The following is a 55,414-nucleotide window of genomic DNA, read 5'->3' as shown; positions in this document are numbered from 1 at the left end:
TCAAGACCGGCCGCAGTGTCACCCATGTCGAATTGCGCTGGTGGCGCAAGGACGGTGATGCGACGGGCAAGGCGGAACGGGCCCTCAGCTTTGCCAGCACCGGGCGGCGCCAACGCGCCACCGATGATCCTGACCTGCGCCCGCGCCCCGGGCAACTGGATGCCAAGGGTGCGGCCCTGCAGACCCAGACGTATGAAACGGCCCGGATGCGGTTCCCGGGCTATGATATCTACTACATTGAATCCGCCTGGCGCGACTGGTCGCGGGGCAAGGCACCCGCCGATGACCCCGATCGCGCCTACCTTGCGTTCTTTCGCAAGTTTGCAGAGGCAAATCCGCTCTAAGCGATTGATTGCACGAAAAAATAAGGGCGATTGCCAATTGGCAATCGCGCAACGCCGCGCCCCCTGCCCCGATGAAACGTCGTCATGCGCATCATGCTGAATGGACAAGCGTTGCTGCTTGGGTCACGGTTGTTCGAATGAAGCCTCGTGATCAATTGACCGACCTTGCGCACCTCTGGGGTGCACGACCCGCAACCGATACGGATTGGGATTTCGCGATCTGGTCCCCGGACCGCGACAGCCTTGACCTGATGCTGAACGGGGTCACCCACCCCATGACGCGGGACGCGGACGGTGTGTTTCGCGCCCGATTGCCTGCCCGCGCCGGTGACAGCTATGGCTACATGCTGGATGGCCAGCCGGTCCCGGATCCCGCGTCGCGCAGGCAGGCCGGTGGCGTGCATGATCTGTCGATGCTGACACGACCGCCGCAGGCCCCATCGCCCTGGGTCGGGCGTGACTGGCCCGAGGCGGTGATCTGCGAAATCCACATCGGCACATTCACCGACGCCGGAACGTTTCAGGCCGCGGCGGAAAAACTGGGCGACCTCGCAGCCGTCGGGATCAACACGGTCGAGGTCATGCCCATCGTGCAATTCGGTGGCAACCACGGCTGGGGCTATGACGGTGTGCTGCCCAACGCGGTGCATCCCGCCTATGGCACACCTCAGGATTTCGCCAACTTTGTCGCTGTCGCGCATGATCTGGGGATCAGCGTCATTCTGGATGTGGTCTATAATCACTTCGGCCCTGACGGCGCCTATATCCATGCGTTGACGCCTGCGTTTTTCGACCACGGGCGCAGCACGCCATGGGGGCCGGCGGTTGATTTTACCCAAGACCCGGTGCGGACATTCTTTTTCCAGAACGCGGCCATGTGGGTGAACGATTTTGGTGTCGACGGGTTTCGGTTCGACGCGGTGCACCAACTGGTCGACCCCAGCCCCGAGCCGTTCTTTCACGCCTTGACCGGCGGTTTGCGGGCGATGGATGCGGGCCGGCCGCTGCATCTGATTGCCGAGGATGAACGCAACCTGACGACCGACCGCGACGCCGGTCGCATCGACGCCCAGTGGAACGACGATTTTCACCACGCGGTCCACTGCCTGCTGACCGGCGAGAGCGAGGGGTATTACCGCAATTATGCCGCCGACCCGATGGCCGATCTGACAGGCGCCCTGGCCGAAGGTCAGGTCGAACAGGGCCAGCCCCGCGTCGGCGCCTCGCGGGGGGCGCCGTCAGGACATCTGCCGGCCAGCGCCTTTGTGAATGCCAACCAGACCCACGACCAGATCGGGAACCGCGCGTTGGGCGACCGGCTGATCACGCTTGCCGGGGTCGAGGCAATGCGCATAGCGCATGCCCTGCTGCTGACAGCACCCTATGTGCCGATGCTGTTTCAGGGCGAAGAAATCGGGTCGCGTACCCCGTTCCCGTTCTTCTGCGATTTCACTGGTGATTTGGCCGATGCCGTGCGTAACGGTCGCAAGGCGGAATTTGCTGATTTCGACGGGTTCAAGGGCGATCTGCCGGACCCCTTGGCCGAGGCGACCCGCGACATGGCCCGCCCCTATGCGCATCCGCCAGAGGATGCGGGTGATTGGTCGCGCCTGACGGCGCGTCTGTTGGGCTGGCGGGCGACGCAGGTGATGCCACTGGTACGCAGTGGCGGCGCGCAACCCGCGCGCGTCAGGACAACAGGAACCAGTTCCGCTGTCGCGAGTTGGGGCTACAATGGGGGACATCTCTACGTTGCATTTCATTTCGACCGCTTGCCGGACACGCCACATCTGTGGCCTGACACCGACGCGCGGCTGACGGTGGGTGCGCCGGACAAACCCTTTGGCTTTTGCACATGGACGACACCCGCATGATTCCAGTCACATCGACCTACCGCCTGCAATTGCGCGAAGATGTGACATTCGATGCGGCCACCGGCTTTTTGCCGCATCTGGCGTCGCTGGGGATCAGCCATCTGTATCTCTCGCCGATCTTTGCCGCGCAGGCGGGGTCCACGCACGGGTATGATGTGATCGATGCCAATGTCATCGACCCTGTTCTAGGGGGTGAGGCGGGGTTCGAGAGGCTGGCGGCGGCCGCAGCATCGCACAATATCGGCATCATCATCGACATCGTGCCGAATCACATGGCGTTTTCGTTGCAGACACCCTGGCTGCGCGATGTGTTGCGTCATGGTCAGAACAGCGTCTATGCCCGCCATTTTGACATCAACTGGTCGGACAAGCTGGTCCTGCCGTTTCTGACGGAATCCTTTGCCGATGCGCTGTCGAGTGGCCAAGTCGGCATTGGTCAGGCCGAGGACGGGCCGGTGATGACGGTGGGCGATGGTCTGGCCATTCCGATCGCGCCGGGCAAGGTGACGGCTGATCTGGACGCCTTGCACGCCGCACAGGCCTGGCGTCTGACCCGCTGGGAACGCGAACGCGACAGCATCACGCATCGGCGGTTTTTCAACGTGACGGGTCTGATCGGGATGCGGGTCGAGGACGAACAGGTGTTCGACGACATGCACGCAAAGACGTTCGATCTGATCGACCGCGGGTTGGTGCAGGGGCTGCGTCTGGACCACATCGACGGGCTGGCCGATCCGGGCGGTTATCTCAGGCGGTTGCAGGCGCGGGTCGGGGATTGTCCGATCTGGGTCGAAAAGATCCTGACCGGGGACGAGGTGCTGCCGGATTGGGGGCTAGCGGGCACCACGGGCTATGAGGCGGCGCGCAAGCTGGCGCAGGTGCTGACCGATCCACAGGGCCACGCACGTATCGTCAGCGACTGGCGCGCCGCGACAGGCGAGACGGGGTCGTTTCACGACGCGATCCAGACCGCCAAGCACGAGGTGCTGCGGCAGGAACTGGCCGCCGAAATGCTGGACCTGATCGATCTGGGGCATCGTGCCACGCAGGCGGATGCGCGTGAGCAGGGCGGCGAGGCGCTGCGCGAGGCAGTGATCGCGCTTTTGATCGCATTTCCCCGATATAGACCCTATTTTTGTCAGACCGTTCAGCGTCCAGAGGACCTGGCGCTGATGGAGAGGGTCACGACCGAGGCTGCGGCAGACCTGCGCAACGGGGCGGTCGTGCAGCAGTTGGCAGGGTTTATCACGGCCCCCGGCACAGACGCTGCCCGCGCGTTCCAGGTGCGGTTCCAGCAGGTCACGGGCGCATTGCTGGCCAAATCGCACGAGGACACCGCCGGGTTCCGCTGGAACGCCTATCTGGCGGCAAACGAGGTTGGTGCCGATCCCGATGCAGCCACGATCACGGCGGATGGCATGCAGGACTGGTTGGCCACACGGCAGGGCAGCGCATTGACCCTGACCTCCAGCCACGACACCAAACGGTCAGAGGACGCGCGGATGCGGCTGGTGGCGATCAGTCACTTGCCGGATGATTTTGCGGCACTGGTGGACCGGGTCGCGGGGCTGGATGGGGCAGGGGTGGCCTGCGCGAATGACCGCTGGTACCTGACACAGGTGGCCCTTGCGATCTGGGGCGAGGATGATCTGGACCAGCGGGTGCACGACCACGTGGTCAAGGCCCTGCGCGAGGGCAAGACCATCACGAACTGGATCTATCCCGACACCGAGGCCGAAAATCGGGTCCTGTCGCTGATCCCGAAACTGACGGCCGATTGGGCGGCGGCACGGCCTGGGGCACTGATGCGGCTGATTGCGCGGGGCGAGGTGCTGTCACTGATCCAGACGGCATTGAAACTCACTATGCCCGGTGTGCCCGACATTTACCGTGGCTGCGAGGGGCCGCATTTCGCGCTGACTGATCCCGACAACCGTCTGCCGGTCGATTTGGATGCGCTGATGGCCCTGACCGAGGCATCGGGGTTCGCCGGGCAAAAGGCGCGGCTGACCCATGCCGTGCTGCGCGCCCGGCGGGACGATCCGGCGTTCTGGGATGGGGCTGCCGTGCAGTTTGCCGCAACCGGGGCGGGATTTGTGCTGACGCGGGTCGGGGAAGGTGGCCGCGTAACGGTCACCTGCGATCCGAACGGTGCCGATCTGGGGGCAGGAACGCTGATGAAAGAGGCATTGCCCGGTCTGCGCGTCGATTTTTCACCAGAATGATCTGAAACAACCGGTTGCGGTTGGATTGTCGCGGGCCCGTGGGCCACTATCTAGGCGACACAGCCAATCGCGACCTCAGGGCATAGACTGCCCGCTATTGGACAAAACCGATGACACAGCACAACAGCGCCATTGCGGCGTTTGACCGTTCCCTTGCGCGTCCCGATGCGTTGGGGGCGGACCCCCACAGCGGCGGGACGAATTTCGCGCTGTTTTCCGGCAATGCGACAGCTGTCGAGCTGTGCCTGTTCGACGAAAGCGGTCAGCATGAAACCGCCCGGCTGGAACTGCCCGAAATGGAAGGCGGCATCTATTACGGGTTCTTGCCGGGCATCGGGGCAGGGCAGCGTTATGGCTACCGCGTGCATGGTCCCTACGCGCCGCATGAGGGGCATCGGTTCAATGCAAACAAGCTGCTGCTGGACCCCTACGCCAAGGCGCTGATGGGCAACATCGTCTGGGACGATGCGCTGTTCGGCTACACCATCGGCGAGGATGACCTGAGTTTCGATCCACGCTGCTCAGCCGCGTTCATGCCAAAGGGCGTGGTGGTCGAGAACCAGTTCGAATGGTCGGCCAAGGAAACGCTGAACCACAGATTCAAGGACACCGTGATCTATGAGGGGCACGTCAAGGGATTGACCATGCGCCACCCCGGCATCGCACAGGCGGACCGGGGCACCTTTGTCGCGCTGTCAGCCGACCCGATTCTGGAGCATCTGACGAAAATCGGCGTCACCGCGATCGAACTGCTGCCGATCCATGCCTTTGCCCAGGATCGGCACCTGCTGGAAAAGGGGCTGTCGAATTACTGGGGCTATAACACGCTGTCGTTTTTCGCCCCGCATCAGGCCTACCTCAAGGGCTACGACATCGCCGAGGTGAAACGCGCCATCGACCGGTTCCATCAGGCGGGCATCGAGGTGATCCTGGACGTGGTGTACAACCACACCGCCGAAGGCAGCGAACTTGGGCCGACGCTGTCGTTCCGCGGCATCGACAATGCCAGTTATTATCTGGGTTCCGATGATCCACGCTATGCCTTTGACACGACCGGCACCGGCAACACGGTGAACGTGGCGCATCCGATGGTTTTGCGTATGGTATTGGATTCATTGCGTTATTGGGTAGAGGTGATGCATGTGGACGGGTTCCGTTTCGACCTGGCCAGCACCTTGGGGCGTGAAATCACCGGGTTTGAACGCGAAGGCGCGTTTTTCGCCGCGATCCGGCAGGACCCGACGCTGAGCCGGGTCAAACTGATTGCCGAACCCTGGGATATCGGTGATGGCGGTTATCAGGTCGGCGGGTTTCCCTGGCCGTTTCGCGAATGGAACGACAAGGCCCGCGACGACATCCGGGCCTATTGGCGTGGTGACGACAGTCTGGTGCCCCGGATCAGCGAGCGGCTGTCGGGATCGCCCGTGCAGTTCGACCATGACATGCGGCCTGCGACATCCTCGATCAACTTTGTTGCGGCGCACGACGGGTTCACCCTTTGGGACACGGTCAGTTACAACGACAAGCATAACGCGGCGAATGGCGAGGATGGCCGCGACGGCCACGACCACAACATTTCCGACAACATGGGTGCAGAGGGACCGACCGACGATCCCGCGGTCCTTGCTGCGCGCAGACGCCGTGTGCGCGCCATGCTGACCACGCTGGCGGTGTCGCAGGGCGTGCCGATGATTCTGGCCGGGGACGAGATGGGTCAGACCCAGCACGGCAACAACAACGCTTATTGTCAGGATAACGAACTGACCTGGATCGACTGGGAAAATGCAGATGCAACGCTGATTGCCGCGACCGCGCGCGCCTTTGCCTGGCGGCGGGCGCTGGACGGTTTCGTCGATCCGAAATTCGGCACATCCGATCCCAGCAGCGGCAAGCGGACGTTGTGGTATCATCCCGAAGGCCGCGAGATGGCAGAGGACGATTGGTCCGACGGCGGGCTGCGCGCCTTTGCCAAGCGGATCATGGGGCTGGATCATGGTGACGTGTTCATCATCCTCAACGCAGGCGAGGACGTGACCTTTGCCCTGCCAGAGGGCGCATGGACCAAACAGCTGGACAGCAACGACGACATCGCACCCGCGCAGGTGTCGGGCGATATCGTCGTCAATCAACAGACCGTCGTGGTGCTGACCCGTGACGGTGCGGTGGCCTAGGCGGGTTTCGCCAGCATCCGAGTGACGCTGTCCTGCACCATGTCGCGGATCTGGGTCTGCATCATCGCCAGCATCAGCGGCACCTTGACCTGACCGCTGACGGCGCTGTCGGACAGGACGGAATCCACGGTGATGGTTTGGCCCATCGCCTTGATCGACAGGATCATGCCGTCATCGCCCACGCGTTCGGCCTGCACGTCGCCGCCGCCGGGAATGGCCTTTTCCAGCTTGGGGATACCGGCAAGCAGGCGTGCGGCCGCGTCTTCCTTGGGCAATGCGTGGGGGACGTTGAAATCGACAGAGGGCATGGGCGATCCTTTCATGGGTGCCGTATGACCTAGCGTGATTGGCGGGCCGCGTCACGGGTGCTGGACAGGTGACGATGCGTCGGACAGTCTGCACCGGGATGGAGGGACGATCATGGGACGATTGGACGGCAAACGCGTGCTGGTCACGGCGGCGGGGCAGGGTATCGGGCGTGCCTCTGCCATTGCGATGGCGGCCGAAGGGGCGTTGGTTTTCGCCAGTGACGTGAACCCTGACCTGTTGGCGGATCTGGACGGGATCACGGCCCTGGCGCTGGATGTGCGCGATGATGCATCCGTCAGGGCGGGCGTGGCGCAAGCCCGGCCCGATGCGTTGTTCAACTGCGCGGGCATCGTCCCGCACGGGTCAGTGCTGACGGCGACTGATGACGACTGGGCCGCGACCTTTGATCTGAACGTGACGTCGATGTTTCGCACGATCCGCGCGGCGCTGCCGGGGATGCTGGACCGGGGTGCGGGCAGCATCGTGAACATGTCGTCGGCCTGTTCGTCGATCATCGGCGCACCTGATCGGTTCATCTATGGCACGACCAAGGCGGCGGTGATCGGGCTGACGAAATCGGTCGCGGTCGATTACATCACCCGTGGAATTCGCTGCAACTGCATCTGTCCGGGCACCGTTGACAGCCCCAGCTGGCAGGACCGCGTCACGGCGCTGGGGGCGGAACTGGGCAGTCGTGACGCGGCGCTGGACCGTTTCGTCCAACGTCAGCCGATGGGCCGGGTGGCGACGGCGCAGGAAATCGCGGCCCTTGTGGTCTATCTTGCGAGCGACGAAAGTGCGTTCACCACCGGGCAGCCGCATGTCATCGACGGCGGCTGGTCGGGTTGATCGCAAGGGAGGACAGGCATGAAACTGGTGAGATACGGCGCGGAAGGTGCGGAAAAACCCGGCATGATGGTGGGTGACGCGCTGCATGATCTGTCCGGTGTCGTGGATGACATCGCGGGGGACGTGCTGTCGGACGCTGGGTTGGCCCGGCTGCGGGCGCTGGACCCCGCCGATCTGCCGGTGGTGGCGGGCAACCCGCGTCTGGGGCCATGTGTGGGGTCCATCGGCAAGATGCTGTGCATCGGGTTGAACTATTCGGATCACGCCGCCGAGGCCGGCATGCCGATCCCCGAACATCCCATTTTGTTCATGAAGGCGACATCGGCCATCGTGGGGCCAAATGATGACGTGATGATCCCGCGCGGGTCCACGAACACCGACTGGGAGGTCGAGCTGGGCGTGGTCATCGGCACACGGGCGAAACACGTCAGTGCCGCACAGGCGCTGGACCATGTCGCGGGCTATTGCATCGTCAACGACGTGTCGGAACGGCATTACCAGACCGGGCTGACGGGACAGTGGACCAAGGGCAAGAGCTGCGACACCTTTGGCCCGACGGGTCCGTGGCTGGTCACCCGCGACGCGGTGCCGGACCCGCAGGCGCTGGACATGTGGCTGGATGTGAACGGTGTACGGCGGCAAACCGGATCGACCGCCACGATGATTTTCACCGTGGCCCAGATTATCGAACATCTGTCCGGGCTTATGACCCTGCACCCCGGTGACGTGATTTCCACCGGCACACCGCCGGGCGTGGGCATGGGGATGAAACCGCATCCTGTCTATCTGCAGGCCGGTGACGTCATGGAACTGGGGATCGCGGGACTAGGCAAACAGCGGCAGGCGCTGGTGCAAGAGGACTGACAGGGCAGGGGGCGCGGCAGGTCAGCCGCGCCCCCCTTGAACAGATCAGTGACTGTCGCGCGGCAACCCCTTGCGCGCGATGTCGCGGTGATCGGTCGTGCCGCGCAGGGTCATGCCCTCTGACAGCGGTTCCACCAGATCGCGGAAAATGTCCTGCCACGGCGACTGGCTGGCGGGGATCGGATAGCCGCCCTTTGCGATCAGCGCGTCGCGCCGGGCGGTCAGTTCATCTTCTGGCACCAGGATATTGGCCGAACAGGTGTTCAGGTCGATGCGGATGCGGTCGCCGGTTTGCAGCAGCGCCAAGCCGCCGTTGTCCGCCGCCTCGGGCGAGGCGTTCAGGATCGAGGGGCTGCCGGATGTGCCGGACTGGCGTCCGTCACCGATGCAGGGCAGGGCGTGGATACCCTGTTTAATCAGGTAATTGGGTGGGCGCATGTTCACGACCTCGGCCGCACCGGGATAGCCCTTGGGCCCGGCACCGCGCATCACCAAGATGCAGTCGCGGTCGATGTTTTCTGCCGGATCGTCGACACGGTGGTGAAAATCCTCTGGTCCGTCGAACACCACGGCGCGGCCCTCGAACGCATTGGGGTCATCCGGGTTTTCCAGATAGGCGGCACGGAATGCGGCACCGATCACGGATGTTTTCATGATCGCGCTGTCGAACAGGTTGCCCGACAGGTTGATGAACCCGGCACTGGCCATCAGCGGCAGGCTGGCGGGATGGATCACGTCGTCGTTCACGGTCCGGCGCAGACCGCAGTTGTCCTGCATGGTCCGGCCATTGACCGTCAGCGCGTCCGGATGCGGCAGCATGTCGGCGGCGATCAGTTCGCCGATAACGGCAGGCACGCCGCCTGCGCGGTGATAATCTTCGCCCAGGTATGTGCCAGAAGGTTGCAGGTTCACCAGCAGCGGCACGCGGTGGCCGACCTGTTGCCAGTCGTCGTTGGTCAGGGTGATGCCCAGATGTTTTGCAATCGCATTCAGGTGAATCGGCGCGTTGGTCGATCCACCGATGGCGGAATTCACGACAATCGCGTTTTCGAATGCGGCGCGCGTCATGACGTCGGTGGGGCGCAGGTCGTCCCAGACCATGTCCACGATCCGCAGGCCAGTTTCATAGCTGATCTGCCCGCGTTCGCGGTAGGGGGCGGGGATCGCCGCGGCACCGGGCAGTTGCATCCCCAGAGCCTCGGCCAGTGAATTCATCGTGGTTGCGGTGCCCATCGTGTTGCAATAGCCCACCGAAGGGGCAGAGGCGGCGGCCATGTCCATGAACTGGTCGTCGTTGATTTCACCGGCGGCCAGCATTTCGCGGGCCTTCCAGATGACGGTGCCGGACCCCGCGCGTTCGCCCTCGTGCCAGCCGTTCAGCATCGGGCCGACCGACAGCGCGATGGCCGGGATATTGACGGTGGCGGCGGCCATCAGCAGGGCAGGGGTCGTCTTGTCACAGCCGATGGTCAGCACCACGCCGTCGATGGGATAACCATAAAGCGCCTCGACCAGACCGAGGTAGGCCAGGTTGCGGTCCAGACTGGCGGTGGGTCGTTTGCCGGTTTCCTGGATCGGATGCACCGGAATTTCGATCGGCACGCCACCGGCGGCGATGATGCCGTCGCGCACCCGTTTGGCCAGTTCGATATGGTGGCGGTTGCACGGCGACAGGTCGCTGCCGGTCTGGGCGATCCCGATGATCGGCTTGCCGCCCTGCAATTCCGCCCGTGTCATGCCGTAGTTGAGATAGCGTTCCAGATAGAGCGCGGTCATCTCCGGGTTGTCAGGATTGTTGAACCATTGCGCAGAGCGGAGGTCCTTTGGGGCGATCTTTGGCACGGGTGACGTCCTTTGAATTCGGTTCGCGTGTTTTGAACATATCGAAACGCCGCTTTCCAGTGGCAGATGAATCCCGGCGGTCGCGCAGGCACGGTCAGCGCCCACCCATTATGCGGTGCAAGACAGCCGAAGCAGCCGCGCACGCAGGCGAAAGACCCCGAGCGGCCTCACCCCCTATGAATACAACTGCAAAATCTGGACCTCAGAGCCAGATCGTTTCATTCTAAATCCCATCCAACACGTGCCGGGACTGAACACCCAGTGACGCGATGATCCGGCGGGCGGCGGCGCAGAGCGAGGCCTCGGTCGCGGACAGGATGTCGATGCGGTCGAAAATCTGGTCGTCGTCGACCAGGTTCTGCCGCAAGGCAGCACCGAATGTCATGCGCAGCTCTGTCCCGATGTTGAACTTGCAGATGTTGGACCCCCGCGCCAATGCGCTGCGCTGCACCGGCGGCACGCCCGACCCGCCGTGGATCACCAGCGGCACATCGGTCAGCGCCGCGATCGCGTGTATGCGCGCCTCGTCCAGCGCGGCCCCGGCCCCCTGTTGCAAATGCACGTTGCCGACCGAGACGGCCAGCGCGTCCACGCCCGTGTCGCGGGCGAATGTCGCGGCCTCTGCCGGGTCGGTGCCGATGGATGCCACGCCCGCGTCATAGCCCACGAAACCGATCTCGCCTTCGCAGGACACGCCTGCCGCCTGCGCGATCCGCACGACCTGCGCTGTCTGTGCCATGTTGTCCGCCAGCGGCAGGCGCGATCCGTCGAACATCACCGAGGTGAACCCAAGGTCGATGGCGGCCCGGCATTCATCCAGCGAATGGGCGTGATCCAGATGGATGACGACCGGCACGCTGGCCGCCTCGGCCAGATGCCGCATCATCCCGGCCAGAACGGGCAGGGGGGTATGCGCGCGACAGCCCGGCCCGGCCTGCAGGATCACGGGCGCGCGTTCAGCCTCGGCGGCGGTCACATAGGCGCGCATGTCTTCCCAGCCCTGACAGACCAGCCCTGCTATGGCATAGCCACCGTCACGCGCCGGGATCAGCACATCGGACAGCGTCGCAAGGGTCATTTGAATTTCGCGATCATGTCCTTGATGCCGGGGATGGTTTCGATCTGGTCGGCATGGCTGGGCTGGAAATACTGCACCAGCGGCCGCTGGCTGAGACCGCCGAGGATGGTAAAATAATACATCTCGTAGCCGGGCAGCACGGCGCAGGGATGATAGCCCCGGTCGATGCAGATCGTGGAACCATCGACGATGTGATAGGCGTCGCCCGGTTTGCCGTCCTCGCGTTGCAGCATTTGCAGACCGGACCCGTGGTTGGGGCGGAACCGGAAATTATAGGTCTCGTCGTGGCGGGTTTCCTGCGGCAGGCGGTCGGTGTCATGCTTGTGGCTGGGAAAACCGGACCAGCCGCCCTGACCCACGGTATAAAGCTCGCTTACCAACAGGCGGCCCACCTGGTCGGCCTGTTTCTGACCCAGGATATGCTTGATCTTGCGGTGGGTTTTCGTGTCGTCGCTGCCGTATTGCACAAGGTCGATCTGGTCGCGGCGCACATCGAAGGGGTCCAGCACCTTGTCGTATTTTGCGCCCGCAACGAATGTTTCTGTCGCGTCCGATGTGCAGGTGATCGTCACCTTGGCCCCTGACGGGATATAGACGCCCTCCGGCTCTCCGTCCCAGACATCGGTGCCGCGTCCGCCCAGTCCGTCAAAGGCCACGCCCTCGACCATGATATCGACCGTGCCGGTGGCGGGCACGATACAGGTTTCGTAGCCGGGCACGCGGTAGTCGAAACTTTGCCCGAGGGTCAATTTGACGATGTTGAAATAGTTCAGCGGCACCGTGTCGTCGTCGATATCGACGATCGGGCGGTTGCTGTTGTCATAGGGGGCGATGTGCATGGGCGGTCCTTTTGTCGGCGCGTTGCACCCGGCTTGTCTGGGCGCAGATCGCAGGCTACTGATTTCGGGGGCGCGCGCAACGGCGCCTACACGAAGAGGAGGTCGTGACATGCGCGAGATCGGCATCGGGATCATCGGTGGCGGCTATATGGGCAAGGCCCATGCGGTGGCCATGTCGGTCGTGGGTGCCGTGTTCGGAACCGCCCTGCGTCCCCGGTTGGAAATGATCGCCGCATCGTCGCCGGACAGTGCGGCGCGCTATGCCCGTGATTTCGGTTTCGCACGCGCCGCCCCCGACTGGCAGACGCTGATCGCCGATCCTGCGGTCGAGGCCGTCATCATCGCCACCCCGCCGGATACGCATCACGCGATGGCACAGGCGGCCTTTGCCGCGGGCAAGCCCGTGTTCTGCGAAAAACCGTTGGCCGATACGCTGGAAAACAGCCGCGCCATGGTCGCCATGGCCGAGGCATCCGGTGTCGCCCATATGGTCGGGTTCAACTATATCCGCACCCCCGCCAGCCAGTTCGCGCGGCAACTGCTGGCCGATGGGGAAATCGGGCGCGTCACATGGTTTCGCGGCGAACACACCGAGGATTTTCTGGCCGACCCCGATGCGCCGCACAACTGGCGCTGCGACGGGATGGCCAATGGCAACATGGGCGATCTGGCCCCGCATCCGGTCAATGCGGCCCTGGCCCTGATGGGGCCCATCACCAGCGTCATGGCCGAGGTCGAGACGCTGCACACCGACCGTCCCGGCGGGCGCGTGACCAACGACGACCACGCCCAGATCATGTGCCGGTTCGCCAGCGGCGTGCTGGGCCACATCTATTCCAGTCGCACCGCCACGGGCCGCAAGATGGGCTATGCCTATGAAATCCACGGCACGCGCGGCGCGATCCGGTTCGACCAAGAGGACCAGAACGCCCTGTGGCTGTACAAGGCCGAAGGCCCCGAGGCGACACGCGGTTTTCGCAAGATCTTGACCGGCCCCGCGCATCCCGATTACGCGCCTTTCTGTCAGGGGCCCGGCCACGGCACGGGCTATCAGGACCAGATCATCATCGAGGCCAAGGATTTCCTGACCGCGATTCATGAACGCAAGTCCGTATTCCCTACCTTTCGCGACGGGCTTGCCGTGGCGCAGGTGATCGACGCGGCACTGACCTCGGCGCGGGAACGGCGCTGGGTCGATGTGCCCCAGACCTGAGGACCGACCATGACGATACGTATTGGCAATGCGCCCTGTTCCTGGGGTGTGGAATTCGCGGATGATCCGCGCAACCCCCATTGGCGCGATGTGCTGCGTGATTGCGCGGCGGCGGGATATGGCGGGATCGAACTGGGGCCCGTGGGCTATATGCCAGAGGACCCCGCCGTGCTGCGTGATGCGCTGGATGAACATGCGCTGGACCTGATCGGCGGGGTGGTGTTCCGCCCGTTTCACGACCCCGCCGCCTGGGATGATGTGATGGACGGTGCGGTGCGGACCTGCCGCGCCTTGCAGGCGCATGGGGCCGAACATCTGGTGATCATCGATTCCATCTCGCCGCGCCGTGCGCCGACTGCGGGCCGCGCGGCCGAGGCGGAACAGATGGATGCCGCCGAATGGCAGGCGTTCCGCGATCGGATCATGACCGTCGCGCGCATGGCCGCCGATGACTATGGCCTGACGCCGGAACTGCATCCCCATGCGGGCGGATTTCTGGATTTCGAGACCGAGGTCGAGCGCATCCTGTTGGAAACTGATCCTGCACAGCTGAAACTGTGCCTTGATACCGGTCATTGCACCTATGCCGGATTCGATCCGCTGGCGTTCATGCAACGGCATATCGACCGGCTGACCTATGTGCATTTCAAGACGACGGACCCCGTGGTCAAGGCGGATGTGATCGCCAAGCGCACCGGGTTCTACGATGCCTGCGGGCAGGGCATTTTCTGCAACCTGTCGGATGGAGAGGTCGATTTCAAAGCGGTGCGCGCCCTGCTGCTGGATGCGGGCTATGCGGGATGGTGCACGGTCGAACAGGACTGCGACCCGACGCTGGATGTGTCGCCCGTGGCGGATGCGCGGGCCAACCGTGATTATCTGGCCGGGATCGGCTTTGACGAGGGGATTGTGACATGACGAAACTGAGATGGGGCATGATCGGCGGTGGCGAAGGCAGCCAGATCGGGCCGGCGCACCGGCTGGGTGCAGGGCTGGACGGTGCGTTTGAATTCACCGCCGCCGCACTGGATCACCGCCCCGACGCGGGCCGCGCCTATGGTCAGACGCTGGGTCTGGCCGCCGACCGGTCCTATGGCGACTGGCAAGAGATGCTGGCGGGCGAGCGTGGGCGCGACGACCGTATCGACCTTGTGACGGTGGCTACGCCAAACGCCACCCATTTCGAAATCACCAAGGCCTATCTGGAGGCAGGGTTTCACGTTCTTTGCGAAAAGCCGATGACGATGACCGTCGAAGAGGGCGAAGAGATCGTCAAGATCGCCCGGACCACCGGGCAGATCTGTGCGGTGAATTATGGCTACAGCGGGTATTCACTAGTGCGCCACATGCGGGCGATGGTGGCGCGCGGCGATCTGGGTGCGATCCGTCTGGTCAAGGCAGAGTTCGCCCATGGTCACCACGCCGATGCCGCCGACGCCGATAATCCGCGCGTGCGCTGGCGTTATGATCCCGCACAAGCCGGGGTGTCGGCGCAATTTGCCGATTGCGGCATTCACGCGCTGCACATGGCGTCATTCGTCATCGGGCAAGAAGTGGAAAAACTGTCCGCCGACACCGTGTCCTGCATCCCCAGCCGCCTGCTGGAGGATGACGCCATGGTGAACATGCGCTTTGACGGCGGGGCTGTCGGGCGGTTGTGGACATCCTCGGTCGCGTTGGGACGCCAGCACGGTCTGACCTTGCAGGTCTTTGGCGAAAAGGGCGGATTGCGGTGGTCGCAGGAACAGCCCAACCAGTTGTTCTGGATGCCGCTCGGCGGGCGGTTGCAGACCATCGAACGTGGCGAGGCGAACCTGTCGCCAGAGGCCGACCGCACCAGCCGCGTCACGATCGGTCATGCCGAGGGGATGCCGCTGGCCTTTGCCAATATCTACCTCGATCTGGCTGCCGCGATCCGCGCCCATACCGCAGGTCAGCCTGTCGATCCCGCTGCCGATCTGTACCCGCGCGCCGAGGATGGCTTGCGGTCCATGGCCGCCGTTTTCGCCGTGGCCGCCAGCGGGCGTGACGATGGCCGGTGGGTGGATGCGCGACCACCGATGTTCCGGGGGTAGGCGACATGACGCAGGACCGGACAGCAGGCTACTTCGACGCTGACGCAGGCGATCCAGAGACGCTGCGTGCGTTGATCGGGCGGCGGCTTGATCATGCCGATGTGCCCCATGCCGCGACGGTGACGCGGCAGGTGCCAATCTACGACATGCACGCCCTGGCCCCGGCGCTGGCCGACCAGGACGCGCGGCGGGCATTGATGGCGGAATGGGCCTGGGTGCTGCGGGAATCCGCAGGGGTGATCGTTCTGCGCGGCAGCTATGGCGACACCGGCGTCATCGACCGGGCGACGGATGTGTTCAACGCCATCATCGCGGCAGAGGCGGCGCAGGGCGCGGGAAAGGGCGACCATTTCGCGGCATCGGGTGCCAATGACCGCATCTGGAACGCCTTGCAGAAACTGTGCCTGCGCGATCCTGCCTGTTTTGCCGGGTATTTTGCCAACGACGCCATTGCCGCTGTTTGCGAGGCCTGGCTGGGCCCGGCCTATCAGATGACCGCCCAGGTCAATCAGGTGCGCCCCGGTGGCAAGGCGCAGCAGGCGCACCGCGATTATCACCTGGGGTTCCAATCCGCTGCAGGGGCCGCGCGTTATCCCGTACACGCCCATGACCTGACCGCTGCGCTGACGCTGCAGGGTGGCATCGCGCATTGCGACATGCCCATCGAAAGCGGGCCTACGAAACTGCTGCCGTTCTCGCAGCTCTATTCGCCGGGCTATGTCGCGTTTCACGATCCCGCCCACCGCGCGCTGTTCGAGGATCACTGCATCCAGCTGCCCCTGGCCAAGGGCGACGTGATCTTTTTCAATCCCGCGCTGTTTCATGCGGCGGGCGAAAATCGCAGTGCCGACATCGCGCGGATGGTGATGCTGTTGCAGGTGTCCTCTGCCTTTGGTCGCGCCATGGAAAGCGTCGACCGCGCGGCGATGGTCCGTGCGCTCTATCCTGTGTTGTCGGGGTCCGCGATGACGGCGGCGCAGGTTGCGGCGGTGATCGCGGCCAGCGCCGAAGGCTATGCCTTTCCGACGAACCTCGACACGGACCCGCCGCTGAACGGCAACGCCCCGGTGTCGCAGGCTGACATCCTGCGTCGCGCCCTGACCGAAAACTGGCCCGGCGACCGGCTGGACGCCGCGCTGACAGAAATGGACAACCGCCGATGCCCTTGAGCGACCTGATCAACGTGCGCGCGCCGTTCTTTGCGCCGCGGTCCCGCAGGCTGGTGGTCTGCGTGGTGCTGTGGGGCTGGGCGCTGTTCGAACTGCTGTTGGGCACGCCGCTTTGGACAATGATCGCATGCGCCGCGGCGGGTTGGTGTACCTACGAATTTTTCGTGGTCTTTGACCCGGACAATTACCGCGACAAGGATGACCTTAGCTAAGGGCCAGCACGATCATGACGATTGCCATGCCCATCATCATCAGGTTTTCGGTCAGGCTGACGAACCCCAGCGGCACGTTCGAATTGCCGCCCACGCAGGCGCATTTCAGCTCTCGCTTGTCGATATAGACCGCTTTGAACACGCTGATGGCACCGACGGTGGAAATGAACAGCGCGGCTGGTGCTGCAAACGGGGTCAGCAGCATCCCCGTCATCAACACGCCAGCGCCGGTTTCGACCCAAGGGTAGACATAGGCATAGGGCACCCATTTGCGCGCCAGCAGGTCATAGTTCAGGAACATGGTGGAAAAGCTTTCGATGTCGCGCAGCTTTTGCATGCCCAGCAGAATCATCGAAACCGAGATGAACCAACCCAACGTCTGCCATGTGATCGCCCCCAGAAAACCGATCGACAAGGCCAGTGCCGTCGCGGCTGCCACTACGAACAGATAGATCACCGGGCGATAGGTCGTGGCCTTTGGATCGTGGTCGGTCAAGGCCACGCGCAGATCGCTGTAGCCCCCGATGCGTGTGCCGTCGATCCAGACCTGCGGCGTGGTCGGCACGTCAAAGGTGTCCTTGAACGCATCGACCTCGGGGCGGGTGCGAAACAGGCGGTCGTCGATGTCATACCCCTTGGACTGCAACAGCCAGCGCGCCTTTTGACCGGACGGACACAGGTGGTCGGGCAGGGCCATGCGATACAGAACGGCCGTTTTTCGGGTGGCTGCGGTGGCAGGGTCTGTCGTCACATCAGACACGTTGCGGGTTTGGATCGACATCGTCTGCCTCCTGACAGGGGTGGTCATGTCGCATATCGCGACATGACGTTTTCGGGTGACGTATATACCCTATAGGGGTATATGACCAGAGGGTTACCGGACCCGGCGGAACAGGAGTGACCGGATGAAAGCCAACAAGCAGAAAACCCTCGACCGGCTGTCCCGCGTCGAAGGTCAGGTGCGCGGGGTGGCCCGCATGGTCGAAGAGGACCGATATTGCATGGACGTGCTGGCGCAGACCGCCGCGATCCGGTCAGCGCTGTTGGGTGTCGAACGACTGGTTCTGGAAAACCACGCCGCCCATTGCGTCGAAACCGCGATCCTAAGCGGCGATCCGGCCGAACAGCGCGCCAAATTCGATGAGTTGATCGGCCTGCTGCAAAAGGCGTCCCGGTGATACGCATCGCCGCGTAACCAACATTATGTCATATAGCGGTTGGTTCAGGGCAGTCTGCATGCGTGCGCTGCCAGCTTGTCCGGCGCACCATCGCTGCGCCCCGGTACGCTGGCAACAGAGCGGTCCCAGCCTCTGGTGCCGCTGGGATCCCTGTGGAAACCGGGCAATTGGTTCAGGAATGCAAGACGCGCCTTGGAGTTTTTCGCCAAGATCGCCGCGGTTGAGGGCGACGCACCGGCCCACATCCGACGACGGTATTACGCCGGTCGGTCGCGCCCTTTTGATCGGGGTCTACTTATAGCTTGCTTCTGAAACACTTGAAATTCGGTAATAGTGACGCCATATAGCGTCATATAAGCTGTTGGAACCCGTCATGCACATCACCCATTTTGCAGAAGCCGGACAATTCGAACCACGCAAGATCGCGGCTGTCCTGCGCACGTCGTCCGAGGAAATCGCCTTGACGGTCGGTCTGGGCAAGGATGCCTTGCAGCGGCGTGCCCGCATTGGTTCGGACAAGACACAGCGCCGCCTGCGCGAACTGGTCGAGGTGCTGAACAAGGTGTCGCCACGCTTTGGATCGGAACTGATCGCCTATGCGTGGTATCGATCCGAACCTCTGCCCGGCTTTGACGGCAGGACCGCCATGCAACTGGTCCAAGAAGGCAAGGCGCAGCAGGTTCTGGAATATATCGACGCGGTCGATGCCGGTGTCTTTGCCTGATGCCATTCAGGCACGGGCGCTATACCGGGCCGCTTTTTCGGGCCCTGAACCCGGTCTATGCGCGCACCCCCCTGTCCGGGCACGGTGCGGCCCTGTTCGGCGGGCGCTTCAATCCCAAGGGGACACCGGCGCTGTATACCGCGCTCGACCCCGCAACAGCGCTGCGCGAGGCCCATCAGGTCGGCAGTCTGCAGCCCACGATCCTCGTGTCCTACACCGCAGACCTTGGCCCGATTTTCGATACGGGTGATGAACTGGCACTGAAAAGATACGGTGTTACGCCAGCGCTGCTTGCCGATGCCGCATGGCGCAGCAGAATGCTGGATCATCAGACGGTGCCGACACAGGATCTTGCGCGCAGACTATCGGCGGACGGTTTTGCTGGTCTGCTTGTTCGCAGCTTTGCCAAGGGCGCGGCGGCATCGGACATGAACCTCGTGTTGTGGGCATGGACGGACAGTGCCGGGTCCCTGGCCGTTGTGGATGACGAGGAGCGGCTATCACGCATGTGATTGATCGGCAGCGCAGGGCTCCGTCAGGCGGGACGCAGACGCCCTGTGATCACCGCTGACAGCCCCACCATGACCGTGGCCACACCCAGCATCAACGACAGACCGCCCAGCTGATAGGTCAGTCCCGACAGCACCGTGCCCAGCAGCCTGCCCGCCGCATTCGCCATGTAATAGAACCCGACATCCATGGTCACACGCTCGGCCTTGGTAAAGGCGAGGATCAGATAGGAATGCAGCGCCGAATTGATCGCGAACACCCCGCCAAAGGCCAAAAGCCCAGCCACAAGCGTTACGGTCAGCCAGGTCTGCGGGCCGCCCGCCACCAGTGCGGCCACCGTCAGAACCGCCGGCACCGCGGCCAATGTCCAGCCCCAGCCGCGCGCCGCAAGGGTCAGATTGGCTTCGCTGCGCTGTGCGGCGCGCAGCAGGCGTGGCGATGCAGCCTGCACCATGCCATAGAGGATCACCCAGACCGCCATGAAGCTGCCGATCATGAAAAACGCGGCCCGGTTGCCGTCGGTCGTGCCATCGGACAGGACCGCGTAGAAATAGATCGGGATGCCTACGACGAACCAGACGTCGCGCGCGCCGAACAGAAACACCCGCGCCGCCGACAGCCAGTTGACGTTGGCGGATTTGGAAAACACCTCGCTGAATTTGGTGCCGCGTCGTCCGCGCGGCAGGCCCGGCGGCATCGCGATCAGCACCGCGATCAGGATCACCGCCAGCACGGCAGCCATCCCCAGCACCGCCCCGGTGAAACCGATCGTGGCCAACATGCCCGCCCCGGCGAGAAAGCCCAGCCCCTTGACCGCGTTCTTGGACCCGGTCAGCAAGGCCACCCAGCGGAACAATCCGCCGTCCTGCGCGGGGGCCAGCAGCTTGACCGCGGATTTCGACGACATCTTGGCCAAGTCCTTGGCCACGCCGCTGGCCCCCTGCACCACCATGACATAGGCGACCGACAGGCCCACGGTCCAGGCAGGGTCCAGCTGTGTCAGCGCCAGCAGTGCCAGCACCTGAATGCCCAGACCCGCATAGAGTGTGGCGGTCAGGCCGAACCGCGCCGCGATCCAGCCCGCGCACAGGTTCGTCACCATGCCCGCGATTTCATACAGGACAAACAGATAGGCCAGCTGCACCGGGCTGAACCCCAGCGTATGGAAATGCAGCAGCACCAGCATCCGAAGCGCGCCATCGGTCAGCATGAACGCCCAATAGGCCGCCGTGACGGCGATATAGGCCGACAGCCCCTCGGGGCGCGTGTTTGTCGCGGTCACACCGAATTCCCGACCATCAGGGCCACGTCAACCAAGCGGTGCGCGTAACCCATTTCGTTGTCATACCAGGCATAGATTTTGACCTGCGTGCCGTTGATCACCATGGTCGATGGGGCGTCCACGATCCCCGACCGGGTGTCGTTGGTGTAATCAGACGACACCAGCGGGCGTTCCTCGTATCCCAGTATGCCCTGCAATGGTCCCTGGGCGGCCGCCTTGAACAGGGCGTTGACCTCTGCGGCAGTGGTCGGGCGGTCCACCTCGAACACGCAATCGGTCAGGGATGCGTTCAGCAGCGGCACGCGGACCGCGTGACCGTTCAGACGGCCCGTCAGTTCGGGGTAGATCAGCGTGATCGCCGTCGCACTGCCCGTCGTCGTGGGGATAAGCGAATTCAGCGCAGACCGTGCGCGGCGCAGATCCTTGGCCGGGCGATCCACGATGGTCTGGGTGTTGGTCACGTCATGGATCGTGGTGATGGACCCGTGTTTGATGCCGAGGTTTTCGTGCACAACCTTGACCACCGGGGCCACGCAGTTGGTCGTGCAGCTGGCCGCCGTGACGATCCGGTGGCGGGCGGCATCATAGGTGTCGTGGTTCACGCCATAGACGATATTGGCCGCGTCGCCGTCCTTGACCGGGGCCGAGACCACGACCTTTTTCACGCCGGCGGCGAAATAGGGGGCAAGGGCTGCCTCGGATTTGAACACGCCGGTGCAGTCGATCACCACATCCACCCCGTCCAGTGGCAGATCCGCGATGTTGCGTGTGCCCACAAAGGGCAGCCGCACGCCGTCGATGGTCACGCTGTCGGCGTCGTGGCTGAAATCCGCATCCCAGCGACCGTGGACCGAATCGAATTCCAGCAGATGCGCCTGCATCGCGGGATCGCCCACCGCGTCATTGATCCATGCGATCCTTGCGCCGCGTGCCAGCAGCGGTTTCAGGGCCAGTTTCCCGATGCGGCCAAGGCCGTTGAGGGCATAGGTGGTCATGCGGCAAATCCTTTTTGTGCAGCAATGTCATCGACCGCCCGTTGCAGGGCGATCCGGTCCAGCGATGTGACCGGCAGCGCCGCAAAGGCCCTGATCCGGTGCAGCAACGCGCCATAGGTCTGGTGGAACGCCAGCGCGCGTTCCGCGTCCGCGCCTGTCACGGCGGCCGGATCGGGCAGACCCCAGTGGCTGCTGATCGGTTGCCCCTGCCAGGCGGGGCAATCCTCGTTCGCGGCCTGATCGCAGACGGTGAACACGAAATCGAAATCGGGCGCATCGGGGGTCTGAAACACGGTCATGCTCTTGGCCTCCAGCGTGGCGGTGTCGTGCCCCTTTTGCTGCAGCAGTGCGACGGCATCGGGGTTTAGCGCGGACCGTGGCCGGGTGCCTGCGGACCAGACGTCGAACCTGTCACCTGCCACTGCCCGCAGGATGGTTTCGGCCATGATCGACCGTGCGGAATTGCCGGTGCACAGGAACAGCACCTTGAACTTGCGACCCGCAGCATCGGCGGCGGGGCCATCCATCACCAGCGGCGTGCAGATGTCGGGCCGCCCCCGGCAGCAATCGTGCAGCAGGTAGTCGAATGTCTCGCGCGTGCTGTCCAGCCGGATGGCATAGCGCAGGGATGTCCCGGCGCGTTCCTGATCGACCAGTCCGGCCTGCATCAGCGCGCCGATATAAACGGACAACGTATTGGGTTTCAGCCCCAGCGCCCGCGCCAGTTCGCTGGCGGGCACATGATCGGGATAGCGGCGCATCAGCAGCCGAAACAGCGCAAGGCGTTGCGGATGGCCCAGGATGGACAGACGGTGTGCGATCATTGATTCCATATTTCACGAATTACGGAATTAGTATTCTATCGGCAAGTGTTTCCTGACCAGCAGAGCCAGAAAACGCGGCACCCCGCCCGTCACAGAACCGTTTCAAAACCGTAAAGAGCCTGAAACAAAACCGTCACGGTTCTGTCGTCAGACGCCCTTATCCCGCCCTCAAACCAAGGGGGTGACATGCTCAGGATAGACGCACTGACAAAACGGTTTGGGGACAAGACAGCCGTGGACACGGCCAATATCGTCGTCACGAAACCCGCCATGATCGGGATTATCGGCCGTTCCGGTGCCGGCAAGTCGACCATGCTGCGCATGATCAACCGCCTGAGCGACGCAACCAGCGGCACCATCATGTTCGGGGATGAAAACATCACCGCGCTGCGCGGTGCCGGCCGGCGCGACTGGCAATCCCGCTGCGCGATGATCTTTCAGCAGTTCAACCTCGTGCCGCGCATGGACGTGGTGTCCAATGTGCTGCACGGCACGCTGAACAAGCGGTCGACCCTTGCCACGCTGTTCAACCTGTATCCGCAGTCCGACATTCATCATGCGATCGAAATCCTCGATCGTCTGGGCATCGCGGAACAGGCCCCCAAACGCGCCGAGGCCCTGTCAGGTGGCCAGCAACAACGCGTGGCCATCGCCCGCGCCCTGATGCAGGACCCCAAGATCATTCTGGCCGACGAACCCATCGCATCGCTTGATCCGATGAACGCGCAGGTGGTGATGCAGGCCCTGCGTGCCATCCACGAAGAGGACGGCCGCATGGTGATCGCCAACCTGCACACGCTGGATACCGCGCGTCGCTACTGCGACCGCGTGATCGGGATGCGCGACGGGCGCATCGTGTTTGACGGCACCCCCGAGGAACTGACCACCGCCACCGCGCGCGACATCTATGGTGCCGGTGCGGATTTTTCCGAGGCCGCCACATCCACCGAAATCGAAACACTGGACAGGCCCGAGGTCCGTTTGGCCGCGGCATACGCCTGAACCAGCACCACCCCGCAGACTTCGCGGGCCACCTTCATCAAACCCAATGGAGAACATGATGAAAAAGACCCTCGCCCTGGCGCTTGCCGCCACCACGACACTGTCATCCGGCGCTTTCGCTCAAGAGATCACGGAATTCCGCATCGGCATCCTGGGCGGCGAAAACGCACAGGACCGCATGAACAGCTACCAGTGCCTGGCCGACTACACGACCGCGGCGCTTGGCGTCGAAACCCGCCTGTTCGCGCCCGCCGACTACAACGGTGTGATCCAGGGCCTGCTGGGCGGCAGCATCGACATGGCGTGGCTGGGCGCATCAGCCTATGCCTCGATCTTTCTTCAGGACCCCGAGGCCGTCGATCCCGTGCTGATCAAGGTGAACCTTGACGGCTCCGTTGGCTATCATTCCATCGGGTTTGCCCGCGCCGACAGCGGCATCACCTCGCTGGACGACATGGAAGGCAAGGTGTTCGGCTTTGGTGATCCGAACTCCACTTCCGGCTACCTGATCCCCTCGATCGAGATCCCGCAGTACAAGGACGGCATCACGATGGAATCCGGTGAATACTTTGGCGAGGTCTCCTTTACCGGCGGTCACGAACAGACCATCGTCGCTGTCGCAAACGGCGATATCGACGGCGGGGTGACCTGGGCTGACGGTCAGGGCAACTGGGAAGACGGCTACAACTCTGGCGCGCTGCGCAAGGCCGTGGATGCTGGTCTGGTCGACATGAACGACCTGGTCGAAATTTGGAAATCCGCCGTCATCCCCGAGGGTCCCGTCGTCCTGCGCAAGGCCCTGCCGGCCGATGTGCGCGAAACCATGACCGCGCTGGTCGCCAACCTGTATGAAAACGACCCCGATTGCGCCTATGGCGTGGCGGCCGGTGACACGCTGGGTTTCCAGCCCGTCACCCATGACATGTACACAAGCATCGTCGCCGCCCGTCAGGCCGTGATCGGCAACTGAACCAGTTGAACCATTGATCCGGCAGCCCCCCCGCGGGCTGCCGGTCTTTCTATGTCCGGGGGGCAGGATGTCAGACATATCACTCAGCGGCGGCGCGGTGCGCGTGGACAGCATACAGTCCAGCTATATGGCGCAGGTCCAGCGACGCAGACTTTATGGCGGGTTGATGCTGCTGCTGTTCGTCGTGCTGATGGTGTCCGGTTTCAACGTTGCCGACGAGCGCAACGCGGGCGGGTTCTGGCAAGGCCTGCACCAGATCGGCGACTATCCCGCCGACGTGCTGTCAGAGGCCTGGGAAAAACGCGGCGACCTGCCCGGCCTGATGGCCAAGTATTTTCCGGCCTTGGTGGAAACCATCAACATCGCCGCCGTATCGACCCTGATCGGCGCTGTCGGCGGGTTGTTCCTGTCGCTCTTAGGGACGCGAGGTCTTGCGAAATGGCCACGCCTGATTCCGCTGTTTCGCCGTATCTCGGACATCATGCGCGCGGTGCCCGAAATCGTCATCGCGCTGGTGCTGATCTTTGTGCTGGGCGGTGGTCCGGTGCCTGCGATGATCGCCATCGCGATCCACACGGCAGGCGCACTTGGCAAGATGTTTTCCGAGGTGGCCGAAAACGCAGACCTCAAACCGGTCGAGGGTCTGGCATCGACCGGGGCCACATGGTTCCAGCGGATGCTGCTGGGCGTCCTTCCGCAGGTCGCGCCCAACTATGTCAGCTACACGCTGCTGCGGTTCGAAATCAACATCCGCGCCTCGGCAATCCTGGGTTTCGTCGGCGCAGGCGGTCTGGGCTACGAGCTGCGCAATTCGATGGCCTGGGGGCCGGGCCGGTTCGACGAGGCCGCCGCCATCTTTATCCTGTTGTTCGGCACCATCGTGTCCTTTGACCAGGTGTCCAGCCGCTATCGCAACCGCCTGACAGAGGGGCAGGGTCAATGACCGCGATCGATATCAACACCGACCTTTCCGCAGCCAAACATCGGGCAGAGGATCTGTTCCGCCGCAAACGGCTGTTCGCGCTGGGGGTTCCTTCGGTGATCGGGGCCTACCTGATCTATATCTTCTTTGCCTTTGACCTGCCGGGGCTCGCGCAGCGTGCCAGCCTCGAAAACGCGATCACGCTGGCTGCCGACAGCTGGTCGCACAAGGTGCACGTCAACCGCGACAACAGGTCCGGCGACATCACCTATGCGATCGAGGGCGAACGCAAGGGCACCTATCCCGACGGCATGCGCCCCGATTGGGTCAGCGGCACCGAAGGCGGGCTGACCATCGACCTGGGCGCGGGCCATATCGTGCGCTACCTGCCCGACCGCGTGACAGAAATCGACGTGCCGGGGTTCCAGCGCATTACCGTGCAGGCCGAAGGCCGCAGCTTGGCCAGCAATCTGCCTGACGACCTGCCCGACTGGATTTCCGCCACCACCCGCCGCATCGGGATCACCACCCCCGAGGGCCGGATCACCCTGACCGGGTCACGCAGCGAGGTATTCAACTATTTCCCCGGCTGGGAATTGTTCTGGTTCACGCTGGACAGCCCCTATTACGGACAGGGCTTGACGGCGATCCTGTTCGGCGACCGCATCGACCCTGCGCGCCCCAATATCGCGGGGGCCGTTTCGGACTGGTGGAACAACGCCATGTGGCGGCACAAGGATGTGGCCTGGGCCATCGGCGAGACGATCCTGATGGCCTTTCTGGGGACGATGGGTGCGGCAATGATCGCCCTGCCGCTGGGCTTTCTCGCGGCCAAGCGGTTTTCGCCCATCATGCTGGTGCGGGCGGCGACCCGGCGTCTGTTCGATTTCGTGCGCGGCGTCGACGCGCTGATCTGGACGGTGGTTCTGGCGCGCGCCTTTGGCCCCGGCCCGCTGACCGGCGCGCTTGCGATCCTGATCACCGACACCGGCACCTTTGGCAAGATCTTCTCCGAGGCGCTGGAAAACGTCGATCAACGCCAGATCGAGGGCGTCGCATCCACCGGCGCGAAACCGATCCAGCGCTACCGGTTCGGGGTGATCCCGCAAGTGGTGCCGGTGCTGCTGGCGCAGATCCTGTATTTTCTGGAATCCAACACCCGGTCCGCCACGATCATCGGTGCGATCACCGGCGGCGGCATCGGCCTGATGCTGACGCAGGCGATCCAGACCCAAAAGGACTGGGAAGAGGTCGCCTATTACATCGTCCTCATCATCGCGATGGTCATGTTCATGGACTGGTTTTCGGGCTGGCTGCGCGGCAAGCTGATCGGACGCAATGACTGATGCCCCGCGTCCTAATCACCGGAGCCAATCGCGGCATAGGTGCGGCCCTGATGAACGCCGCGCGCGCCGGGGGCCACAGCCCCATCGGCACCACGCGCCATAGCGGTGACGGGTTCACGGCATTGACGCTGAACCGGCCCGGCACGGTCGCTGCGGGCATCATCACACTCATCGACCGTCTGACGATGGCCGACACCGGAAGATTTCTGCACTTTACCGGCAAAGAAAGGCCGTTCTGACCATGCCACGCCTGTCCGCCGACAAAGCCTTTGTGCATCCCGACTGCGACATCACCGACAGCCACTTTGGCGCATATGTCGAAATCGGCCGTGGCAGCCGCATCGGCAACACGACATTCGGCGACTACAGCTATTGCGACCGCTACGCCGATATCGCCAATGCCCGGATCGGCAAGTTCGCCAATATCGCGGCCTTTACCCGGATCGGTGCCACCGATCACCCGCTGGACACGGCGGCCTGTCACCACTTCCTCTATCGCTCGGACGACTATTGGGATGATGCCGACCGCGACCCCGCATTCTTTGCCCATCGCGCAAGCCGGCTGGCGCATATCGGGCATGACACCTGGATCGGCGCGGGTGCCATGATCAAGCCGGAGGTGACGCTGGGCCACGGGGCCGTGGTGGCAGCCGGCGCCGTGGTGACCCGAGACGTGGACCCCTATACCATCGTGGCAGGCACACCCGCGCGCCCGCTGCGCTTGCGCCAGCCGCGCGACATCGCGGACCGGCTGATCTCACTGGCGTGGTGGGACTGGCCGCACGACCGCCTGCGCGCGGCACTGTCCGATTTCCGCAACCTGTCTACCGCGGCCTTTCTGGACCGCTACGAGGACGCGACCTGATCCACCTGTCACGCGACTGTTGCCTGACGGTCGTAATCAGATGCGACCCAGGCAACATGGTGCAGCACATGGACAGCCCCGCCCGTTCCCACGTCAGCTATGCCACCGCGGCGCAGTCGCGCGCGGGCCGCACCATGATCAAGCTGATCGAGAACGCGACCGGCCGCCTGCACCTGATCCAGCGCGCCCGCGATTATGATCTGGAAATCCGGCAGGGCCGCAATTTCTGGGAGGTCATGGTCGACCGCTACGGGCTCAGCCTTGACGCGATGTCGGGCGCGATCACCGACATTCCCGCCAATGGCCCGCTGGTCGTGGTGGCCAATCATCCGTTCGGCATCCTTGACGGGCTGATCATGGGATACCTGTTGTCGGTGCGGCGGCCCGATTTCCGCATCCTGGCCAACAGCGTGTTTCAGGACGCGCCGGACCTCGACCGGGTGGTGCTGCCGGTCAATTTCGCGCAGACGCGGGACGCTGTGAAACAGAACCTCGAGACCCGCGCGGCGGCCATCGGTTGCCTGCGGGCGGGCGGTGCAATCGGCGTGTTTCCCGGTGGGACTGTCTCGACCGCGGCCAGACCCTTCATGCAGCCGCTGGACCCCGGCTGGCGCAGGTTCACCGCGCGCATGATCGTCAAATCCAGCGCCACTGTCGTGCCCGTCTATTTCGACGGACAAAATTCACGCCTGTTCCAGTTTGCCAGTCATATCCACCCCAACCTGCGGGTCGCGCTCTTGCTCAAGGAATTTCGCAGGCGCACCAACAAACCCGTGCGCATCGCCATCGGTGCGCCCATCGCACCTGCGCGGATCGCGCGCTATGCCGATGATGCGCAGGGCATGATGGATTTTCTCAGGACCGAAACCTATGCGCTGTCGCCCCGGCAGATCGCACCGCAGGCCTATGGTTTCGAATTCGAGGACCGCTATCGCGCGTAACGCGGTCAGGCGTCGATGGTCAGCGTCACGCGGTCGCCCGCGAACCATGTACGGCCGTATTCGACGGGAGAACCGTCTTCGCCCACATTGACCGCCGAGGACCGCAGCAGGGGGTCGCCCTCGGTCAGGTGCAGGTGCAGCGCCTGCGTGGCGGTCGCCCGGACGGCCGTCAGCCGTGTCGTGGCCCGCGTGTAATCGGCGGCCCCCGCCGCCGCCAGCGCGGCCGTCACGCTGCGGGTCTGTTCCAGCGCCTGCACGATTCCCGGCAGGCGCGATAGGGGAAACAGGCTCTCGAACAGGGCGATGGGCTGGCCGTCGGACAGCGACAACCCGTGATAGGCGCAGACGGCATCGCCTTCGGCCAATGCCAGCGCCTGCGCCTCGCCCGCGCTGGCGCTGCGTGTATCCAGATACAGCAGCCGTTTTTCCGGCTTGCGCCCGGCGGCGATCAGGTTGTCGTGGAACCGCACCCTGCGCCCGATGGGATAATCGGTCGGCGTCGCAGTGACAAAGGCCCCTGCCCCGCGCCGCCTGCGCACCAGCCCCTCGGCGACCAGCGCGGACACACCGTGCCGCACTGTATGGCGGTTGACCCCGAACCGTTCGGCCAAGGCAGCCTCGGTCGGCAACCGATCGCCGGGAGCGTGACGCCCCTCGCTCAGGTCCGCGCGCAGGGCATCGGCGATCGCCTGCCACACCGGGGTCTTGGGGGATCTGTCACGCAAACTTCACAAATCTCTTCTGTCTTTTGGCGGGGGTTCGGTTAGAATATGTATAGTTGTATAGTATCTGCAAAAGTTGTCGAGATGAAAGATTCCCCCGACCACGACAATCCGCGCAAGGCCTGGATGGGCCTGTTGGCCAAGGCGCCCGAGGGCCGCGTTGCAGCGCTGCTGGATGCGGCCATGACGCGCCCGGCCTATCGCTGGCTGCGGGCCCCCGAAATCGGCACGGCCATGGTGCGCGGACGCGCCGGGGGAACGGGTGCCGCGTTCAACATGGGCGAGGTGACGGTGACCCGCTGCGCCTTGACGCTGGACGACGGGACCGTCGGTCACGCCTACGTGCAGGGCCGCCGCACCGCCGACGCCACCGCCGCGGCACTGGTCGATGCGCTGATGCAGGGACCGGATGCGGACCGCATCCGTACCGCCGTGCTGGACCCGCTGGCCGGCGAACAGACCGACAGGCGCGCCGCGCGCGCCACCCGTGCCGCCGCGACCAAGGTCGAATTTTTCACCATGACAAGAGGAGAGGACTGATGCAGCCCGACACCCTGTCCGGCGGGTTCGATCACCCCGCGATCCAGTCCGCCCACGCTTATCGCAGCATCCTGGATGCGATGGCGCGCCCCGGCACCCGGCAGGACATCGCGGGCGTACAACCACCAGCGCCGCTGTCGCCCGCGGCGGGCGCGGTCCTGCTGACCCTGTGCGACGGCGACACCGCCGTGCATCTGGCAGGTGACGCAGACACCGGCGCCGTGCGCGATTGGCTGGCGTTTCACACCGGCGCACCGCTGACAGGCCCGTCGGACTGCATGTTCGCGGTCGGCATCTGGGACGCGCTGATGCCGCTGGACAGCTATCCGACCGGCACAGCCCAATATCCCGACCGTTCGGCGACCCTGATCGTGGACCATGCCGACCTGACCGGGCCCGGCGCCACCCTGACCGGACCGGGCATTCAGACACAGGCCAGCCTGCCGTTGCCCGACATCGCGGCCTTTCGCGCCAACCGGGCGTTGTTTCCGCGCGGTCTGGATTTCATCCTGACCAGCGGCACCCGGCTGGCGGCCCTGCCGCGCTCGACCCGTGTCAGCGCAACCGCCGAGGTGTCGTGATGTATGTCGCAGTCAAAGGCGGCGAACGCGCCATCCAGAACGCCCATGCCTGGCTGGCCGAGGAACGCCGCGGCGACCGGGATGTGCCCGAACTGGGCACCGCACAGATCCGCGAGCAGCTGAAACTGGCCGTCGATCGCGTCATGGCCGAGGGGTCGCTGTATGATCCCGACCTGGCCGCGCTGGCGATCAAACAGGCGCGCGGCGACCTGATCGAGGCGATTTTCCTGATCCGCGCCTATCGCACGACCCTGCCCCGGTTCGGCGCATCGCGCCCCGTCGATACGGCTGCCATGGCCTGTGACAGGCGCATCTCGGCCACGTTCAAGGACCTGCCCGGCGGGCAGATTCTGGGGCCGACATTTGACTACACACACCGGCTGCTGGATTTCAAACTGGCCGCCGATGGCGTGGTGCCAGATGCCCCGCAACAGGACGCGGCGACAGGCCCGGTGCCCCATGTCACCGGGTTCCTCAACCGCGAGGGCCTGATCGAAGAGGCCCCGCACGACGACACAACGCCCCCGGACCTGACCCGCGAACCGCTGGAAATGCCCGCCGACCGGGCGCTGCGCCTGCAGGCGCTGACCCGCGCTGACGAAGGCTTCACCCTCGGCCTCGCCTATTCGACGCAGCGCGGGTACGCCCGCAACCACGCCTTTGTGGGTGAATTGCGGATCGGCACGGTGGCCGTCGAAATGGAGATTCCCGAGCTGGGCTTTGCGGTCGAGATCGGCGAGGTCACGCTGACCGAATGCGAGACGGTCAACCAGTTCAAGGGATCGAAAACCGAACCGCCGCAATTCACGCGCGGCTATGGTCTGGTGTTTGGCCAATCAGAACGCAAGGCAATCGCCATGGCGCTGGTGGATCGGGCCCTGCGCTGGCAGGAACTGGGCGAGGACGACGTGGGCGCACCCGCACAGGACGCCGAATTCGTCCTGTATCACGCCGACAACATTCAGGCGACGGGTTTCCTCGAACACATCAAGCTGCCCCATTATGTCGATTTCCAGTCGGAACTGGAGCTCGTGCGCAAACTGCGCCGGACGGCGGGTGCGGCACCGGCGCAGGAGGCCGCGGAATGAATGTGGATACAGTCGTATTCGACATCTGCGGCGTGCTGGTGGACTGGCAACGCCAACTGTCTTGGCCAGAGAACCTGCGGGCGCAACAGCAACACAGGGGGCTCTTGTGACCGATCAGGCCTATAATTTCGCCTATCTGGACGAACAGACCAAACGAATGATCCGCCGCGCCATCCTCAAGGGTGTGGCGATCCCCGGCTATCAGGTGCCCTTTGCCAGCCGCGAAATGCCGATGCCCTATGGCTGGGGCACCGGCGGGGTGCAGGTATCGGCGGCCGTGCTGACCCCGGACGATACACTCAAGGTGATCGATCAGGGCGCCGACGACACTACGAACGCGGTGTCGATCCGCAGCTTCTTTGAACGGACGGCGGGCGTTGCCACGACAACGGCGACCCGCGCCGCCACCGTGATCCAGACCCGGCACCGCATCCCCGAGGAACCGCTGACCGAAGGTCAGATCCTTGTCTATCAAGTGCCGATCCCGGAACCGCTGCGGTTCCTTGAACCGCGCGAAAGCGAGACGCGCAAGATGCACAGTCTGGAAGAATACGGGCTGATGCATGTCAAGCTCTACGAGGATATCAGCCGCCACGGCCATATCGCCACCTCCTATGCCTACCCGGTCAAGGTCGAGGGACGCTATGTCATGGACCCCTCGCCGATCCCGAAATTCGACAATCCCAAGCTGTCGGGCACGCCCGCGATCCAGCTGTTCGGCGCGGGCCGTGAACAGCGGATCTATGCACTGCCGCCCTATACGCAGGCGGTCAGCCTGGATTTCGACGATCACCCGTTCACCCCGTCCAAGGCAGATCACCCCTGCGGCCTGTGCGCCGCGACCGAGAGTTATCTGGACGAGGTGATCACCGACGATCAGGGCGGGCGCATGTTCGTCTGTTCTGACACCGATTACTGCACGGCGCGTCAGGCCGCCGGCCACAAGGGAAAGGACGCGGCATGACCCCGCTGCTGTCGGTGCAGGGCATCACCAAACACTATGGCGCGCATATCGGCTGCGCCGACGTTTCCTTTGACCTCTACCCGGGCGAGGTCATGGGGATCGTGGGCGAGAGCGGGTCCGGCAAATCCACCTTGTTGAACTGCATGGCGGGGCATCTGGCACCGGATGCAGGACGGGTCGTGTTCGATACCCGCAAGCCGTCAGAGGGCGACGCGGCAGATCATGAAAATCACGGGCCGCGCGATACCGTCACCATGTCCGAACCCGAACGCCGGATGCTGTCGCGCACCGACTGGGCGTTTGTTCATCAGCATGCCCGCGACGGGCTGCGCATGGGGGTGTCGGCGGGTGGCAACGTGGGGGAACGGCTGATGGCCGTGGGCGCGCGCAACTACGCATCGATCCGGGATCAGGCCACCGACTGGCTGGGCCGGGTGGAAATCGACGCCGGACGCATCGACGACAGGCCCACCACGTTTTCGGGCGGGATGCAGCAACGGTTACAAATCGCCCGCAATCTGGTCACCGGGCCGCGGCTGGTGTTCATGGACGAACCAACGGGCGGGCTGGATGTGTCCGTGCAGGCGCGACTGCTGGACCTGTTGCGCGGACTGGTGCGCGACATGGGGCTGTCCGCGATCATCGTGACCCACGATCTGGCCGTGGTGCGCCTGCTGGCCGACCGCATCATGGTGATGAAATCCGGCCGCGTGGTGGAATCCGGCCTGACCGATCAGGTGCTGGACGACCCGCAGCACGCCTACAGCCAGCTCCTTGTGTCCTCCGTCTTGCAGGTTTGAACCATGATTACGCTGACCGATGTGTCGAAAACCTTTACGCTGCATAACCAGGGCAGCGCCGTGATCGCGGTGATCGACAAGGCGAACCTGACCGTGGCACCTGGCGAATGCGTGGCGCTGACCGGCGCGTCGGGTGCGGGAAAATCGACCCTGATGCGGATGATCTACGGCAATTACCTGACGCAATCGGGATCCATCCGCATCGGTGATGTCGATCTGGTGCAGGCCCAGCCGCGCGATGTGATCGCCCTGCGCCGGGCAAAACTGGGTTACGTCAGCCAGTTTTTGCGGGTGGTGCCGCGCGTGCCGACGCTGGACGTGGTCGCAGAACCCTTGCGCGTCCTGGGCATCCCCGCGCCAGCCGCACAGGACCGCGCCCGCGCCTTGCTGACCCAGCTCAACATCCCGCAGCGGCTGTGGGGGCTGTCGCCCACCACCTTTTCGGGGGGCGAACAGCAGCGCGTCAACATCGCCCGCGGCTTTGCCCATCCCTATCCTGCGCTGCTGCTGGACGAACCCACCGCAAGTCTCGATCCCCACAACCGCGAAATCGTGTTGTCCCTGATTGCAGACGCCAAGGCGCGCGGTGCCGCGATCATCGGCATCTTTCATGACGCCGAAGCGCGCGACCGCTTATGCGACCGCGAAATCGACGTCGGTGCCTTTACCCCGCAGGCCGTGGCATGACGGCGGGTGACGCATCGGCAGGCCGCCTCATCGCCGTCGTCGGCCCCTCGGGCGTGGGCAAGGATAGCGTGATGTGCGGCCTCTGCGCGGTCATGCCCGACCTGCATCTGGTGCGCCGCGTCATCACTCGCGCGCCCGATCTGGGCGGCGAGGATTACGATGCCGTCACCCCTGCCGCATTCGACGACATGGCGGACAACGGCGCCTTTGTCGTGCATTGGTGCGCACACGGGCTGCATTACGGCATCCCGCAGACGGTGCGGTATCAGCTGGCCAAGGGAACCCATTGCATCGCCAATTTCTCGCGCAAGGCGCTGGCCGCCGGGGCCGATGCCTTTGCCGGCATGCTGGTGCTGCACGTGACGGCGACCCCCGAAACCATCGCAGCGCGTCTGACCGCGCGCGGCCGCGAAACCCGGTCCGAAATCGCGAACCGTCTGGCACAGGCGGACAAACCGCTACCTGCCGGACTGGACGTCCTGCACCTGTCGAACGATGGCCCGCTGGATCAGACCATCGCACGCGCGCTGGCGCTGCTTGAACCCGTCAGGGGATAGCGATGGATCAGCGCAAACCGCCCGTCATCCCCCGCGCCGCACAGCGCAATCTCGTTCAGCGCGAAAGGCGCGGGCAAGGTGGGCAACCGGTCACGCAAGGTGGATTCCCACTGCGGCAGAGCCTCGGGCGTCAACTGGCCCGACAGGGTCATGTGAAACCGGAAATCATCCATCACGTAGGGATAGCCCCAGGTCGTCAGGTTCGCCTCTTGGCGCGGGGTCAGCCCGGCCTGCCTGCGGCGGTCCAGTTCGGCTGCACTGGCCGGGGCCCGGAACCGGTCCAGAGCACGCACGCAGTCACCCGCCACGCGGGTCAGACCGTCCACCGGGCCTACGGGCGTCAACGCCAGAAAACGGCCGATGCGCGACAGTTGCAGACCGTCGCAGATCGCGGGCGCAACCTGCGCCGCCAATCCGGCTACCGCCTGGCCCAGATCGACTTGGGTCAGGCCGTCCCGCAACCTGAACGGCGGCTTGAGTGTGCCGTGGAACCCGTATTTGCGCGGTGTCATGGTGATGTCATGCAAACCGGGCAGATCGCACTGCGGCACGGCGCAGCCTTTCAGCACGTCCCATCCCAGCCATGCCGCGCCAAAATCCGCCAGCGGCCCGTCCGGCGGGATATAGTAGATCGCAAAGCGAGCGTATGACATGAATTCCCCTATGCTGTCGGCATCCTTGACCAAACCATGTGACACGACGATGTCAAACGACCTGTGCCTGGCCAATGCGCGGCTGGTCCTGGCGGACCGTGTCGTGCTGGGGTCCGTCACCATCGCAGACGGCCAGATCACCCGGATCACCGACGGCAGCAGCGTCCCCGATAGGGCCATCGACTGCGACGGTGATCTGTTGCTGCCCGGCTTTGTCGAGTTGCACACCGACAACGTCGAACGCCACATGGAACCGCGCCCCGATGTGGACTGGCCGCATCTGCCCGCACTTTTAGCACATGACGCCGAACTGGCCGCCTGCGGGATCACGACCGTGTTCGATGCGATGCGCGTGGGATCCATCCATTCCGGCAAGGGCCGCTATGTCGACTATGCCCGCACCCTTGCGGACGAAATGCTGACAGCCCGCGACCGCGGCATGTTCAAGATCAGCCATTTCCTGCACCTGCGGGCCGAAATCTGTTCAGAAACCCTGCTGGAGGAACTCGCAGCCTTTGACCCCATTGATCGTGTAGGCATCGTCAGCCTGATGGATCACACTCCCGGTCAGCGCCAGTTCCGCGACCTCAGCGCGCTCAAGGCCTATGTGGCGAAAAAGCGGGGCATGAACGACGATGAATTCGCTCAGCATGTGGCGGACCTGCTGGCGCTGCGGGCGCGGCTGGGTGACAAACACGAAAACGGCGCGGTGACCGAGGCCAGACGCCTTGGGGCGGTACTGGCCAGTCACGACGACACGACGGCGGAACATGTGGCGACATCCGCGTGCCACGGCGTCGGGTTCGCCGAATTTCCCACGACACTGGACGCAGCGCAGGCCTGCCGGGCGCATGGTATCGCGGTGATGATGGGGGCACCCAACCTGATCCGGGGCGGATCGCATTCGGGCAATGTCGCCGCGTCTGAACTGGCGCGCCATGACCTGCTGGACATCGTGTCATCCGACTATGTGCCCGCCGCCCTGCTGGGGGCCGCGTTTCAGCTGGCACAGATGTGGGATGACCTGCCGCGCGCGATTGCCACCGTGTCGGCCAATCCCGCACGCGCGGCAGGGCTGACCGACCGTGGCAGGCTGGAAACGGGATTACGCGGCGATGTGGTGCGGGTCAGGATGTTCGACGACACCCCCGTCTTGCGGGGGGTCTGGTCGCGGGGCGTCAGGGTCAGCTGACGGTCTGGTCGGTCAGGTAACGCTTGATCGCCAGTTCGCAGGCCCCGGCAAAGGCCGCGGGTTCCGCCGGATCGAAACGATCCCTGCCTGCGTGGAACACGCGCGGACCGCGCCCCCCTTTCCGGTGCACCCAGACCGCGGCAATGGCGTTCCGGTCGTCTGTTTCGGCGATGTAATGTGTGACGGGCATGACAGCAGCCTTTGTAATGGATTTGTGAACGCTAACGCGATTCGCCCGACCCGCAAACCGTTTCGTGCGCCTGCGCCAATGATCCCGGCGGACAAGAGTGTCGCAGCCCCGTCCGCCAGGTCTGCGACATCTACGCTGCCTTGCCTGTCTTTACGAAGGCCCCAACTGGCCTACCATTGCTGCCCCATCGGGATGGAGGATGATATGAAAACGCCGATCGCGACACTCATCGGGCTATTGGCCTTTGCCGACACGGTGTCTGCCGAACCAGCGCGGTTCGAACTGGACCCCGAACACACGACGATTGCCTTTCTGGTGGATCATGTGGGCTATGCTGCAACGCTGGGCCTGTTCGCCGAAGTCAGCGGCGGTTTCACCTACGATACCGAAACGCAGGAATTGAGCGATCTGGAGGTGACGGTCCGCACGCAAAGCGTCGAGACATTGAACGATGCCCGCGACGAGCACGTGCGATCGGGCGATTTTCTGGCCGTGGCCGACCATCCGGACATGGTGTTCACGGCCGATGGCGGCGTGCCGTCCGACGCCACAAGCGGCACCGTCACGGGCGATCTGACCCTGTTGGGCCAGACGCATCCGCTGACGCTAGATGTCACATTGAACAAGGCCGAGGCCTATCCGTTTGGTCACGGGCGGTTCACGCTGGGCATTTCGGCCCGCGGGTCGCTGCAACGCAGCCAGTGGGGCATGGTTTACGGCGTGGACAACGGCCTTGTCGGGGACGAGGTGACATTGATCATCGAAACAGAGGCGATGCGCGCGGCCGACTAACCCTTGACCGCGCCCGCCATCAGCGCCGAGACGATCATCCGCTGCAACGCGACAAAGACCATGACCGCTGGTAGCACCGCGATGATGCAGGCCGCCGCAAGCACCTGTGTCGTCGATGCGTTGGTTGCACCGGCAAAATTGAAGATCGCGACCGAAATCGGCCAATCGCCGTCACGTTCCAGCAGAATGAACGGGATCAGGAACTGCGACCAGTTCATCACCATCGCAAGGATAAAGGCCGACGCAATGCCCGGCCGTGCCAGCGGCAGCGTGATCCGCCACAGCGTCGTGAACCGTGATGCCCCGTCGATGGCCGCCGCCTCTTCCAACTCGATGGGCACCCCGTCAAACGTCACCTTCAACAGCCAGACCGCCAGCGGCATTCCCAGCGCGCCGTAAACCGCGATGACCGCCAGATCACTGTTCAGCAGACCCAGTGCGACCATCCAGCGATACAGCGGCAACAGGATCACCAGTGGCGAAATCATCTGCACCGCGAGGATGCCCACCAGGATCGCCTGTTTGCCCCGGAAATTCAGCCGTGACGCGGCATAGGCCGCCGGAATCGCCAGTGCGACAGCCACCAGGCCACCCGATGCCGACAGCTTCAGACCGTTCCAGAGGTAGATCAAAAACGCCGGATCGGACAGGATCAGCCGGAAATTGTCCAGTGTCGGTGCCTGCGGAATGAACCGCGACGCGCCCAGATAAACCTCTGCCGGTGTGCGGACGGCCAGGCTGATCAGCCACAGAAACGGCAGTGCAAAAAACGCCCCCAACACGGCCAGCACGGCATAGGTCGCCACATCGCCCCAGCGTGCCACCGTCATGCGGCAGGCCTTTCGCGGCCAATGACGTAATGGACCAGCAGCGCGCAGCCCATGCCGATGGCAAACAAGAGCACGGCCAATACGCTGCCACCCGCCAGATCTAGATTGTAGAAAACGGTGTTGAAGGTGAACAGGGCCAGCACCTCGGTCGCGCGACCGGGACCGCCGCCGGTCAGCGCAAGGATGGAATCGAATGTGTTCAGCGTCTGCACGGTCACCAGCACCGTGTTCACCGCAATCAGCCGCCGCATCAGCGGCAGTGTGATATAGCGGAACATCTGCCACGGTGTCGCGGCGTCCAGTTCCGCGACCTCGTACAGGGTCGGGTCGATGGCACGTCGCGCCGCATAAAAGACGATCATCGAAAAGGCAGTGCCTTGCCACAGGTTCGCGATGACGGCAGAGGCCATGGCCATCTGCGGGTCAGACAGCCAGGCCACGGGGCCAAGCCCCACATACCCCAGCAGACTGTTGAGCGTGCCATAGGGGGCCTCGTCGAACAGCATCTGCCAGACAAGGCCGTTGGCAATGCCCGGCACCACCCAGGCCGCAAGGACCAGCGTCCGGAACGCCGCCATGCCGCGCAAGCCGCGGCGTTCGCCGCGTGCGATCACCAGCGCGATGCACAGACCCGCCAGCTGCAGGGCCGCGACATTGGCCAGCGTGAACACCAGCGTGGTTCCCAGAACGACAGGCAGGGCGGGATCCGCCAGCACACCGCCAATCGCATCAGTGGAATAGCGGCTGGCGGGTGCCAGCAGGCTGGCGTCACTGAACGCCAGCCGCAGGACATCCAGCACCGGGACGGCATAGAACGCCGCCAGGATCGCGATGGCGGGAACCAGCCAGGGCAACGGATGTCCGTCGCCCGGTGCCGGTCCCCGATCCGTGGTCCGGTTTATGATCGTCACTGACGATCAAACGCGGCCTGAACGGCTGCATCGGCGGTATCCAGCGCCGCCTCTGGCGTGGCCGTGCCGGACAGAACATCGCCCAGCATGATCTGGATCTGGTTGGACAATTCCGGATAGATCGCAGCCCCCGGTCGCGCGACACCGTTTTGCAATGCCGCGCTGAACAGGTCGTATTCGGGGCCGTCATAGGTGTCATACTGGTCATAGATCGCAGCAGAGGTCGGCAGCAGCCCCTGTGCGGCGTTGCCGGGACCGGCATAGATTTCCTTTGCGATCTCGCCGCACAGGGATGCCTTTGCCGGATCATCCGTCAGGGCCGCGATGGTCCAGCCGCCAGTGCCGGTCGCACGCTGGTCCGCCGTGGGTCCGGGAATTTCCGACACCGCCCAATTGGCGAATGTCTTTGGCGGCAGGGTGTTGCGCAGCTGACCGTATTGCCAGTTGCCACCGATGAACATCGCGGCAGAACCGGCCGCGGCTGCCGCATTGAACGAATCGTAATCCGTGATCGACGTGACCCGTGCGGGGGCCGCACCGCTGTCGACCAGATCCTGATAATAGGCGATGGCGGTCAACACCTTTTCACGGTTTTCGCCGCTGGCAAAAACGGGCGCGCCATTGTCGTCGACCAGCGTCGCATCCTGCGCCCAGACGTTCGCCAGCCAGTCAAAGGCGGTGCCTTCCCAGCGGCCACCGTTGAACAGGATACCTTCGCGGCCCTGTTCCACGGCAGACAGCGCGGCCGATTTCAGGTCTTCCCATGTTTGCGGCGCGTCGGGCACGACGCTGGTATCGCGGTACAGCACGCGCAGATCCGTGAACCACCACCACGCCAACACGTTGCCGTCCGCATCGGTCACAGCATCACGCACAAAGGGAAACAGGTCTGCGACTTCTGCGTCGCTGAACACGTCATTCATCGGTTTGAGAACGCCATTGTCCTTGAACAATGCAAGCTGGCTGGAATCGATCATGGCGCAATCGGGTCCGCGCCCGGCCTGCGTCTGTTGCAGCAGGCGGGCCTGTTCCTGCCCGATGTTTCCGGTCTGCAACTGTGTCTCGATCTTCCAGTCGGGGCGCGCCGTAATGAAATCGGTGAACAGCGCCTCGAACGCGGCCTTGGTTGCGGGATCGGACGAATACAGATCATAGGCCGTCAGGCGAAATGTCAGCGTGTTCGGCGCATCGGCCAGACCGACGCGTGTCCGCATGACAAGGTCCTGGGCCGTGCCCATGACAGGCAGCGCAGATGCGGCGGCCGCAAGGAAAAGGGTTTTCTTCATGATACTCTCCAATGGTTGGTCAAAGTGGCGTTTCAAACAGGGTGGTCAAGAGGACCCGGAGGTCCTGCATGGGCAGAACGGGCGCATCCGGTGCAGGGACGATCCCGCGTGCGAAAACATCGGCGGGCAAACGGTCCAGCAGACGTGGATCATCCGAAATGAAATGGACCGGCACATCGGGGGGCGCATCCTGACCGGCCAGCAACGGGGCGGGTTGGTGATCGCCCAGCACGACAAAAAACGCGCCGTCACCGTGGCGCAGGATGTATTGTCCCGCCACCTCCAGCGCATAGTCGAGGGATTTGGCATATTGCGCACGGATCGTCGCGGGATCCGACCAGACGACACGGGGGCTGTCCCCCTGCCGCCGCGTCCCGTCAAAGACCGACCCGTCGCCCACGGTATCCCACGGCACGATATCGGGCAGCGGCGTCCAGGGCGCGTGTGACGTGATCAGCGCCACCTCGATCATCGCGGGGGCCATGACTGCCTTGCGCAGTTTTTCATCCAGCGCCGTCCAGGTGTACTGATCAGGCATCGTCACCCATTCAAAGGGTTGGCCGCGGTAGTCCAGTCCTGCGGCGTCCAGTGTGGTGTCGTAGCCGTACCAGCCTGCCTCGGGCCAATCGAGGGTGATGGCAGGCATCGCAGCGCCCGTCTGCCACCCCGCAGCCCCGAACAGCCGGTTCAGCGATGTGCGGTCGGATGTCATCAGCCGATCATAGCGCACCTGACTATCGACCCACAGGCCCGACAGCAACGTGCCATGGCTCAGCCAGCTTTGCCCGCCACGGGTCGGTGCCGCCACCCAGCCGCTGCGCACATGCCAGCCTGTGGCGTCCATTGCGGTTTCGACCGACGCCAGCCGTGGCGCAGAGGTGGCCGCGAATTCCGGGTCGTCCAGAAACGACCTGCCATAGGATTCCACAAATGCAAGGATCACATCCCGCCCCTGCAAAGCGGCGAAGGTGGGGGCCGGTCCGACCGGATCAGGTAAATCTGCGGCAAAATCGCGCAAGTCAGCGATGCCCCGACCCATCCTGTCGACCTGTGCCTGAACCAGTGGCGTGACCTGCAACACCTGCCAACCCGGCAGCACCATCGCCAGAACGGCCAATCCCGCCGGGACGCCGACGGTCAAGCTGCGCAGGCGCCAGCCCAGACGGGACAGCAGCCACAGGCCGCGCCACATCACCGCGCCGACCGCAAGGACGGCCAACAAGGTTGCGCAAATCCCAAACACCGCCTGCCCGTGGCCGATACTGGATGCCAGCAGCGCCCAACCCGACACCAACAGATGCAGGTCCAGCAATGGATTGAACGCCCTGTTGAACGCAAGGTATGTGCCGATGTCCGCGATCTTGAGTACGGCAAGACCCAATCCTGCCACGACAACGGGTGCCAGGACCCAGACACGCGGCACGATCGCCACGCACAGCAGGATCAGCGGCAGCTCTGGTGTGGGTCGCAACCACCGCGCCACGGTCAGCCCGGCCGGGTGCGACGGCAAGACCAGCACCAGATGCAGCATCACGACCCCGACAAAGAGCCATGCCAGATCCCGGCGTGTCGATACCCGCGGCGTCATGGTGACGGGGCCGCGACCGGGCGCCCAGCACCGCGCCAGATCAGCAACGGCAGCGCAGGCAGCAACGACAGGATCATCACAGCGCCGAACAGCACCCCGGCGGCAATTCCGGCCTCTGCCGAGGCGCCGATCAGCGGAAAGACGACCGCCGCCGCCCCTTCGCGCCACCCCCAGCCGCCCACGGACAGCGGGATCAACATGGCCGACAGGATCAACGGCACGAGGACCAGCGCCGAGGGCAGATCAAGCGATGTGCCGGTCGCTTGGGCGCAGGCGGCAAAGGCCGCTATATTCAACAAGGCTGCCGCCACCGACAGACCCGCCTGCACAAGGCCGATCCGCCATGTGGGCAGACATCGCCGCACCAGCGTGGCAGGGCGTGATCCACGCATCACCACGGCGATCACGGCCCCCAGGATGCAAAGCGCGACAGCCGCCAGCGCAATCCGGACGACAAAACCCTGCGCCGCCGCCAGCGCGCCCGGCGCGAACAGGGCGAACGTCAGCCCGATCATCGCCACTGCCAGCAAACCCAACTGGCCAGCGGCCCTTTCCAGAATGACAGCCTGCGCGGCAGGCATCCGGTTCCCGGTTCCCGGCGCGGACCGCAGTGCGCGCGCGCCGTCCCCCAACACGCCGCCCGGCAGGCCCTGGTTCAGCGTCTGCGACAGCAGGTATTCACGCAATGCCCAAGGATAGGAAAAAGTCACGCCCAGACAGACGGCCACCAGCCGCCAGCGCTGCGCCATCAGCATCGTCTGCGCAATCAGGCAAAGGGTGGCAGCGACGATCCAACCGGGCTGCACATTGCGCAGGCGGTCCCACAAGGCATCCGTATCGACCACAACAACCAGCAGCAGGCACAGCGCTGCAACACAGATCAGGCGCAGCGTCAGGTGCATCGTCGGCGTGCCAACCAGCGGATATCCACGGCAAATGACCAGACCAGCAGAACAGATGCGGTCAGCGCAATCACACGTCCGGCAGCATAGGGCAGCACCGGCAGCGCCAGCGCCGCCAGCGCTGCGATCTGGATCACGCAGACCAGCTTGCGTCTGAAACTGGCCGGCAATGGCGTATCCAGCCACGGCCAGACATAGCTTGCCAACACAAAGACATAACGCGCGCCGCCCAGCACCAGCAGTTCTGGCCCGGCCCGCCCGTCCATGAACAGCAGCAGCGCGAGGACAGCCGCCAGCAGCGCATCGACTTCCATGTCAAAGCGTGCGCCAAAGGCGGACACAAGCGCCTGCCTGCGCGCCAGCCAGCCATCGACACCATCCAGCGACAGTGCCACCGCCGCGATCCCGAAGACGGCCCAAGACACTTCTGGGGCGAGAGGGACACTGGCGCCAATCCCGGCACATAGCACGGCCACCAGCATGAACCGGACAGTTGTCACGATGTTGCAGGCCCCGACCGCGCGATGCGGGTAATGCTGCGCCATGCGCAACACCACGAACGCCAAACCGGCCAGATAAACCAACGAGGTCACAGGCAGGCCTGCGGCAAAGACCTGCCACGCCAGCCACAGCAGCACCGGAAACAGACCCAGCCCCCAGCAAGCCAGTCGATGTGCAGGGGCCGACAATCCAGACCATGCCACGGCAGATGCGGTGTGTTTCATGCGGCCAGCCTCGTGATCTGCGCCAGCAGCGGACGGTGGTCGGACGCCGCGCGAATCTCGGGCGAATCGAGCGCAGCCGCGTGGTCCACGCGCAACGCGGGGCAGGTCAGCACGCGATCCAGCGCAAGAACCGGGGCCTGCACCGGAAAGGTCCGCACACGGGGGCCGGTCAACGGCAGCGACGTGGCCCAGGGGTGCAATGCCAGCCCGCCCCAGGGTCGCCATTCGTTCAGATCACCAAGCAGGACGGTCGGCATCACGGAACGCGGCACCAAGGCGCGCGCAATTGTCCGCATCTGTGCCACACGCAGAACCTGCAACAGCGCCAGATGACAGGCAATGATCCGCATGGCGGCACCGCGATACAGCACTTCGGTCACGACAGCGGCGCGGTGATAGCGACCCGGCAATCGCAGGACGAACTGCGACGTCGGGATCATTTCGGGGTCAAGAAGCAGGATATTGCCGCGACAACCATGCGCCGTCCCGCCACAACGCATGTCCGGGTTTGCATGCTGGCTGCGCAGCCCGGTCGCGCGGGACACCGCATCCAGATCAAGCAAGGCCTGCGGCGGGATATCATCCGAATCCGCCTCTTGCAGCGCGAGGATCTGCGGCTGATGCGCCGCGATATCTGCTGCCATGACACCGGCGATACGATCCGCGTCCGCGCGACCATCGCGCCCGACGGTGCGATGCAGGTTCCACGTCACGCATGTCATCGGATGGCGTCTGTCAGTCATCTTTGCCTGTCTGCGAAATCCGCAGGACTGCCACGGACTGCGATACAGGATAGCCCGCCAATGCCTGTGGGCAATGCCCCGGTCCTGCACAGGCAACCTGTTGCCGGTTCATGGCAAGTGGCGCGCGAAAACCTGACGATTTGGGTCGTTGGCATACGCTGCACCGCAGAAATTCAGTCTATGCAGCTTTCCGCTGCAACCTTATGTCTTGTATTGAAGTTTCGCTGAAAACGAATGTATTCCGCGCTGCAGCACGAATTGGAACCTGATTCATGAGACCCTCCCGCACGTCACAGCCACTTTCACGCCGATCTGTCCTGAAACAAGGGGGATCAGCCATCGCCGCACTGTCCTTGCTGGGGACGCTGGCACAAACTGCAACGGCACAGACGGTCGCGGCCGAACTGGCCACGCCGTTTTCGTTTGCAGCGCTGGTGGACCGGGCGCGGCAGACCGCCGCACAGGCCTATGTCCCGCCAGAGGTTCTGAGTGCGGCGTTCACCGACCTGGATTACGACGCCTACCGCACGATCCAGTTCAACGAGGCACGCGCCCGCTGGGCCGGGCCAGAGGCATTTGCCGTGCTGCATGCCTATCATCCGGGCTGGTTGTTCGACAGCACCGTCGATCTGTTCGAAATCGTCGACGGCATGGCTGTTCCGATGGACTTTTCGGCGCGCGATTTCAGATACGGCGGCGACGTCGAACAGCCCTTGACCGATGGCGAAATTTTTCCGGGCGTGGCGGGATTCCGGCTAAACTTGCCGCTGAACGCGCCCGACCGCTTCGACGAGGTCGTGACGTTCCTGGGGGCCAGCTATTTCCGCGCACTGGGCAAGGATAACCGTTACGGGCTCAGTGCACGCGGACTCGCGGTCAACACCGCCACCTCCGAGGCAGAAGAGTTTCCGCGTTTCAGCGCCTTTTGGCTGACGCGCCCGGCACCGGGCGACACGGCCGTCACGTTCTATGCCCTGCTGGAAAGCGAATCCGTGGCAGGGGCATACCAGTTCTCGCTGACACCAGGCGAGACGACGACCATCGACGTCACATCCGAACTGTTCTTTCGCCGCGACATCGAACAGCTGGGAATTGCACCGCTGACGTCCATGTTCCTGTTCGGACTGAACGACCAGGGTCCATTCGATGACTACCGCACGCGTGTCCACGACAGCGAGGCGCTGATCATCAACAATGCAGGCGGTGAAACGCTTTACCGTGTGTTGAACAACCCGCAGAAACTGGCCAATTCCTATTTCAGTGCGCAGTCGCCCCGGTCGTTCGGTCTGGTGCAGCGCAACAGGGACTTTGAAAGCTATCTGGATGCCGAAGCTTTCTATGAACGACGTCCCAGCCTGATGGTCGAACCTGTGGGCGACTGGGGTGACGGCACGGTGCGCCTGATCGAGATTCCGACGGATCTGGAAACGAACGACAATATTGTCGCCTTCTGGATTCCCCAGAACCCCTATGGCGCGGGCAGCAGTGCAAAGGTGTCCTACAGGCTGCATTGGGGCATGACCCCACCGGGCGCGCAATCCGACCTTGCGCAGATCACGCACACATTGGCGGGCGCCGGCGGTGTCTCGGGTGTCGAACCCAGCGCGGACACGCGAAAGTTCGTGATCGATTTCCAGGGCGGCCTGTTGGCGGAACCGATCGCAGAGTTGTTGGTTGAGGCACGAACCAGCATTTACGGTGGCACCCTTGTTCAAGAGGTGCTGCAACGCGTGGACGGCCAGGATGCGACATGGCGCCTTGTGCTCGAAGTCGCAGCCGATCCCGGTGCAATCGTCGAAATGCGGGCGAATCTGGCCGAAGGCGACCGGCTGCTGACAGAGACGTGGGTATATCAATGGATGAAAAACTGACCGTGACGATGGATAGCACTATGGCACCGACCCATGACCTGACGCCACTGGCACCGCGCCCCGCGCCGCTGGACATGCCGCGTCAGGTGCTGGAACACGCAGCCCGTCCGTCGACATTCGAAATGTTCTCACGCCTGTTCCTGCGGAACATCTGATTTGCAAAGGCACCTGAGACCGTCCAGCGTGCGGACCAGCCGCATCGTTGGTATCACCTTTGCGCTGCTGTGCATGGTCGCAGCGGCGGCAACGCTTGCGCAGGCAGGGTTGAACACCGGGTTCGACGTCTGGGACGGCGCAAGCGTGCTGCTGATCGCGATCACCACAGGCTGGCTGGCCTGGGGGGCGGCGCAGGCGTTTATCGGGCTGCCGGCTTTGGCCCCTGCCCCGCGCACGACCCTGATGAACGGCTATTTTCCGGCCACGGCAATCCTCGTGCCGATCTGCAACGAAAACCCGGTCGAGGTCTGCGCCCGCGTTCAGGCCATGCGGCAGTCAATGGTGCGTGCTGGCGTCCCTGCGGATTTTGCCATTCTGTCGGACACGTCAGACCCCGACGCCCTGCGGACCGAACGCGCCGCACTGCTATTGCTGTTTGACCAGAACGACGGTCTGAGCACCGTCTATTACCGCGTCCGCGAGGATCGCCGTGGCCGCAAGGCTGGCAACGTCGAGGATTTCATCCGCAGGTCTGGCGGGAACTATACCTATGTCGTGCTGCTGGACGCCGACAGTCTGATGGAAGGCGAGGCAATCCGGCATCTGGTCGCCCGGATGGAGGCAAACCCCGGTCTGGGATTGCTTCAGACGCTGCCGCGGATCGTCGGTGCCGAAACCGCGTTCGGCCGTGCGATGCAGTTTTCAGCCAGCTTTCATTCCCCTGTCTTTGCGCGCGGGCTGGCGCGGATGCAGGGCCCTGCGGGACCGTTCTGGGGCCATAACGCAATCGCCCGCGTGCGCGCGCTGGCACAATGCTGCGGCCTGCCTGAACTGACAGGCCCGCCGCCCTTTGGCGGCACCATCCTCAGCCATGACTACGTCGAGGCCGCATTGCTGGTGCGCGGCGGCTGGCAGGTCGAAATGGACCCCCGGATCGACGGCTCCTTCGAGGAGGGGCCCGAAAACCTGCTGGCCTTCGCGCGGCGTGACAGACGCTGGTGTCAGGGCAATTTGCAGCATATCCGATTGCTGAACGCACCCGGCCTGCGCAAGTGGAGCAGGTTCGTCTTTTTCCAGGGGATCGTATCCTACCTGGTGTCCCTGGCCTGGGGTGCGTTTCTAATCGTCTCCCTGTTGGCGGCCGCGACGGCCGGGGCACCGAATTATTTCCCCGATGCCTACCAGCTGTTCCCGGTTTTTCCCGATGATCGCACGTTCCAGATCGTGGCACTGGCCTGCGGGGTCGGCGGGCTCTTGCTGCTGCCAAAGCTGGCGATTTATGCCGAATCCGTTTTGACGGGCCGGGCATACCAGTTCGGCGGCACGCTGCGCGCGCTGGGGTCGGTCTTGGCCGAAACCCTGCTGACAGCCCTGATTGCCCCCCTGATGCTGATGTATCAGTCCCGCGCCGCGGCAGAGGTGCTGTCGGGTCGTGATGGCGGCTGGCCTGCCACCGCTCGCGGCGAAGGTCGCCTGGGCTGGGTCGAGGGTTGGCGCGCGGGGCGCTGGATCACGCTGTTCGGCGTCGCCGTATCAATCTTTGTGCTGCGCGCGGCCCCTGATCTGGTGGTCTGGCTGCTGCCGGTCACGGTGCCGATGATCATCGCTCCGTTTTTGATCACCGTGACGTCATGGCCGATGCTGGGTGGCGTCTTCGGCGTGCCCCAAGAAACATCCCTGCCGCCTGTCGTTGCAGATTACCGCCGCAATCTGGCGCGGGACACCGATCCAAAAGGAACAGCCGATGGCGCAATCGCCCGCACGGCCTGATCGCCCGCCCGTATCGCGTCCCATAGGTGTGGTCGCCCCCCCGGTGTCGCGCGATCCCCGGATCGACGTGTTTCGCGGCCTGGCGCTGGTCATGATCCTGATCGACCACATGCCCGGCAACCCATGGGAGGCGGTGACCGTCCGTAACATCGGTTTTTCCGACGCAGCCGAGGCGTTTTTCGTCATGTCGGGCATCGCCGCGGGCATCGCCTATTCCCCGGCCGTTGACCGTTGGCTCCACGGCGAGGCGCGCCTGTGGGACGGGATGGCCCCGATGTGGCGCAGGGCCTGGACATTGTATTGTGTGCAGCTCGTGCTGACCATCGCAGCGATCGGGATGTTCAGCTGGTCGGCGGGCGTGTTTTTTCGCGGGGAATTCCGCGAAATGCATAACCTTGCTGCAATCTACGAAAATACTGGCGCCGCGCTGATCGGTCTGCCGATCATGACCTATCAGATCGGCTACGTGAACATCTTGCCCACGTACATCGTGCTGATGATCGCAGCCCCGTTCATCCTGATGGCCGGTTTGCGAAAACCCTGGTGGACGCTGGCTGCGGCGATCCTGTTGTGGGGCTTTGCCGGGGCGAACGGCTGGAACATCCCCAATTATCCGGGCAACGGCGTCTGGTTTCTGGGACCGCTGACCTGGCAGCTGATCTTTACCATCGGGCTGCTGATCGGCATCCGGCACCGGCAGGGCAAACGCCTTGTCCCGGTGTCGCGCGGCTTGTTCGCGGTGACGCTGGCCTTTGTGCTCTTTGCCTTTGCGTGGCGACACATTCCCGACCTTGGCGCATTCATGAACCACAAGATGGCGCAGCTGCGCGATCTGGGTGCGCCCGCCAACTTTACCTCTCACAACAAACCGATGCTGGCGGCACCGCGTTTGCTGCACATTCTGGCCTTGGCCTATGTGTTGTCCTGCCTGCCTGTCGTTACCCGGTTGTGCGCGCACCCCGTCGCGGATCCGCTGCGCTTGCTAGGGCGGCACGGGCTATTAGTGTTCGGGCTGGGGACAGTTCTGTCACTGGCGGGCCAGATCCTGCTGCGGGTCGAGGCGGATGTGGTCTGGCTGCCGTGGCTATTGCCAGTGGTTGGTGTGCTGATCAGCTATGCCGCAGCGCGGCTGGCCGACGCCCTCGCTGGCCGCAAATAACCGCAAAAACCGATCGCCGTGGCTCAGAACATACAGCCGCCGCGGGCGGCCTGAACCACCGCAGCCGCGCCACCGGGCACGGCCCGGCGGTAAAAATCACTTGCCGATCAGGCGTTTGACCCAGCCCTTCTTGACCTCTTCGGGGGCATCGGGGGCGGGGGCATCATCACCATCCACGCCTTCGACCACCGCGCGAAAGTTCTCAAAGAACTGGTCCGCCATCTTGCGCGCGAAACCGTCCACGATCCGGCTGCCCAATTGCGCCAGCTTGCCACCCACCTTGGCGTTGACCTTGTATTCCAGCCGCGTGCCTTCGGGGATTTCGGTCAGCGTCACATCCGCGCCGCCAGAGGCGTGGCCCGCCGCACCGCCCTTGCCCGATCCGGTGATCGTCAGGCTACGCGGCGGCTGCATGTCCGACAATGCGACCTCACCCTTGAACGTCGCTTTGACCGGACCGACCTTTTGCGTGACCGTCGCGGTGAACCCGTCCTGCGGGTTGCCCGCCATTTCCGAACACCCCGGCACGCACTGGCGCAACACATCCGCATCCAGCAGGGCTGCCCAAACGGCCGCGGGCGGAGCTGCGATATCCTTGCTGTCGTTCATGTCCATGGCATGTCTCCTCCCAGCCTTGCGATGATCGTCTGATGCAGAATGCACGCGATCCGCTTGCCCGTCAAAGCGGGATCATCAGACCCCGCGCAATCCCAGCATCTGCCGCGCCTGTTGCCACGTCGCGACGGGTCGTTCGTATTTTTCGCAGATCGCGACAGTGCGCGCCACCAGCGCCGCATTCGACGGGGCGAGCGTGTCGCGGTCCAGCCTGATGTTGTCCTCCAGCCCGGTGCGCGCGTGGCCACCGCTGGAAATCGCCCAATCGTTCAGCACCGCCTGTTGCGCACCAATGCCAGCGGCACACCACGGTGCGTCCTCACCGAACAGGCGCTTGACCGTCTTGATGTAGAAATCGAACACCTCGCGGTCGGCGGGCATCGCGTTTTTGACCCCCATGACGAACTGCACATAAGGCAGGTCCTTGATCTGGCCTGCGTCGTACATCGCCTTGGCGCGCAGGATATGGCTCAGGTCGAATGCCTCGATTTCCGGTTTGACATCATGGGCCAGCATCTCGGATGCGAGCCAATCCACGAGGTCTGGCGGATTCTCATAAACCCGCGTGGGAAAGTTGTTCGACCCCACCGACAGCGATGCCATGTCTGGGCGCAGCGGCAGCATGCCCCCACGCGTCTGGCCTGCACCGGAACGCCCACCGGTGGACATCTGGATGATCATGCCGGGGCAGTGCTTTTCCAGACCCTCCTTCAGGGCGGCGAACTTGTCGGAGTCGCTGCTGGGGGTTTCGTCGTCGTTGCGCACATGGGCGTGGCAGATCGTGGCCCCGGCCTCGAACGCGGCTTGGGTCGATTCCACCTGTTCGGTGACGGTGACGGGAACCGCCGGGTTGTCGGCCTTTCGCGGCAACGACCCGGTGATCGCGACACAGATGATGCAGGGTGTGGTCATGGTCGTCCCTCAAATATCGAAAAAGATGGTTTCGGCGTCGCCTTGCAGCCGGATATCGAAACGATAAACGCCCGTACCGTCGGGCTGCGCCAGCAAGGTCGGCACGCGGTTCTGATGTTCAATCCGGCTCAGGATCGGATCGGCGGCATTGGCCTCCACCTCGTCAGCGAAATACATCCGCGTTTGCAGACCCAGGTTGATGCCGCGTGCGACGATCCAGAACGTGATATGCGGTGCCTGCAACTGGCCATTGCGCCAGGGCACCTGCCCCGGTTTGACTGTCTGGAACGTGAATTCGCCTGTTTCCATATCCCCCGGCGACCGGCCCCAGCCGGTAAAGTGCGGGTCGGCGGCGCCGCGCGGGTCATTGCCGGGATAGATACCATTTGCATCCGCCTGCCAGATTTCCACCATCGCGTCGCGCAGCGGCGTGCCAGTGCCATCGAACACGGCCCCGCGCAGGGTGATTTCCGTACCCTGCACCGGGCCGGTTTTCATCGTCGTGCCCAGATCGCCGCCATAGATGTCGATGCCGGAAAAATTCGGCGTGCAGCCGATGTGAACGTACGGCCCAGCCGTCTGCGACGGGCTTTCCTTGAGCAGGTTCAACGATTGCACCATCACAGCCCCTCCGCCCGGTTTTCAAAGAACGTCTGGCGCCGCCCGCGCAGCACGATGTCGAATTTGTAGGCCCGGGCATCCATCGGGATCGTGCGCGTCATGTCGAGTGCGGCAACCAGCGATTCCACCGCCCTGGGATCATCGATGGTGCCGACGATCGGACACAGCCAGATCATCGGATCACCCTCGAAATACATCTGGGTGATCAACCGTTGGGCAAAACCCTGACCAAAGACGCTGAAATGAATATGCGCGGGCCGCCAGTCGTTCGGACCATTGGGCCAGGGATAGGGTCCCGGCTGGATCGTGCGGAATTCATAACAGCCGTTTTCGTCTGTGATCACCCGCCCGCAGCCGCCAAAGTTCGGGTCCAGCGAGGCGAGGTAGGACTCTTTCTTATGCCGATACCGCCCGCCTGCGTTGGCCTGCCAGACCTCGACCAGTGCACCCGGCACGGGGCGGCCGGTTTCGTCCAGCACGCGGCCGTAAACGACAATGCGGGGACCAATCGCGCTTTGATCGGCGGCGGCAAAGTTGTGGATCAGGTCGTTGTCCAAGGGGCCGAGGATGTTGTGGCCGAACACCGGACCGGTTTCCTCTGACAGGGACGTCGGAAACGACAGCTTGGCGCGGGTCGGACTGCGCGCGACGCTCGTTTTATAGCCCGGCGTCAGCGCGGGGGGATGCCACTGCGTGTCACGCGCGAAATAACCGTTCTGCGTCATAGAACCCCCATTTCCCGAAGTGTTTGCTTCGCCAGCTTGATCGCGTGGTTCGCCTTTGGCACGCCGGCATAGACGCCCACGTGCAAAAACGCCTGCATGATGTCGTCGGGGCTGGCCCCGGTGTTGGCCGTGGCACGCACATGCATCGGGATTTCGTCGAAATTGCCTGTCGCGGCCAGCAGCGCCAGCGTCAGCATCGACCGCTCTCGCCGGGTGATCGTGTCGTCCGCCCAGACAGTACCCCAGGCACCTTCGGTAATCATCCGCTGGAACGGCGCGTCGAACGGTTCCTTGGCCGCCTCTGCCCGGTCCACGTGGGCGTCGCCCAGCACCGCGCGGCGGGTCGCCATGCCTGCATCATATCGGTCGGTCATCTGCGTTACTCCAACAAGACGGGAATCTGGATCGGCCCCCGGAAACCGAAACCACGCCAGATCACGGCATTGGTGTCGGGGATCGACATATTCGGGAAGCGGTCGAACAGGATCGGCAGCATCACCTGCCCCACCGCGCGCCGGGCGACATGGGTGCCCTGACAAAAGTGCGGGCCGTTGCCGAACGATTGGTGCGGGGCCTTGTCGCGGTAAACGTCGAACACCTCGCCATTCTCCAGCACGTCCTCGTCGCGGTTGGCGCTGGCCTGTATCGTCATGACCGTATCTCCCTTGGGGATCAGGTGGCCGCGAATTTCCGTATCTTCTGTCACCAGCCGGGACGATGCAGAAATCGGCGCGACCCAGCGCACGCCTTCCTCGAACGCGCGGTCCCAGTCGCCGTTTGCGACAACCTGCGCGCATTGGTCAGGGTTGGTCAGCAAACCGTACAGGGTCGTGTTCAGCGCATCGCGCGGTTCGTTGATGCCGCCGCCGATCGCGATCTTGATATTGGCGTAGATCTGGCTGTCGGGGATCGGATCATCCGCGTTCAGCATCACGGAATAGGCCGAAGGGTTGGGGTCCGCCAAGTGGCGCGCGCGGGCGGCGTCCAGCACGGCGTTGATGCCCGCATTCGCGCGGTCGGACCTTTCGAACGGCGCATCGCGCCAGCCGAAGTTGCCCGCCCCCTCGATCAAGGCCTGCGACCATTCCATCATGTCCTCGTCCGACGCCTCTGGCATCCCCAGCAGGATCGCAAGACCCCGTGCGGCAAAGGCACCGGACAGCACGTTGAACAGATCGACCACCTCACCGCGCGGCAGTCGGGCGACGTAGTCCTGCGCGATATGGTTATATTGCGGCATCCATTCGCCCATGATGACCTTGGGGTTGAACGCAGGCGCCATGGCCGTGCGTTCGCGCAGGTGGTCCGCCCCGTCCTTGCGCATCAGCGTATGCGCCTGAAACGCGCGTTTCATCGGCGTATTGGGATCGTCGGAACTGAACAGATCGGGGTTGTCCTTGACGTATTTGGTATCCGCAGCCTTGGTCAGCAGGGTCCGCCCCACCGATTTGACGCGCAGCACCGGGGCCTCGGCCCGCAGGCGGCGGTAGATCGGGAACGGATCGCGGTCCAGCTGATCCAGCGTGATCGTGTCATCCAGCGGGGCAAGGTCAGGCATCGGAAACTCCCAGCAGGCGCAGTGCATTTTCCTTCAGGATCAGTGGGCGCACCTCGTCCTTGAACGGGGCGGCCTCGAAATCCACCAGCCAGCGGTCGGGTGTGATCGCAGGCCAGTCGGACCCGAACAGCATCTTCTTTTTCAGAATCGAATTGGCGTATTTGACGAATATCTCGGGGAAATACTTCGGCGACCAGCCGGACATGTCGTAATAGACGTTCGGTTTGTGCTGGGCCACCGCAAGGCCTTCTTCGGTCCAGGGGAAACTGGGGTGCGCCAGCACGATCTTCATGTCCGGGAAATCGACTGCCACGTCATCCAGATGCATCGGGTTTGAATACTTCAGCCGCATCCCCATGCCGCCGCGCATCCCCGACCCGACCCCTGTCTGGCCGGTGTGAAACAGCGTGATCACGCCTTCCTCGGCGCAGGCCTCCAGCACGGCGTAGCAGGCCTCGCGGTCGTTGGGGAAAAACCCCTGCATCGTGGGATGAAACTTGAACCCGCGCACACCGAAATCACGCACCAGCCGCCGCACCTCGCGCGCGCCCGCGCGGCCCTTGTGCGGATCGACAGAGGCAAAGGGGATCAGGATATCGTCGTTTTCGGCGCAGATCGTTGCAACCTCTTCGTTGGAATAGCGCCTGAACCCTGTCTCGCGCTCTGCATCCACCGGGAAAATCACAGCCGCGATGTTGCGTTCGCGGTAGTAGGCGGCGGTGTCCTGCACGGTGGGCAGCATGCCGTCGACACCGGCGGGATTCTTGAAATAGGCGGCCATGCCGGCCTGAAATTCGGTATAGCCATCATCGCGCGGGGCGCAGCAGGGTTCCTCTGCATGCGTGTGGAAATCAATGGCGCGGACTGCGCTGAAATCGACCATGACGACCCTCCCCGATCTGGCTGGCATCATGATAGCATAATTGTTTTGTATGTTAACAGTTATCTTATATAACACTTTCACCAAAATCAGAGGGCCAACCATGACCGATCCCGTCACCCGCCTGTCGATCGACGGCGATATCGCCACGCTGACATTTGCGCGCCCGGACAAGCGTAATGCGATGAATGATGCGCTGGTGGCGGAGCTCGATGCGTTCTTTTCGAACCCGCCAGAGGGTGTGCGCGTGGCGATCCTGCACGGCGAGGGTGGCCATTTCTGTTCCGGCCTGGATCTGTCTGAACACAAACAGCGCAGTCCAGAGGATACGATGCGCCACTCGCGCAACTGGCACCGCGTTGCGGATGCCATCGAATTTGGCGGCCTGCCCGTGGTCAGCGCCCTGACCGGTGCCGTGATTGGCGGCGGCCTGGAAATCGCCACCGCCACCCATGTGCGCATCGCGGAACCCAGCGTGCGGTTTCAGCTGCCAGAGGGGCGGCGCGGCATTTTTGTGGGCGGCGGGGCCACCGTGCGCGTGGGCCGGATCATCGGCGCGGACCGGATGCGTGAAATGATGCTGACGGGCCGCAACTATAGCGCGGACGACGGCCTGCGTCTGGGCCTGTGCCACTATGCCGTGGGCGAGGGCGAAGCCCTGCCCATGGCCCGTGATCTCGCGCGTAAAATCGCGGACAACGCGCCATTCTCGAATTACCTTATGATCCAGGCACTGTCGCGGATCGAGGACATGTCCCGCAGCGACGGCCTGT

At 63.9% G+C, this 55,414-nt stretch carries 60 protein-coding genes (1 of these 60 cut by a window edge); 35 read left to right on the top strand and 25 right to left on the bottom strand.

Annotated features, from left to right (window positions below; all coding sequences use genetic code 11):
• The 4 genes from BMX27_RS15715 to glgX form a co-directional block, all read left to right on the top strand.
• On the top strand, positions 1-344 hold the 3' portion of the coding sequence (locus BMX27_RS15715; RefSeq protein ID WP_090161200.1) for a replication initiation protein. Its footprint begins 667 nt before the window's first position; the window shows 344 of its 1,011 coding nt (coding positions 668-1,011); its start codon lies beyond the left edge, outside the window; its stop codon occupies positions 342-344.
• A 137-nt stretch (positions 345-481) separates the two neighbouring features.
• Positions 482-2,218: a malto-oligosyltrehalose trehalohydrolase gene (gene treZ, locus BMX27_RS15710; RefSeq protein ID WP_177172757.1), complete on the top strand. Its 1,737-nt coding sequence runs from the start codon at positions 482-484 to the stop codon at positions 2,216-2,218.
• Positions 2,215-4,443 (top strand): malto-oligosyltrehalose synthase, encoded by a 2,229-nt coding sequence (gene treY / locus BMX27_RS15705; RefSeq protein WP_090161240.1) that lies wholly within the window; start codon positions 2,215-2,217, stop codon positions 4,441-4,443. Before treZ ends, treY begins: the two co-directional genes overlap by 4 nt.
• A 110-nt stretch (positions 4,444-4,553) precedes the next feature.
• Complete coding sequence (gene glgX / locus BMX27_RS15700) at positions 4,554-6,614, top strand: glycogen debranching protein GlgX (protein WP_090161196.1); 2,061 nt, start codon at positions 4,554-4,556, stop codon at positions 6,612-6,614.
• Here glgX and BMX27_RS15695 read toward each other — a convergent pair.
• Positions 6,611-6,922, bottom strand: a complete 312-nt coding sequence (locus BMX27_RS15695; protein ID WP_056037791.1) for a polyhydroxyalkanoic acid system family protein — start codon at positions 6,920-6,922, stop codon at positions 6,611-6,613. The two genes, glgX and BMX27_RS15695, sit on opposite strands and share 4 nt — an antisense overlap.
• A 112-nt stretch (positions 6,923-7,034) precedes the next feature.
• Here BMX27_RS15695 and BMX27_RS15690 point away from each other — a divergent pair, with 112 nt between their 5' ends.
• Positions 7,035-7,772 (top strand): SDR family oxidoreductase, encoded by a 738-nt coding sequence (locus tag BMX27_RS15690; RefSeq protein WP_090161194.1) that lies wholly within the window; start codon positions 7,035-7,037, stop codon positions 7,770-7,772.
• Between the two features lie 18 nt (positions 7,773-7,790).
• Complete coding sequence (locus tag BMX27_RS15685) at positions 7,791-8,636, top strand: fumarylacetoacetate hydrolase family protein (RefSeq protein WP_090161192.1); 846 nt, start codon at positions 7,791-7,793, stop codon at positions 8,634-8,636.
• 45 nt (positions 8,637-8,681) lie between these two features.
• Here BMX27_RS15685 and BMX27_RS15680 read toward each other — a convergent pair whose 3' ends face one another.
• The 3 genes from BMX27_RS15680 to BMX27_RS15670 all read right to left on the bottom strand — a co-directional run bounded on the left by BMX27_RS15680 (position 8,682) and on the right by BMX27_RS15670 (position 12,395).
• Complete coding sequence (locus BMX27_RS15680; RefSeq protein ID WP_090161190.1) at positions 8,682-10,478, bottom strand: IlvD/Edd family dehydratase; 1,797 nt, start codon at positions 10,476-10,478, stop codon at positions 8,682-8,684.
• 223 nt (positions 10,479-10,701) lie between these two features.
• Positions 10,702-11,556 (bottom strand): class II fructose-bisphosphate aldolase, encoded by an 855-nt coding sequence (locus BMX27_RS15675; RefSeq protein WP_090161188.1) that lies wholly within the window; start codon positions 11,554-11,556, stop codon positions 10,702-10,704.
• Complete coding sequence (locus BMX27_RS15670) at positions 11,553-12,395, bottom strand: 5-deoxy-glucuronate isomerase (protein WP_090161186.1); 843 nt, start codon at positions 12,393-12,395, stop codon at positions 11,553-11,555. Before BMX27_RS15670 ends, BMX27_RS15675 begins: the two co-directional genes overlap by 4 nt.
• Before the next feature lie 109 nt (positions 12,396-12,504).
• On the opposite strand from BMX27_RS15670, the gene BMX27_RS15665 reads away from it, so the two are divergent.
• From BMX27_RS15665 to BMX27_RS15645, 5 genes are read left to right on the top strand one after another with little or no spacing between them, the layout of a single operon-like run.
• Positions 12,505-13,608: a Gfo/Idh/MocA family protein gene (locus tag BMX27_RS15665; protein ID WP_090161185.1), complete on the top strand. Its 1,104-nt coding sequence runs from the start codon at positions 12,505-12,507 to the stop codon at positions 13,606-13,608.
• A gap of 9 nt (positions 13,609-13,617) precedes the next feature.
• Entirely contained in the window at positions 13,618-14,526 is a 909-nt protein-coding gene (locus BMX27_RS15660) for a TIM barrel protein (protein ID WP_090161183.1), read from the top strand.
• Positions 14,523-15,683 carry a Gfo/Idh/MocA family protein gene (locus BMX27_RS15655; RefSeq protein WP_090161181.1) on the top strand — a complete coding sequence of 387 codons (1,161 nt, stop codon included), beginning with the start codon at positions 14,523-14,525 and terminating at the stop codon, positions 15,681-15,683. Before BMX27_RS15660 ends, BMX27_RS15655 begins: the two co-directional genes overlap by 4 nt.
• A gap of 5 nt (positions 15,684-15,688) precedes the next feature.
• Complete coding sequence (locus BMX27_RS15650; protein WP_090161179.1) at positions 15,689-16,852, top strand: phytanoyl-CoA dioxygenase family protein; 1,164 nt, start codon at positions 15,689-15,691, stop codon at positions 16,850-16,852.
• A complete protein-coding gene (locus BMX27_RS15645; RefSeq protein ID WP_090161177.1) occupies positions 16,843-17,064 on the top strand; it encodes a hypothetical protein in 222 nt (73 codons plus the stop codon). Before BMX27_RS15650 ends, BMX27_RS15645 begins: the two co-directional genes overlap by 10 nt.
• On the opposite strand, the gene BMX27_RS15640 is transcribed toward BMX27_RS15645, so the two are convergent.
• Positions 17,057-17,845 (bottom strand): MauE/DoxX family redox-associated membrane protein, encoded by a 789-nt coding sequence (locus tag BMX27_RS15640; protein WP_090161175.1) that lies wholly within the window; start codon positions 17,843-17,845, stop codon positions 17,057-17,059. The genes BMX27_RS15645 and BMX27_RS15640 overlap by 8 nt on opposite strands.
• 124 nt (positions 17,846-17,969) lie before the next feature.
• On the opposite strand from BMX27_RS15640, the gene BMX27_RS15635 reads away from it, so the two are divergent.
• The 3 genes from BMX27_RS15635 to BMX27_RS15625 all read left to right on the top strand — a co-directional run bounded on the left by BMX27_RS15635 (position 17,970) and on the right by BMX27_RS15625 (position 19,478).
• Complete coding sequence (locus BMX27_RS15635; protein WP_090161173.1) at positions 17,970-18,242, top strand: metal-sensitive transcriptional regulator; 273 nt, start codon at positions 17,970-17,972, stop codon at positions 18,240-18,242.
• A gap of 373 nt (positions 18,243-18,615) precedes the next feature.
• Positions 18,616-18,966 (top strand): MbcA/ParS/Xre antitoxin family protein, encoded by a 351-nt coding sequence (locus tag BMX27_RS15630; RefSeq protein ID WP_090161171.1) that lies wholly within the window; start codon positions 18,616-18,618, stop codon positions 18,964-18,966.
• Positions 18,966-19,478 (top strand): RES family NAD+ phosphorylase, encoded by a 513-nt coding sequence (locus BMX27_RS15625; protein WP_090161170.1) that lies wholly within the window; start codon positions 18,966-18,968, stop codon positions 19,476-19,478. Before BMX27_RS15630 ends, BMX27_RS15625 begins: the two co-directional genes overlap by 1 nt.
• Before the next feature lie 23 nt (positions 19,479-19,501).
• On the opposite strand, the gene arsJ is transcribed toward BMX27_RS15625, so the two are convergent.
• The 3 genes from arsJ to BMX27_RS15610 are packed head-to-tail and all read right to left on the bottom strand — an operon-like array spanning position 19,502 to position 22,586.
• Positions 19,502-20,758 carry an organoarsenical effux MFS transporter ArsJ gene (arsJ, locus tag BMX27_RS15620; RefSeq protein WP_090161168.1) on the bottom strand — a complete coding sequence of 419 codons (1,257 nt, stop codon included), beginning with the start codon at positions 20,756-20,758 and terminating at the stop codon, positions 19,502-19,504.
• Entirely contained in the window at positions 20,755-21,753 is a 999-nt protein-coding gene (locus tag BMX27_RS15615; protein ID WP_090161166.1) for an ArsJ-associated glyceraldehyde-3-phosphate dehydrogenase, read from the bottom strand. The genes arsJ and BMX27_RS15615 overlap by 4 nt, the downstream gene beginning before the upstream one ends.
• On the bottom strand, positions 21,750-22,586 hold the full coding sequence (locus tag BMX27_RS15610; protein ID WP_090161164.1) for an arsenate reductase/protein-tyrosine-phosphatase family protein: 837 nt from the start codon (positions 22,584-22,586) through the stop codon (positions 21,750-21,752). The genes BMX27_RS15615 and BMX27_RS15610 overlap by 4 nt, the downstream gene beginning before the upstream one ends.
• A gap of 177 nt (positions 22,587-22,763) precedes the next feature.
• On the opposite strand from BMX27_RS15610, the gene phnC reads away from it, so the two are divergent.
• The 7 genes from phnC (at position 22,764) to BMX27_RS15575 (ending at position 28,623) form a co-directional block, all read left to right on the top strand.
• On the top strand, positions 22,764-23,579 hold the full coding sequence (gene phnC, locus BMX27_RS15605) for a phosphonate ABC transporter ATP-binding protein (protein WP_090161162.1): 816 nt from the start codon (positions 22,764-22,766) through the stop codon (positions 23,577-23,579).
• A gap of 58 nt (positions 23,580-23,637) precedes the next feature.
• Entirely contained in the window at positions 23,638-24,549 is a 912-nt protein-coding gene (phnD, locus tag BMX27_RS15600) for a phosphonate ABC transporter substrate-binding protein (RefSeq protein WP_090161160.1), read from the top strand.
• Positions 24,550-24,616: 67 nt separating this feature from the next.
• The gene (phnE, locus tag BMX27_RS15595; RefSeq protein WP_090161159.1) at positions 24,617-25,492 is read left to right on the top strand and encodes a phosphonate ABC transporter, permease protein PhnE; all 876 of its coding nucleotides are present in this window, start codon (positions 24,617-24,619) and stop codon (positions 25,490-25,492) included.
• On the top strand, positions 25,489-26,817 hold the full coding sequence (phnE, locus tag BMX27_RS15590) for a phosphonate ABC transporter, permease protein PhnE (protein ID WP_090161157.1): 1,329 nt from the start codon (positions 25,489-25,491) through the stop codon (positions 26,815-26,817). Before phnE (BMX27_RS15595) ends, phnE (BMX27_RS15590) begins: the two co-directional genes overlap by 4 nt.
• Positions 26,817-27,056 carry a hypothetical protein gene (locus BMX27_RS15585; RefSeq protein WP_090161155.1) on the top strand — a complete coding sequence of 80 codons (240 nt, stop codon included), beginning with the start codon at positions 26,817-26,819 and terminating at the stop codon, positions 27,054-27,056. Before phnE (BMX27_RS15590) ends, BMX27_RS15585 begins: the two co-directional genes overlap by 1 nt.
• 2 nt (positions 27,057-27,058) lie before the next feature.
• A complete protein-coding gene (locus BMX27_RS15580; protein WP_090161153.1) occupies positions 27,059-27,682 on the top strand; it encodes a DapH/DapD/GlmU-related protein in 624 nt (207 codons plus the stop codon).
• A gap of 68 nt (positions 27,683-27,750) precedes the next feature.
• A complete protein-coding gene (locus tag BMX27_RS15575; RefSeq protein WP_090161151.1) occupies positions 27,751-28,623 on the top strand; it encodes a lysophospholipid acyltransferase family protein in 873 nt (290 codons plus the stop codon).
• 5 nt (positions 28,624-28,628) lie between these two features.
• On the opposite strand, the gene phnF is transcribed toward BMX27_RS15575, so the two are convergent.
• A complete protein-coding gene (gene phnF / locus BMX27_RS15570) occupies positions 28,629-29,348 on the bottom strand; it encodes a phosphonate metabolism transcriptional regulator PhnF (RefSeq protein WP_090161148.1) in 720 nt (239 codons plus the stop codon).
• An 81-nt stretch (positions 29,349-29,429) separates the two neighbouring features.
• On the opposite strand from phnF, the gene phnG reads away from it, so the two are divergent.
• The 7 genes from phnG (at position 29,430) to phnN (ending at position 34,562) form a co-directional block, all read left to right on the top strand.
• Entirely contained in the window at positions 29,430-29,885 is a 456-nt protein-coding gene (gene phnG, locus BMX27_RS15565) for a phosphonate C-P lyase system protein PhnG (protein ID WP_090161146.1), read from the top strand.
• Positions 29,885-30,466, top strand: coding sequence for a phosphonate C-P lyase system protein PhnH (gene phnH, locus BMX27_RS15560; RefSeq protein ID WP_090161144.1), 582 nt, complete (start codon positions 29,885-29,887; stop codon positions 30,464-30,466). Before phnG ends, phnH begins: the two co-directional genes overlap by 1 nt.
• On the top strand, positions 30,466-31,554 hold the full coding sequence (locus tag BMX27_RS15555; protein ID WP_090161142.1) for a carbon-phosphorus lyase complex subunit: 1,089 nt from the start codon (positions 30,466-30,468) through the stop codon (positions 31,552-31,554). The genes phnH and BMX27_RS15555 overlap by 1 nt, the downstream gene beginning before the upstream one ends.
• 106 nt (positions 31,555-31,660) lie before the next feature.
• Entirely contained in the window at positions 31,661-32,518 is an 858-nt protein-coding gene (locus tag BMX27_RS15550; protein WP_090161140.1) for an alpha-D-ribose 1-methylphosphonate 5-phosphate C-P-lyase PhnJ, read from the top strand.
• A complete protein-coding gene (phnK, locus tag BMX27_RS15545; RefSeq protein WP_090161139.1) occupies positions 32,515-33,318 on the top strand; it encodes a phosphonate C-P lyase system protein PhnK in 804 nt (267 codons plus the stop codon). Before BMX27_RS15550 ends, phnK begins: the two co-directional genes overlap by 4 nt.
• A 3-nt stretch (positions 33,319-33,321) precedes the next feature.
• Positions 33,322-34,005, top strand: coding sequence for a phosphonate C-P lyase system protein PhnL (phnL, locus tag BMX27_RS15540; protein ID WP_090161137.1), 684 nt, complete (start codon positions 33,322-33,324; stop codon positions 34,003-34,005).
• Positions 34,002-34,562: a phosphonate metabolism protein/1,5-bisphosphokinase (PRPP-forming) PhnN gene (gene phnN / locus BMX27_RS15535; protein WP_090161134.1), complete on the top strand. Its 561-nt coding sequence runs from the start codon at positions 34,002-34,004 to the stop codon at positions 34,560-34,562. Before phnL ends, phnN begins: the two co-directional genes overlap by 4 nt.
• Here phnN and BMX27_RS15530 read toward each other — a convergent pair.
• Positions 34,514-35,215 carry a DUF1045 domain-containing protein gene (locus BMX27_RS15530; protein WP_090161132.1) on the bottom strand — a complete coding sequence of 234 codons (702 nt, stop codon included), beginning with the start codon at positions 35,213-35,215 and terminating at the stop codon, positions 34,514-34,516. The genes phnN and BMX27_RS15530 overlap by 49 nt on opposite strands.
• 49 nt (positions 35,216-35,264) lie before the next feature.
• Here BMX27_RS15530 and BMX27_RS15525 point away from each other — a divergent pair, with 49 nt between their 5' ends.
• On the top strand, positions 35,265-36,407 hold the full coding sequence (locus BMX27_RS15525; RefSeq protein WP_090161238.1) for an alpha-D-ribose 1-methylphosphonate 5-triphosphate diphosphatase: 1,143 nt from the start codon (positions 35,265-35,267) through the stop codon (positions 36,405-36,407).
• On the opposite strand, the gene BMX27_RS15520 is transcribed toward BMX27_RS15525, so the two are convergent.
• Positions 36,400-36,597, bottom strand: a complete 198-nt coding sequence (locus BMX27_RS15520) for a hypothetical protein (RefSeq protein ID WP_090161130.1) — start codon at positions 36,595-36,597, stop codon at positions 36,400-36,402. The two genes, BMX27_RS15525 and BMX27_RS15520, sit on opposite strands and share 8 nt — an antisense overlap.
• Positions 36,598-36,801: 204 nt before the next feature.
• On the opposite strand from BMX27_RS15520, the gene BMX27_RS15515 reads away from it, so the two are divergent.
• Positions 36,802-37,389, top strand: coding sequence for a YceI family protein (locus tag BMX27_RS15515; RefSeq protein WP_090161236.1), 588 nt, complete (start codon positions 36,802-36,804; stop codon positions 37,387-37,389).
• On the opposite strand, the gene BMX27_RS15510 is transcribed toward BMX27_RS15515, so the two are convergent.
• From BMX27_RS15510 to BMX27_RS15480, 7 genes are read right to left on the bottom strand one after another with little or no spacing between them, the layout of a single operon-like run.
• The gene (locus BMX27_RS15510) at positions 37,386-38,219 is read right to left on the bottom strand and encodes a carbohydrate ABC transporter permease (RefSeq protein WP_090161128.1); all 834 of its coding nucleotides are present in this window, start codon (positions 38,217-38,219) and stop codon (positions 37,386-37,388) included. The two genes, BMX27_RS15515 and BMX27_RS15510, sit on opposite strands and share 4 nt — an antisense overlap.
• Positions 38,216-39,073 carry a carbohydrate ABC transporter permease gene (locus tag BMX27_RS15505; RefSeq protein WP_090161126.1) on the bottom strand — a complete coding sequence of 286 codons (858 nt, stop codon included), beginning with the start codon at positions 39,071-39,073 and terminating at the stop codon, positions 38,216-38,218. The genes BMX27_RS15510 and BMX27_RS15505 overlap by 4 nt, the downstream gene beginning before the upstream one ends.
• 53 nt (positions 39,074-39,126) lie before the next feature.
• The gene (locus BMX27_RS15500; protein WP_090161124.1) at positions 39,127-40,416 is read right to left on the bottom strand and encodes an extracellular solute-binding protein; all 1,290 of its coding nucleotides are present in this window, start codon (positions 40,414-40,416) and stop codon (positions 39,127-39,129) included.
• 19 nt (positions 40,417-40,435) lie between these two features.
• A complete protein-coding gene (locus tag BMX27_RS15495; protein WP_090161122.1) occupies positions 40,436-42,004 on the bottom strand; it encodes an alkaline phosphatase family protein in 1,569 nt (522 codons plus the stop codon).
• Entirely contained in the window at positions 42,001-42,906 is a 906-nt protein-coding gene (locus BMX27_RS15490; RefSeq protein WP_090161120.1) for a lysylphosphatidylglycerol synthase transmembrane domain-containing protein, read from the bottom strand. The genes BMX27_RS15495 and BMX27_RS15490 overlap by 4 nt, the downstream gene beginning before the upstream one ends.
• Positions 42,897-43,631, bottom strand: coding sequence for a CDP-alcohol phosphatidyltransferase family protein (locus BMX27_RS15485; protein WP_256212587.1), 735 nt, complete (start codon positions 43,629-43,631; stop codon positions 42,897-42,899). The genes BMX27_RS15490 and BMX27_RS15485 overlap by 10 nt, the downstream gene beginning before the upstream one ends.
• Positions 43,628-44,374 carry an endonuclease/exonuclease/phosphatase family protein gene (locus BMX27_RS15480; RefSeq protein WP_090161118.1) on the bottom strand — a complete coding sequence of 249 codons (747 nt, stop codon included), beginning with the start codon at positions 44,372-44,374 and terminating at the stop codon, positions 43,628-43,630. The genes BMX27_RS15485 and BMX27_RS15480 overlap by 4 nt, the downstream gene beginning before the upstream one ends.
• A gap of 272 nt (positions 44,375-44,646) precedes the next feature.
• On the opposite strand from BMX27_RS15480, the gene BMX27_RS15475 reads away from it, so the two are divergent.
• From BMX27_RS15475 to BMX27_RS15465, 4 genes are read left to right on the top strand one after another with little or no spacing between them, the layout of a single operon-like run.
• A complete protein-coding gene (locus tag BMX27_RS15475; protein ID WP_090161116.1) occupies positions 44,647-46,245 on the top strand; it encodes an OpgD/OpgG family glucan biosynthesis protein in 1,599 nt (532 codons plus the stop codon).
• Positions 46,246-46,253: 8 nt separating this feature from the next.
• Complete coding sequence (locus BMX27_RS16925; protein ID WP_177172756.1) at positions 46,254-46,400, top strand: hypothetical protein; 147 nt, start codon at positions 46,254-46,256, stop codon at positions 46,398-46,400.
• Between the two features lies 1 nt (position 46,401).
• Entirely contained in the window at positions 46,402-48,171 is a 1,770-nt protein-coding gene (mdoH, locus tag BMX27_RS15470) for a glucans biosynthesis glucosyltransferase MdoH (RefSeq protein ID WP_090161114.1), read from the top strand.
• Positions 48,146-49,330, top strand: a complete 1,185-nt coding sequence (locus BMX27_RS15465) for an OpgC family protein (RefSeq protein ID WP_090161112.1) — start codon at positions 48,146-48,148, stop codon at positions 49,328-49,330. The genes mdoH and BMX27_RS15465 overlap by 26 nt, the downstream gene beginning before the upstream one ends.
• 96 nt (positions 49,331-49,426) lie before the next feature.
• Here BMX27_RS15465 and BMX27_RS15460 read toward each other — a convergent pair whose 3' ends face one another.
• From BMX27_RS15460 to BMX27_RS15430, 7 genes are all read right to left on the bottom strand, one after another.
• Positions 49,427-49,945: a CoxG family protein gene (locus BMX27_RS15460; RefSeq protein WP_090161110.1), complete on the bottom strand. Its 519-nt coding sequence runs from the start codon at positions 49,943-49,945 to the stop codon at positions 49,427-49,429.
• Positions 49,946-50,023: 78 nt separating this feature from the next.
• Positions 50,024-50,857 carry a 3-oxoadipate:acetyl-CoA acetyltransferase gene (locus BMX27_RS15455; RefSeq protein WP_090161108.1) on the bottom strand — a complete coding sequence of 278 codons (834 nt, stop codon included), beginning with the start codon at positions 50,855-50,857 and terminating at the stop codon, positions 50,024-50,026.
• Positions 50,858-50,866: 9 nt separating this feature from the next.
• Entirely contained in the window at positions 50,867-51,478 is a 612-nt protein-coding gene (gene pcaG / locus BMX27_RS15450; protein WP_090161106.1) for a protocatechuate 3,4-dioxygenase subunit alpha, read from the bottom strand.
• Positions 51,478-52,203: a protocatechuate 3,4-dioxygenase subunit beta gene (gene pcaH, locus BMX27_RS15445; RefSeq protein ID WP_090161104.1), complete on the bottom strand. Its 726-nt coding sequence runs from the start codon at positions 52,201-52,203 to the stop codon at positions 51,478-51,480. Before pcaH ends, pcaG begins: the two co-directional genes overlap by 1 nt.
• Entirely contained in the window at positions 52,200-52,577 is a 378-nt protein-coding gene (gene pcaC / locus BMX27_RS15440) for a 4-carboxymuconolactone decarboxylase (RefSeq protein ID WP_090161102.1), read from the bottom strand. Before pcaC ends, pcaH begins: the two co-directional genes overlap by 4 nt.
• A 5-nt stretch (positions 52,578-52,582) precedes the next feature.
• On the bottom strand, positions 52,583-53,761 hold the full coding sequence (locus BMX27_RS15435; protein WP_090161100.1) for a cytochrome P450: 1,179 nt from the start codon (positions 53,759-53,761) through the stop codon (positions 52,583-52,585).
• Positions 53,754-54,644: an amidohydrolase family protein gene (locus BMX27_RS15430; RefSeq protein ID WP_090161099.1), complete on the bottom strand. Its 891-nt coding sequence runs from the start codon at positions 54,642-54,644 to the stop codon at positions 53,754-53,756. Before BMX27_RS15430 ends, BMX27_RS15435 begins: the two co-directional genes overlap by 8 nt.
• A 100-nt stretch (positions 54,645-54,744) precedes the next feature.
• On the opposite strand from BMX27_RS15430, the gene BMX27_RS15425 reads away from it, so the two are divergent.
• The coding region (locus BMX27_RS15425) for a crotonase/enoyl-CoA hydratase family protein (RefSeq protein ID WP_090161097.1) at positions 54,745-55,414 on the top strand (670 nt) is incomplete at its 3' end.

The sequence above is a fragment of the Loktanella sp. DSM 29012 genome (assembly GCF_900110705.1).
Taxonomy (GTDB): Bacteria; Pseudomonadota; Alphaproteobacteria; order Rhodobacterales; family Rhodobacteraceae; genus Loktanella; species Loktanella gaetbuli.
This window is presented reverse-complemented; position numbering and strand designations above follow the sequence as displayed.

Excerpts from the sequence above, each read along its gene's own strand:
- BMX27_RS15695 (WP_056037791.1), bottom strand. The coding sequence starts at position 6,922 with ATGCCCTCTGTCGATTTCAACGTCCCCCACGCATTGCCCAAGGAAGAC.
- BMX27_RS15610 (WP_090161164.1), bottom strand. The coding sequence starts at position 22,586 with ATGGAATCAATGATCGCACACCGTCTGTCCATCCTGGGCCATCCGCAA.
- pcaH (WP_090161104.1), bottom strand. The coding sequence starts at position 52,203 with ATGACGCAGAACGGTTATTTCGCGCGTGACACGCAGTGGCATCCCCCC.
- pcaG (WP_090161106.1), bottom strand. The coding sequence starts at position 51,478 with ATGGTGCAATCGTTGAACCTGCTCAAGGAAAGCCCGTCGCAGACGGCT.
- BMX27_RS15530 (WP_090161132.1), bottom strand. The coding sequence starts at position 35,215 with ATGTCATACGCTCGCTTTGCGATCTACTATATCCCGCCGGACGGGCCG.
- phnN (WP_090161134.1), top strand. The coding sequence starts at position 34,002 with ATGACGGCGGGTGACGCATCGGCAGGCCGCCTCATCGCCGTCGTCGGC.
- pcaC (WP_090161102.1), bottom strand. The coding sequence starts at position 52,577 with ATGACCGACCGATATGATGCAGGCATGGCGACCCGCCGCGCGGTGCTG.
- BMX27_RS15520 (WP_090161130.1), bottom strand. The coding sequence starts at position 36,597 with ATGCCCGTCACACATTACATCGCCGAAACAGACGACCGGAACGCCATT.
- BMX27_RS15435 (WP_090161100.1), bottom strand. The coding sequence starts at position 53,761 with ATGCCTGACCTTGCCCCGCTGGATGACACGATCACGCTGGATCAGCTG.
- BMX27_RS15490 (WP_090161120.1), bottom strand. The coding sequence starts at position 42,906 with ATGCACCTGACGCTGCGCCTGATCTGTGTTGCAGCGCTGTGCCTGCTG.
- BMX27_RS15475 (WP_090161116.1), top strand. The coding sequence starts at position 44,647 with ATGAGACCCTCCCGCACGTCACAGCCACTTTCACGCCGATCTGTCCTG.
- BMX27_RS15460 (WP_090161110.1), bottom strand. The coding sequence starts at position 49,945 with ATGGACATGAACGACAGCAAGGATATCGCAGCTCCGCCCGCGGCCGTT.
- BMX27_RS15645 (WP_090161177.1), top strand. The coding sequence starts at position 16,843 with ATGCCCTTGAGCGACCTGATCAACGTGCGCGCGCCGTTCTTTGCGCCG.
- BMX27_RS15495 (WP_090161122.1), bottom strand. The coding sequence starts at position 42,004 with ATGACGCCGCGGGTATCGACACGCCGGGATCTGGCATGGCTCTTTGTC.
- treZ (WP_177172757.1), top strand. The coding sequence starts at position 482 with ATGAAGCCTCGTGATCAATTGACCGACCTTGCGCACCTCTGGGGTGCA.
- BMX27_RS15485 (WP_256212587.1), bottom strand. The coding sequence starts at position 43,631 with ATGAAACACACCGCATCTGCCGTGGCATGGTCTGGATTGTCGGCCCCT.
- BMX27_RS15510 (WP_090161128.1), bottom strand. The coding sequence starts at position 38,219 with ATGACGGTGGCACGCTGGGGCGATGTGGCGACCTATGCCGTGCTGGCC.
- phnE (WP_090161157.1), top strand. The coding sequence starts at position 25,489 with ATGACCGCGATCGATATCAACACCGACCTTTCCGCAGCCAAACATCGG.
- BMX27_RS15650 (WP_090161179.1), top strand. The coding sequence starts at position 15,689 with ATGACGCAGGACCGGACAGCAGGCTACTTCGACGCTGACGCAGGCGAT.
- BMX27_RS15580 (WP_090161153.1), top strand. The coding sequence starts at position 27,059 with ATGCCACGCCTGTCCGCCGACAAAGCCTTTGTGCATCCCGACTGCGAC.
- BMX27_RS15635 (WP_090161173.1), top strand. The coding sequence starts at position 17,970 with ATGAAAGCCAACAAGCAGAAAACCCTCGACCGGCTGTCCCGCGTCGAA.
- BMX27_RS15515 (WP_090161236.1), top strand. The coding sequence starts at position 36,802 with ATGAAAACGCCGATCGCGACACTCATCGGGCTATTGGCCTTTGCCGAC.
- BMX27_RS15660 (WP_090161183.1), top strand. The coding sequence starts at position 13,618 with ATGACGATACGTATTGGCAATGCGCCCTGTTCCTGGGGTGTGGAATTC.
- treY (WP_090161240.1), top strand. The coding sequence starts at position 2,215 with ATGATTCCAGTCACATCGACCTACCGCCTGCAATTGCGCGAAGATGTG.
- BMX27_RS15640 (WP_090161175.1), bottom strand. The coding sequence starts at position 17,845 with ATGTCGATCCAAACCCGCAACGTGTCTGATGTGACGACAGACCCTGCC.
- BMX27_RS15630 (WP_090161171.1), top strand. The coding sequence starts at position 18,616 with ATGCACATCACCCATTTTGCAGAAGCCGGACAATTCGAACCACGCAAG.
- BMX27_RS15430 (WP_090161099.1), bottom strand. The coding sequence starts at position 54,644 with ATGGTCGATTTCAGCGCAGTCCGCGCCATTGATTTCCACACGCATGCA.
- BMX27_RS15675 (WP_090161188.1), bottom strand. The coding sequence starts at position 11,556 with ATGACCCTTGCGACGCTGTCCGATGTGCTGATCCCGGCGCGTGACGGT.
- phnL (WP_090161137.1), top strand. The coding sequence starts at position 33,322 with ATGATTACGCTGACCGATGTGTCGAAAACCTTTACGCTGCATAACCAG.
- phnK (WP_090161139.1), top strand. The coding sequence starts at position 32,515 with ATGACCCCGCTGCTGTCGGTGCAGGGCATCACCAAACACTATGGCGCG.
- BMX27_RS15500 (WP_090161124.1), bottom strand. The coding sequence starts at position 40,416 with ATGAAGAAAACCCTTTTCCTTGCGGCCGCCGCATCTGCGCTGCCTGTC.
- BMX27_RS16925 (WP_177172756.1), top strand. The coding sequence starts at position 46,254 with ATGGATAGCACTATGGCACCGACCCATGACCTGACGCCACTGGCACCG.
- BMX27_RS15465 (WP_090161112.1), top strand. The coding sequence starts at position 48,146 with ATGGCGCAATCGCCCGCACGGCCTGATCGCCCGCCCGTATCGCGTCCC.
- BMX27_RS15655 (WP_090161181.1), top strand. The coding sequence starts at position 14,523 with ATGACGAAACTGAGATGGGGCATGATCGGCGGTGGCGAAGGCAGCCAG.
- BMX27_RS15480 (WP_090161118.1), bottom strand. The coding sequence starts at position 44,374 with ATGACTGACAGACGCCATCCGATGACATGCGTGACGTGGAACCTGCAT.
- BMX27_RS15615 (WP_090161166.1), bottom strand. The coding sequence starts at position 21,753 with ATGACCACCTATGCCCTCAACGGCCTTGGCCGCATCGGGAAACTGGCC.
- phnG (WP_090161146.1), top strand. The coding sequence starts at position 29,430 with ATGAAAGATTCCCCCGACCACGACAATCCGCGCAAGGCCTGGATGGGC.
- BMX27_RS15690 (WP_090161194.1), top strand. The coding sequence starts at position 7,035 with ATGGGACGATTGGACGGCAAACGCGTGCTGGTCACGGCGGCGGGGCAG.
- BMX27_RS15625 (WP_090161170.1), top strand. The coding sequence starts at position 18,966 with ATGCCATTCAGGCACGGGCGCTATACCGGGCCGCTTTTTCGGGCCCTG.
- BMX27_RS15685 (WP_090161192.1), top strand. The coding sequence starts at position 7,791 with ATGAAACTGGTGAGATACGGCGCGGAAGGTGCGGAAAAACCCGGCATG.
- BMX27_RS15665 (WP_090161185.1), top strand. The coding sequence starts at position 12,505 with ATGCGCGAGATCGGCATCGGGATCATCGGTGGCGGCTATATGGGCAAG.
- glgX (WP_090161196.1), top strand. The coding sequence starts at position 4,554 with ATGACACAGCACAACAGCGCCATTGCGGCGTTTGACCGTTCCCTTGCG.
- BMX27_RS15575 (WP_090161151.1), top strand. The coding sequence starts at position 27,751 with ATGGACAGCCCCGCCCGTTCCCACGTCAGCTATGCCACCGCGGCGCAG.
- phnE (WP_090161159.1), top strand. The coding sequence starts at position 24,617 with ATGTCAGACATATCACTCAGCGGCGGCGCGGTGCGCGTGGACAGCATA.
- BMX27_RS15555 (WP_090161142.1), top strand. The coding sequence starts at position 30,466 with ATGTATGTCGCAGTCAAAGGCGGCGAACGCGCCATCCAGAACGCCCAT.
- phnD (WP_090161160.1), top strand. The coding sequence starts at position 23,638 with ATGAAAAAGACCCTCGCCCTGGCGCTTGCCGCCACCACGACACTGTCA.
- BMX27_RS15455 (WP_090161108.1), bottom strand. The coding sequence starts at position 50,857 with ATGACCACACCCTGCATCATCTGTGTCGCGATCACCGGGTCGTTGCCG.
- BMX27_RS15670 (WP_090161186.1), bottom strand. The coding sequence starts at position 12,395 with ATGCACATCGCCCCCTATGACAACAGCAACCGCCCGATCGTCGATATC.
- phnH (WP_090161144.1), top strand. The coding sequence starts at position 29,885 with ATGCAGCCCGACACCCTGTCCGGCGGGTTCGATCACCCCGCGATCCAG.
- phnC (WP_090161162.1), top strand. The coding sequence starts at position 22,764 with ATGCTCAGGATAGACGCACTGACAAAACGGTTTGGGGACAAGACAGCC.
- BMX27_RS15525 (WP_090161238.1), top strand. The coding sequence starts at position 35,265 with ATGTCAAACGACCTGTGCCTGGCCAATGCGCGGCTGGTCCTGGCGGAC.
- BMX27_RS15585 (WP_090161155.1), top strand. The coding sequence starts at position 26,817 with ATGCCCCGCGTCCTAATCACCGGAGCCAATCGCGGCATAGGTGCGGCC.